General features: G+C 32.9%; 52 protein-coding genes and 2 tRNA genes. 36 read left to right on the plus strand and 18 right to left on the minus strand.

What is annotated here, in order from left to right; translation table 11 throughout:
• The 3 genes from BUA46_RS12415 to BUA46_RS12425 form a co-directional block, all read left to right on the plus strand.
• The coding region (locus tag BUA46_RS12415; protein ID WP_143148135.1) for an HAD-IC family P-type ATPase at positions 1-387 on the plus strand (387 nt) is incomplete at its 5' end.
• Between the two features lie 4 nt (positions 388-391).
• Positions 392-2,164 (plus strand): efflux RND transporter periplasmic adaptor subunit, encoded by a 1,773-nt coding sequence (locus BUA46_RS12420; protein WP_019387952.1) that lies wholly within the window; start codon positions 392-394, stop codon positions 2,162-2,164.
• A 33-nt stretch (positions 2,165-2,197) separates the two neighbouring features.
• Positions 2,198-2,599, plus strand: a complete 402-nt coding sequence (locus BUA46_RS12425) for a heavy-metal-associated domain-containing protein (RefSeq protein ID WP_019387951.1) — start codon at positions 2,198-2,200, stop codon at positions 2,597-2,599.
• An 86-nt stretch (positions 2,600-2,685) separates the two neighbouring features.
• On the opposite strand, the gene BUA46_RS12430 is transcribed toward BUA46_RS12425, so the two are convergent.
• Positions 2,686-2,758 (minus strand) — tRNA-Phe (locus tag BUA46_RS12430).
• A 180-nt stretch (positions 2,759-2,938) separates the two neighbouring features.
• Between BUA46_RS12430 and BUA46_RS12435 the strand changes: the two genes are divergently transcribed.
• The 7 genes from BUA46_RS12435 (at position 2,939) to BUA46_RS12465 (ending at position 10,833) form a co-directional block, all read left to right on the plus strand.
• Entirely contained in the window at positions 2,939-3,667 is a 729-nt protein-coding gene (locus BUA46_RS12435; RefSeq protein ID WP_019387950.1) for a type III pantothenate kinase, read from the plus strand.
• Positions 3,667-4,971, plus strand: coding sequence for a BamG family beta-barrel-assembly machinery protein (bamG, locus tag BUA46_RS12440; protein WP_019387949.1), 1,305 nt, complete (start codon positions 3,667-3,669; stop codon positions 4,969-4,971). The genes BUA46_RS12435 and bamG overlap by 1 nt, the downstream gene beginning before the upstream one ends.
• Positions 4,972-4,990: 19 nt before the next feature.
• A complete protein-coding gene (locus BUA46_RS12445; protein ID WP_026010067.1) occupies positions 4,991-6,373 on the plus strand; it encodes a tetratricopeptide repeat protein in 1,383 nt (460 codons plus the stop codon).
• Positions 6,373-6,927 carry an LPS export ABC transporter periplasmic protein LptC gene (lptC, locus tag BUA46_RS12450; RefSeq protein WP_026010066.1) on the plus strand — a complete coding sequence of 185 codons (555 nt, stop codon included), beginning with the start codon at positions 6,373-6,375 and terminating at the stop codon, positions 6,925-6,927. The genes BUA46_RS12445 and lptC overlap by 1 nt, the downstream gene beginning before the upstream one ends.
• Positions 6,928-6,993: 66 nt before the next feature.
• Positions 6,994-7,188: a hypothetical protein gene (locus BUA46_RS12455; RefSeq protein ID WP_019387946.1), complete on the plus strand. Its 195-nt coding sequence runs from the start codon at positions 6,994-6,996 to the stop codon at positions 7,186-7,188.
• Positions 7,189-8,481, plus strand: a complete 1,293-nt coding sequence (locus tag BUA46_RS12460) for a hemolysin family protein (protein WP_019387945.1) — start codon at positions 7,189-7,191, stop codon at positions 8,479-8,481.
• Positions 8,482-8,703: 222 nt separating this feature from the next.
• Entirely contained in the window at positions 8,704-10,833 is a 2,130-nt protein-coding gene (locus tag BUA46_RS12465; protein WP_019387944.1) for a peptidylprolyl isomerase, read from the plus strand.
• Positions 10,834-10,890: 57 nt separating this feature from the next.
• Here BUA46_RS12465 and BUA46_RS12470 read toward each other — a convergent pair whose 3' ends face one another.
• Together BUA46_RS12470 and BUA46_RS12475 are read right to left on the minus strand one after the other, a co-directional pair.
• On the minus strand, positions 10,891-11,823 hold the full coding sequence (locus BUA46_RS12470; RefSeq protein WP_019387943.1) for a GYDIA family GHMP kinase: 933 nt from the start codon (positions 11,821-11,823) through the stop codon (positions 10,891-10,893).
• Entirely contained in the window at positions 11,813-13,141 is a 1,329-nt protein-coding gene (locus tag BUA46_RS12475; RefSeq protein ID WP_019387942.1) for a hydroxymethylglutaryl-CoA reductase, degradative, read from the minus strand. Before BUA46_RS12475 ends, BUA46_RS12470 begins: the two co-directional genes overlap by 11 nt.
• A 240-nt stretch (positions 13,142-13,381) precedes the next feature.
• Between BUA46_RS12475 and BUA46_RS12480 the strand changes: the two genes are divergently transcribed.
• From BUA46_RS12480 to BUA46_RS12500, 5 genes are all read left to right on the plus strand, one after another.
• Positions 13,382-15,616, plus strand: a complete 2,235-nt coding sequence (locus BUA46_RS12480) for a S9 family peptidase (protein WP_019387941.1) — start codon at positions 13,382-13,384, stop codon at positions 15,614-15,616.
• 21 nt (positions 15,617-15,637) lie between these two features.
• Positions 15,638-17,191, plus strand: coding sequence for a peptide MFS transporter (locus tag BUA46_RS12485; protein WP_019387940.1), 1,554 nt, complete (start codon positions 15,638-15,640; stop codon positions 17,189-17,191).
• Positions 17,192-17,247: 56 nt separating this feature from the next.
• A complete protein-coding gene (locus BUA46_RS12490) occupies positions 17,248-19,032 on the plus strand; it encodes a peptide MFS transporter (RefSeq protein WP_019387939.1) in 1,785 nt (594 codons plus the stop codon).
• 88 nt (positions 19,033-19,120) lie between these two features.
• Positions 19,121-19,669: a thioredoxin family protein gene (locus tag BUA46_RS12495; protein ID WP_019387938.1), complete on the plus strand. Its 549-nt coding sequence runs from the start codon at positions 19,121-19,123 to the stop codon at positions 19,667-19,669.
• 15 nt (positions 19,670-19,684) lie between these two features.
• Positions 19,685-20,155, plus strand: coding sequence for a thioredoxin family protein (locus BUA46_RS12500; protein WP_019387937.1), 471 nt, complete (start codon positions 19,685-19,687; stop codon positions 20,153-20,155).
• 5 nt (positions 20,156-20,160) lie between these two features.
• On the opposite strand, the gene BUA46_RS12505 is transcribed toward BUA46_RS12500, so the two are convergent.
• The 5 genes from BUA46_RS12505 to surE form a co-directional block, all read right to left on the minus strand.
• Positions 20,161-22,200, minus strand: a complete 2,040-nt coding sequence (locus BUA46_RS12505; protein ID WP_019387936.1) for a ComEC/Rec2 family competence protein — start codon at positions 22,198-22,200, stop codon at positions 20,161-20,163.
• 24 nt (positions 22,201-22,224) lie between these two features.
• On the minus strand, positions 22,225-22,773 hold the full coding sequence (locus BUA46_RS12510; protein WP_019387935.1) for a C40 family peptidase: 549 nt from the start codon (positions 22,771-22,773) through the stop codon (positions 22,225-22,227).
• 7 nt (positions 22,774-22,780) lie between these two features.
• On the minus strand, positions 22,781-23,893 hold the full coding sequence (gene lpxB / locus BUA46_RS12515) for a lipid-A-disaccharide synthase (protein WP_019387934.1): 1,113 nt from the start codon (positions 23,891-23,893) through the stop codon (positions 22,781-22,783).
• Positions 23,894-23,979: 86 nt separating this feature from the next.
• Positions 23,980-24,261 carry a hypothetical protein gene (locus tag BUA46_RS12520; RefSeq protein WP_019387933.1) on the minus strand — a complete coding sequence of 94 codons (282 nt, stop codon included), beginning with the start codon at positions 24,259-24,261 and terminating at the stop codon, positions 23,980-23,982.
• A 19-nt stretch (positions 24,262-24,280) separates the two neighbouring features.
• The gene (gene surE, locus BUA46_RS12525) at positions 24,281-25,051 is read right to left on the minus strand and encodes a 5'/3'-nucleotidase SurE (protein ID WP_026010065.1); all 771 of its coding nucleotides are present in this window, start codon (positions 25,049-25,051) and stop codon (positions 24,281-24,283) included.
• A gap of 174 nt (positions 25,052-25,225) precedes the next feature.
• Here surE and BUA46_RS12530 point away from each other — a divergent pair, with 174 nt between their 5' ends.
• Complete coding sequence (locus tag BUA46_RS12530) at positions 25,226-27,364, plus strand: carboxy terminal-processing peptidase (protein ID WP_035106402.1); 2,139 nt, start codon at positions 25,226-25,228, stop codon at positions 27,362-27,364.
• 8 nt (positions 27,365-27,372) lie between these two features.
• Positions 27,373-28,467, plus strand: a complete 1,095-nt coding sequence (locus BUA46_RS12535) for an ABC transporter permease (RefSeq protein ID WP_019387930.1) — start codon at positions 27,373-27,375, stop codon at positions 28,465-28,467.
• A gap of 43 nt (positions 28,468-28,510) precedes the next feature.
• On the opposite strand, the gene yihA is transcribed toward BUA46_RS12535, so the two are convergent.
• Both yihA and BUA46_RS12545 read right to left on the minus strand, forming a co-directional pair.
• On the minus strand, positions 28,511-29,122 hold the full coding sequence (yihA, locus tag BUA46_RS12540; protein ID WP_019387929.1) for a ribosome biogenesis GTP-binding protein YihA/YsxC: 612 nt from the start codon (positions 29,120-29,122) through the stop codon (positions 28,511-28,513).
• Positions 29,123-29,165: 43 nt separating this feature from the next.
• Positions 29,166-29,933, minus strand: a complete 768-nt coding sequence (locus BUA46_RS12545; protein WP_019387928.1) for an alpha/beta fold hydrolase — start codon at positions 29,931-29,933, stop codon at positions 29,166-29,168.
• 311 nt (positions 29,934-30,244) lie between these two features.
• Here BUA46_RS12545 and mraZ point away from each other — a divergent pair, with 311 nt between their 5' ends.
• The 17 genes from mraZ to BUA46_RS12630 all read left to right on the plus strand — a co-directional run bounded on the left by mraZ (position 30,245) and on the right by BUA46_RS12630 (position 47,673).
• Positions 30,245-30,715: a division/cell wall cluster transcriptional repressor MraZ gene (gene mraZ / locus BUA46_RS12550; protein ID WP_019387927.1), complete on the plus strand. Its 471-nt coding sequence runs from the start codon at positions 30,245-30,247 to the stop codon at positions 30,713-30,715.
• Entirely contained in the window at positions 30,690-31,598 is a 909-nt protein-coding gene (gene rsmH, locus BUA46_RS12555) for a 16S rRNA (cytosine(1402)-N(4))-methyltransferase RsmH (protein WP_072794756.1), read from the plus strand. Before mraZ ends, rsmH begins: the two co-directional genes overlap by 26 nt.
• A complete protein-coding gene (locus BUA46_RS12560; protein ID WP_019387925.1) occupies positions 31,599-31,916 on the plus strand; it encodes an FtsL-like putative cell division protein in 318 nt (105 codons plus the stop codon).
• Between the two features lie 64 nt (positions 31,917-31,980).
• Complete coding sequence (locus BUA46_RS12565) at positions 31,981-33,942, plus strand: penicillin-binding protein (RefSeq protein WP_019387924.1); 1,962 nt, start codon at positions 31,981-31,983, stop codon at positions 33,940-33,942.
• Positions 33,939-35,402, plus strand: coding sequence for a UDP-N-acetylmuramoyl-L-alanyl-D-glutamate--2,6-diaminopimelate ligase (locus BUA46_RS12570; protein WP_019387923.1), 1,464 nt, complete (start codon positions 33,939-33,941; stop codon positions 35,400-35,402). Before BUA46_RS12565 ends, BUA46_RS12570 begins: the two co-directional genes overlap by 4 nt.
• Positions 35,403-35,444: 42 nt before the next feature.
• The gene (gene mraY / locus BUA46_RS12575; protein WP_019387922.1) at positions 35,445-36,686 is read left to right on the plus strand and encodes a phospho-N-acetylmuramoyl-pentapeptide-transferase; all 1,242 of its coding nucleotides are present in this window, start codon (positions 35,445-35,447) and stop codon (positions 36,684-36,686) included.
• Positions 36,687-36,728: 42 nt separating this feature from the next.
• On the plus strand, positions 36,729-38,066 hold the full coding sequence (murD, locus tag BUA46_RS12580; RefSeq protein WP_019387921.1) for a UDP-N-acetylmuramoyl-L-alanine--D-glutamate ligase: 1,338 nt from the start codon (positions 36,729-36,731) through the stop codon (positions 38,064-38,066).
• Positions 38,067-38,078: 12 nt separating this feature from the next.
• On the plus strand, positions 38,079-39,272 hold the full coding sequence (locus BUA46_RS12585; protein ID WP_019387920.1) for an FtsW/RodA/SpoVE family cell cycle protein: 1,194 nt from the start codon (positions 38,079-38,081) through the stop codon (positions 39,270-39,272).
• Positions 39,273-40,373, plus strand: a complete 1,101-nt coding sequence (gene murG, locus BUA46_RS12590; protein WP_019387919.1) for an undecaprenyldiphospho-muramoylpentapeptide beta-N-acetylglucosaminyltransferase — start codon at positions 39,273-39,275, stop codon at positions 40,371-40,373.
• Entirely contained in the window at positions 40,370-41,722 is a 1,353-nt protein-coding gene (murC, locus tag BUA46_RS12595) for a UDP-N-acetylmuramate--L-alanine ligase (protein ID WP_019387918.1), read from the plus strand. Before murG ends, murC begins: the two co-directional genes overlap by 4 nt.
• Complete coding sequence (locus BUA46_RS12600; protein WP_019387917.1) at positions 41,712-42,431, plus strand: cell division protein FtsQ/DivIB; 720 nt, start codon at positions 41,712-41,714, stop codon at positions 42,429-42,431. The genes murC and BUA46_RS12600 overlap by 11 nt, the downstream gene beginning before the upstream one ends.
• A 3-nt stretch (positions 42,432-42,434) precedes the next feature.
• Positions 42,435-43,748 carry a cell division protein FtsA gene (gene ftsA, locus BUA46_RS12605; protein WP_019387916.1) on the plus strand — a complete coding sequence of 438 codons (1,314 nt, stop codon included), beginning with the start codon at positions 42,435-42,437 and terminating at the stop codon, positions 43,746-43,748.
• Positions 43,749-43,839: 91 nt separating this feature from the next.
• A complete protein-coding gene (gene ftsZ / locus BUA46_RS12610) occupies positions 43,840-45,828 on the plus strand; it encodes a cell division protein FtsZ (protein ID WP_019387915.1) in 1,989 nt (662 codons plus the stop codon).
• A gap of 134 nt (positions 45,829-45,962) precedes the next feature.
• Complete coding sequence (locus BUA46_RS12615) at positions 45,963-46,412, plus strand: GatB/YqeY domain-containing protein (protein WP_019387914.1); 450 nt, start codon at positions 45,963-45,965, stop codon at positions 46,410-46,412.
• A 22-nt stretch (positions 46,413-46,434) separates the two neighbouring features.
• Positions 46,435-46,508, plus strand: a tRNA-Arg gene (locus tag BUA46_RS12620).
• Between the two features lie 227 nt (positions 46,509-46,735).
• Positions 46,736-47,155, plus strand: coding sequence for a CBS domain-containing protein (locus tag BUA46_RS12625; RefSeq protein WP_019387913.1), 420 nt, complete (start codon positions 46,736-46,738; stop codon positions 47,153-47,155).
• A 101-nt stretch (positions 47,156-47,256) separates the two neighbouring features.
• Positions 47,257-47,673, plus strand: coding sequence for a CBS domain-containing protein (locus BUA46_RS12630; RefSeq protein ID WP_019387912.1), 417 nt, complete (start codon positions 47,257-47,259; stop codon positions 47,671-47,673).
• On the opposite strand, the gene rpe is transcribed toward BUA46_RS12630, so the two are convergent.
• The 5 genes from rpe to BUA46_RS12660 all read right to left on the minus strand — a co-directional run bounded on the left by rpe (position 47,670) and on the right by BUA46_RS12660 (position 51,714).
• Positions 47,670-48,332 (minus strand): ribulose-phosphate 3-epimerase, encoded by a 663-nt coding sequence (rpe, locus tag BUA46_RS12635; protein ID WP_019387911.1) that lies wholly within the window; start codon positions 48,330-48,332, stop codon positions 47,670-47,672. The genes BUA46_RS12630 and rpe overlap by 4 nt on opposite strands.
• A gap of 47 nt (positions 48,333-48,379) precedes the next feature.
• A complete protein-coding gene (locus tag BUA46_RS12640) occupies positions 48,380-48,790 on the minus strand; it encodes a BLUF domain-containing protein (RefSeq protein ID WP_019387910.1) in 411 nt (136 codons plus the stop codon).
• Positions 48,791-48,964: 174 nt separating this feature from the next.
• Positions 48,965-49,828, minus strand: a complete 864-nt coding sequence (locus tag BUA46_RS12645) for a sigma-70 family RNA polymerase sigma factor (protein ID WP_019387909.1) — start codon at positions 49,826-49,828, stop codon at positions 48,965-48,967.
• A 438-nt stretch (positions 49,829-50,266) separates the two neighbouring features.
• Entirely contained in the window at positions 50,267-50,641 is a 375-nt protein-coding gene (locus BUA46_RS12655; RefSeq protein ID WP_019387907.1) for a hypothetical protein, read from the minus strand.
• Between the two features lie 71 nt (positions 50,642-50,712).
• A complete protein-coding gene (locus tag BUA46_RS12660) occupies positions 50,713-51,714 on the minus strand; it encodes a hypothetical protein (RefSeq protein WP_019387906.1) in 1,002 nt (333 codons plus the stop codon).
• A gap of 176 nt (positions 51,715-51,890) precedes the next feature.
• Here BUA46_RS12660 and BUA46_RS12665 point away from each other — a divergent pair, with 176 nt between their 5' ends.
• Entirely contained in the window at positions 51,891-52,385 is a 495-nt protein-coding gene (locus tag BUA46_RS12665) for a hypothetical protein (protein WP_019387905.1), read from the plus strand.
• Positions 52,386-52,454: 69 nt separating this feature from the next.
• Here the strand turns inward: BUA46_RS12665 and BUA46_RS12670 are convergent, their stop codons facing one another.
• A complete protein-coding gene (locus BUA46_RS12670; protein WP_019387904.1) occupies positions 52,455-54,710 on the minus strand; it encodes a polyribonucleotide nucleotidyltransferase in 2,256 nt (751 codons plus the stop codon).
• Positions 54,711-55,028: 318 nt separating this feature from the next.
• Entirely contained in the window at positions 55,029-55,298 is a 270-nt protein-coding gene (gene rpsO, locus BUA46_RS12675) for a 30S ribosomal protein S15 (RefSeq protein ID WP_019387903.1), read from the minus strand.
• A 138-nt stretch (positions 55,299-55,436) separates the two neighbouring features.
• On the opposite strand from rpsO, the gene BUA46_RS12680 reads away from it, so the two are divergent.
• On the plus strand, positions 55,437-56,537 hold the full coding sequence (locus BUA46_RS12680; protein ID WP_019387902.1) for a sensor histidine kinase: 1,101 nt from the start codon (positions 55,437-55,439) through the stop codon (positions 56,535-56,537).
• A 73-nt stretch (positions 56,538-56,610) separates the two neighbouring features.
• Here the strand turns inward: BUA46_RS12680 and accD are convergent, their stop codons facing one another.
• The gene (gene accD / locus BUA46_RS12685; RefSeq protein ID WP_019387901.1) at positions 56,611-57,468 is read right to left on the minus strand and encodes an acetyl-CoA carboxylase, carboxyltransferase subunit beta; all 858 of its coding nucleotides are present in this window, start codon (positions 57,466-57,468) and stop codon (positions 56,611-56,613) included.
• Positions 57,469-57,671 lie beyond the last annotated feature (203 nt).

Below are 57,671 nucleotides of genomic sequence, written 5' to 3' on the forward strand. Positions count from 1 at the left end.
GTAGAGAAACTGCAAGAAAAAGGAAAAGTGGTTGCAATGGCAGGTGATGGTATTAATGATGCACCAGCATTGGCAAAAAGTGATGTAGGTATTGCGATGGGTACAGGAACAGATGTAGCGATAGAAAGTGCAATGATTACCTTGGTAAAAGGTGATTTACACGGAATAGTAAAGGCTAAAAATTTAAGTCATTCCGTAATGAAGAATATAAAGCAGAATCTATTTTTCGCACTTATTTACAACACATTAGGAGTACCTATTGCAGCAGGTGTTTTATTTCCTTTTTTAGGAATATTACTCTCACCAATGATAGCAGCGTTAGCAATGAGTTTTAGCTCTGTTTCAGTAATAGTAAACGCATTACGATTAAGAAATATTAAAATATAACACTATGAAAAAATATATAATTTACTTCGGAATATTGTTAGTTGGGTTGTTGTTAGGATGGTTGATTTTTGGTGATTCATCAAAAAAAGAAGCAGAACATAATCACAATGAAGTTTCAGAAACCAATCAAATGTGGACGTGTTCAATGCATCCACAAATTATGCAACCAGAACCAGGCGATTGTCCTATTTGTGGTATGGATTTAATTCCTGCCGAAAGTGGAAGTGATGGCCTATTAGCAGACCAATTCAAATTAACCAAAAATGCTATGGCTTTAGCCAATATCCAAACAACCATAATCGGTAATGGAAATGTTGATGGCAACACAATTAAATTATCTGGTAAAATTGCTGAAAATGAAGAAGCTAATGCAGTACAAGTAAGCTATTTTTCGGGTAGAATAGAACGTTTGAATGTCAGTTTTACAGGAGAAGATGTCCGTAAAGGTCAATTATTAGCAACCATTTATTCGCCAGAATTGTATGCAGCACAACAAGAGTTAATTACAGCATCATCTTTAAAGGAATCGCAACCTACATTGTACAAGGCGGTTCGCAATAAATTGAAGTTGTGGAAGCTATCTGAAAATCAAATCAATCAAATAGAAGAAACTGGAAAAGTAAAAGAAAACTTTCCAGTTTATGCAACCGTTTCAGGAACAGTTACCGAAAAATTAGTAGAACAAGGCGATTACATTAAACAAGGTCAACAATTACTTAAAATTGCAAATCTCAATACGGTTTGGGCAAACTTTGATGTCTATGAAAATCAAATCGATTTTTTTAAAAAGGGACAAGAAGTTTTAGTGACTACAAACGCTTATGCTAATAAGGAATTTAAAGGGAAAGTAGATTTCATTGAACCAATATTAAATACCAAAACAAGAACGGTAACCTTACGTGTGGTGCTTAATAATAAAAACGATGTATTTAAACCAGGAATGTTTGTAACCGCCAATATTGAACGAGTTTCAAGAAGTAATGATGAGGTATTAACAATCCCAGCATCTGCTGTACTTTGGACAGGTGAACGTTCTGTTGTCTATTTAAAAACCAATCCAGACCAAACCGTTTTTGAAATGCGTGAAGTTGTTTTAGGTAATCAAATTGGTAATGAATATGAAGTTTTAGAAGGATTATTTGTTGGAAATGAAATCGTAACTAACGGAACTTTTACGGTTGATGCAGCAGCTCAATTAAAAGGTAAAAAATCAATGATGAATAAAGATGGTGGCAAAGTAATGACTGGTCACGAAGGACATTTAGGAATGGATAATAATGCATCAAAAAAAGAAAGTGACCATGCTAATATGAACGAAAGATTGACAGGATCAGAGAAATTTCAAGAACAATTAAAAGTTGTTTACAATGACTATATCAAATTAAAAGATGCTTTAGTTAAAGAAGATTCAAAAAATACTTCAGATAATGCAACAAGTTTATTAAACAATTTAAGTAAAGTGGATATGAAATTATTAACAGACAATAATGCTCATACACATTGGATGTCATTAGTCAAAGAAATACAATCTTCTGCAACATTTATTTCTAAAACGTCAGATATAAAAGAACAAAGAGACCATTTCAAGCATCTATCATCACACTTAATAAATGCTGTTCAACTGTTTGGAGTTAAGGAAAAAGTGTATGTAGAGTTTTGTCCAATGGCAGATAATAACAATGGTGCTTATTGGTTGAGCAAAGTAGAAAAAGTAATCAATCCATATTTTGGTGAAGCAATGCTAACCTGTGGAGAAGTAAAACAAGTAATAGAATAATAAATCAAGTAATAACAATTAAATTTTAAAACAATGAAGAAAGTAATTTTAAGTTTAGCTGTAATAGCAGCATTAGGTTTAACAAGTTGTAAAAACGAAACTAAAAAAGTTGAAGAAACTACAACAACAGAAGTATCAAAAGAAATCGGAATGACAGATTTATCTTTTGGAGTAAGAGGAAATTGTGGTATGTGTAAAAGTACCATTGAAAAAGCGGCAAATGGTGTAGATGGTGTTGCAAGTGCTAATTGGGATGTCGATAAAAAGAAAATTGATGTCTCATTTGATGATGCCAAAACAGATGCAATGTCAATTCATAAGGCAATAGCAGCTTCAGGTTACGATACCGAAAAAGTGGCAGGAAGTGAAGGAGCCTATAAAGATTTACCAAGTTGTTGTCAATACGATCACGAAATGACGATGAATCAAAAATAAAGAAGTAAAATTGTGTATACTGTCCCTTATGTTGTCCCTGTAAAAACAAAAAACCCCGTAAACATTGAAGTTTCGGGATTTTTTCGTGGTACCTCCAGGAATCGAACCAGGGACACAAGGATTTTCAGTCCTTTGCTCTACCAACTGAGCTAAGGTACCTCGCCAAAGCGGTTGCAAATATATATTCAATTTTGTTATTCGCCAAGAGAAAATTGTAAAAAATTGAATATTTTGCTTGAAAATTTTAATATGAACAGATAACTTATTTCTAATTAATAATATAGATAAACTTGGACTGGTTATTGTGTGTCATTTTGTAAATTTAAGTTTTTTAGAGATATGAATTTAATAATTGATGTTGGAAATTCTTATGTAAAACTTGCTGTTTTTAAAGGCATAGATATAGAATATAAGACAACCGTAGAACTGAATAGGATTTTAAAAGAACTTCAGGCTATTAAAAAGGAGTTTAAGCTAATTGAGCACGCGATAATTTCATCGGTAGGAAAACTTAAAAAAAGCGATTTAAGTGCTATTTCAAAATATTTTGATATAATTATTTTAGATGCTAATATAAAGGTTCCATTTAAAAACTTATATAAAACGCCAAAAACGCTAGGTGTTGATAGAATTGCATTGGTTTGCGCTTCAAGGATAAACTACTCAAATAATAATGTTTTAATTATTGATGCTGGCACCTGTATTACATACGATTTTATAAATAATAAGAATGAATATTTGGGTGGAGCTATTTCTCCTGGAATACGAGTACGCTATAAATCGTTAAATAATTTAACTGCGAATTTACCGTTATTAGAAACGGAAATGCCTAAAAATATTGTTGGAGAGTCTACAGAGGAGTCTATACATTCTGGCGTTATTCATGGCGTTTTGAATGAAATTGATGGGGTTATTGAATCTTATAAAATGAATTATTTAGATTTAACAGTAATTTTAACAGGTGGCGATGGTAAATTCTTGTCTAAACAATTAAAAAGTAGCATATTTGCCAATCCTAATTTTCTTTTAGAGGGATTGAACTTTATTTTACAATATAACTCAAACTAATGATTAAAAAACTTGTACTAGTTTTTATTGCAGTAACCGCTATTAATAGTTACGCACAACAAGGAACAACATCACCTTATTCTTTTTATGGTATTGGAAGTTTAAAATTTAAAGGGACTGTTGAAAATAGAAGTATGGGAGGTTTGAGTATATATACCGATAGTATTCATGTGAATTTGAGAAATCCAGCATCTTACGCAGGTGAAAACTTAGAAATGTGGGGAGGCGAAAGCAGGCCCGTAAAGTTTGCTGTTGGAGGGAGTTATTCTAGTACGAATTTAGAAAGCGATAAAGGCAGTGATAAGGCCTCTTCTTCAACCTTTGACTATTTAGCACTAAATATTCCAGTTGGAAAGTTTGGTTTTGGCTTTGGTTTATTGCCATATACAGCTGTTGGTTATAAACTAGAATCGTTAAATGCTAGTGAAGATCCTGCATATAAATTTGAAGGAGAAGGGGGTTTAAATAAAGCTTTTTTAGGTTTTGGCTATCTTTTGGCTAAAGGATTATCAGTTGGAGTAGATATACAATATAATTTTGGAAATGTTCAAAATAGTATCATTGCTTACCAATATTCTGATGGCTTACCTACACAATATCAGTCTCTTGAAAAAAATAGATCGGATTTAAGTGGGTTAAATTTAAATTTTGGAGTATCTTATAAAACCATGTTAAACCAGAAATTAGAATTAGTTTCTAGTTTGGCTTATAGGCCTGAAAGTAATTTAACATCGAAGAACGAAAGATCGTTATCTACGGTAACAATAAATAGTTCAGGTCAAGTGTTTGAAAGAAATACTATAGAAGCAGATTTGGCTGCTTCGAATTTAGATGAGACAGATTTAATCTTACCTTCGAGGCTGTCATTTGGTGCAGGTATAGGTGAACCTAGAAAGTGGTTCGTTGGAGCAGAAACCACCTTTTTAAAGTCTGGTGATTTTTCGTCTGAATTATCGAGCAACAACACAGCCTATGAGGATGCCTACTCGTTGTCTATTGGAGGATTTTATATCCCGCAGTATAGTTCTTTTTCAAGTTATTGGAAACGGGTTGTATATCGTGCAGGATTTAGAACTGAAGAAACTGGGTTAAACATTAATAACGAATCAATTAAAGAGTTTGGCATATCTTTTGGTATAGGTATACCAGTTGGAGATGCAAGATTACTGTCAAACGCAAATTTAGGCTTCGAAATTGGACAACGAGGTACAAAAAACAGTAATTTAATACAAGAGAATTTTATTAATTTCCAATTAAGTTTATCTTTGAACGATAGATGGTTTAATAAAAGGAAGTATGACTAAACAGGACAAAATTAAAATCATGAAAACAAAAATTACATTATTACTAGCTTTTTTATTTTTTGGGTTGAACTTAGGTTTTGCGCAACAAGATGAAGAATGTATGACGAAGCTTTCGATATTCCATGAATATACTAAAGCGAAAAACTTCGATGCTGCTTATGAGCCTTGGATGGCGGTAAGAAATAAGTGTCCTAAGTTTAATAACGCAATATATGTTGATGGTGAAAAAATTCTAGAACATAAGATTGATAATGCAACTGGTGCGGAAAAGGTGGCTTTTATTAATGACCTTATTAAATTATGGGAACAAAGAGCAGAACATTTTGCAAACAAAACACCAAAAGGTGAATACGCTGCACAATCTTGTCAATTAATGTATGACAATAGAAAAGAGTTAGGGAAATCAGATCAAGAATTATACGATTGTTTTGATGCTGCTTATAAGTTAGATAAAGAAACATTTTCAAATCCTAAAAGCTTATATACCTATTTTTCTTTAATGGTTGATTTGTATGATGCCGGTAAAAAACCTGCTGCAGATTTATTTAATAAATATGATGATGTCGTTGAAAAGGTTGAAGATGAAGTAAAGAGTTTTTCTGGAAAGTTAAATAAGCTTATTGAAAAAGAAGAAGCTGGTACAGCTTTAACTAGTAAGGAAGGTAAATACAAAAAGTATTATGAAAGCTATTTAAAGGCTTACGATCAAATTTCTGGAAGTATAGATGGAAAGCTAGGTGATAGAGCAAATTGCCAAAACCTAATTCCATTATATAAGAAAGATTTTGAGGCAAATAAAGGCAATGCAGTTTGGTTACAAAGAGCAGCTGGAAAAATGTCTGAAAAAGAATGTACAGATGATCCATTATTCTTTGAATTAGTAAACGCTTATCATAATTTAAGTCCTTCGGCTAATTCAGCTTATTACTTAGGTCTTTTAAAAGATAAAGATGGAGATACAAATGGTGCCATATCATTTTTTGAGCAAGCCATTGGTTTAGAAACAGATGATTTCAAGAAATCTAAACTATATTATAAAATTGCTACGAAACTTAAAGCTAGAGGAAGCTTTGGAAAGGCAAGAAACTATTACAGACAAGCTTTAAAGTTAAATCCATCAAATGGAAGACCTTATATAGCTATAGCATCTATGTACGCTTCAAGTGCTAATAACTGTGGCGATACTAATTTTGATAAAAGAGCAGTGTATTGGTTAGCGGCAGACGAGGCTAGAAAAGCGGCTCGTGTTGACCCAACATTAAGTAAAGCAGCTGGACAATCAATTGCTAACTATATGGCTAAAGCACCTCAAAAAGCTGAAATCTTTAGTTCGGGAAGAGCTGGACAAACTATTAAAATTAATTGTTGGATTGGAGCTTCTGTTACAGTGCCAAATATTTAATGAAAAAAAGAGTAACATATTATATATTAAACATAGTCACAATATTTATTGTGACTATGTTTTTTTCATGTAATGATAGTTTTAAACAAGTACAAAAAATAGGTATTTCTGAAAACGAACCAATAGGTGTAGATTATAATATTAATGTGAAGTATACGGATTCTGGTAGGGTTTCTGCAAACCTTATTAGTTCAAAAATGTTAGACTATTCCAACAGAGATTTTCCATTTCATCAGTTTACAGATGGTGTAACGCTTTATGTATATGATAAGCAAAATAAAAAAAGTACCGTAGTGGCAGAAAATGCCTTTGTATACGCGAATACAGATTTAATTGATATGCAGGATAATGTGGTGATTACTACGCATGATAATAGAGTACTAAAAACGGATCAATTGTTTTATGATCAAAAAAAAGAATGGTTGTACACGAATAAACCCGTAAGTTTCAAAACCGATCAAGATCTCATAAATGGCAATGGTTTTGATTCCAATGCCGATTTTTCAAATGCCGAAGTATTAGAAGTAACTGGAATTATTACTTTGGAAGATTAGTTTTATCAAATTAATCGAATTTACCTTTCTCAATTTTAAGTATCTTTACGCTTTAAATTTTAAATGATGAAATATTCTAAGATTTTTCAGTACGCTTACCTGGTTTTTGCGGTATTATTTATTTATGATGGCATAACTAAATGGGGTAACGGTACTAATGGTGCTTACATTTCTTTAGGATTAGCTGCATTGGCTATTTTTATGTACTTTTTTAGAAGACGCTTTAGTGATAAATTTGAGAAAAGAGACAATTCTAAATAAATGAGCATTTATGTTATCATTATAATTGTATCACTAATCCTTTCTGCGTTTTTTTCAGGGATGGAGATCGCTTACGTGTCTTCAAATAAAATTCATATTGAAATTGAGAAAAAACAGGATGGTATTCTTGCTAAAGCTCTAACAAAACTAACTGCGAAACCCTCTAAATTTATAACTACCATGCTTATTGGAAACAATATTGCACTAGTTATTTATGGGTTTTTTATGGGCGATTTGTTAGTGGGTTGGTTTCAGTCTTTACTGCCAACAAGTTATGGCTTACTAGATTATATGTTAACCGATTTGAGTTTGTTAACACAAACTATCATTTCAACATTTATTATTTTAATTACCGCCGAGTTTTTGCCGAAAGTTTTTTTTCAGATTTATGCAAATACTTTAATTAAAGCATTGGCAATACCTGCCTATATTTTTTATATCGGATTTTCATTGGTATCAGAATTTGTGATTTGGATTTCAGATTTTGTGTTGAAAGTGCTTTTTAAAACGGATGGAGATCAGATTCAATTAGCTTTTACAAAAGTGGAGTTAGGTAATTACATAAGCGAACAAATGGAGTCGGTTGAAGAAAAAGATGATGTAGATAGCGAAATTCAAATTTTTCAAAATGCACTTGAATTTTCAGAAGTAAAAGCTCGAGAAGTAATGATTCCAAGAACTGAAATTATTGCTGTAGAAATTTCAGACTCTGTAAAATCGCTAAATACCTTATTTACAGAAACAGGAAGAACTAAAATATTGGTTTATAAAGATACTGTTGATGATATTGTAGGATACGTTCACTCTTTTGAGTTGTTTAAAAAACGTAAAACCATAAAGTCTATGTTAACACCAGTAGAGTTTGTGCCAGAAACTGTGTTAATTAAGGATGTGTTGAGTGTACTCACTAAAAAGCGCAGAAGTATTGCAGTAGTTCTAGATGAATACGGTGGTACTTCTGGGATAATGACCGTTGAAGATATTGTTGAGGAGTTATTTGGAGAAATTGAAGATGAACACGATTCGGTTGATTTGATAGAAGAAACATTAGAAGCTAATAATTATAAATTTTCGGCGCGTTTAGAAGTGGATTACATAAATGAAACTTATAAGATAAATTTGCCTGAAAGTGAAAATTATGAGACACTTGGGGGGCTTGTAGTGAATCATACTGAAGAAATTCCTGCACAGAATGATGTTGTAATTATAGATAACTTTCAATTTACAATTTTAGAAGTGTCAAATACAAAAATTGATTTGGTTGAAATTAAACTACTCATAGAAGATAAATAAGTGGTTTTAATATCCGAAACATTAAATAAATTTCAGAGTTGAACTTCCAAACTATCATTAACAACTTTTTGGTTTTTTACAATTACAATAAAACAAATATCCCTTTTATTATTGAATAGAAAATGGTATTTTCGCGCACGATATTTTTTTCAGTTAGAAATTAATTGATACCAACTTAACAAGCAAATCCCTACTATCGGGCATTAAAAATTTAATTTACAAATGGCAGTTTTAAATAAAATAAGACAACGTTCACTTTTTTTGATATTAATTATCGCTTTAGCGTTATTCTCTTTCGTATTAGCAGATTTATTCAAAAACAGTGATGCGCTAACATCGAAGTCTCAAAATATTGTTGCAACCATAAACGGAAAAGAAATTTCTCGTGAAGACTTTATGTTTAAAGTAGAACAGTTACAACGTCAAATGGGACCGAATGCAACAACTACCCAAGTGATGAATAGAGTATGGGAACAGGAAGTGAGACAAGCCGTTATGGAAACTCAATTCGAAGAGTTGGAAATTTCTGTTGAAAAGGACCAAATGAGAGATTTACTTAAAACGTCTTTAGCAACAAACCCTAATTTTTTAAATGAAGCAGGTGTATTCGATGAAAATAAAATGAATGAATACATCGCTAATTTAAAAGAAACATCACCTGCAGGATTTGAGAGTTGGATTAATTATGAAAATCAATTAGCATCAAATGCCTTAAATCAAAACTATTTCAATATGGTTAAGGCAGGATTAACAGGAACATTAGCAGAAGGAAAATTAGAGCATGAACTTGAAGGAAATAAAGTAGATATAAAATATGTTCAAATTCCTTTTTCTTCGATTCCAGATAGTATTGTTGAAGTGTCAAAATCGGAGATTGCCACATACATCAAAAAGAATAAAAAACAATTTGAAGTTGAGGCATCAAGAGATATTCGATTTGTAGAATTTAAAGAGGTAGCTTCAGTTGAAGATGAAAATGTTATAAAATCAGAATTAGAAACATATATCAACGGAAGATTGGTTGACGAAAGAGGTAGAAAAGATACTATAGTTGCTTTTTCAAAGGTAAAAGATAATGAAGCTTATATTAATTCAATTGCCGCTTCAGATATTAAGTTTGATGAGCGTTTTGTATTTAAATCGAGTTTACCGACAGAATTTGCGGATGCTATTTATAATTTAAATGAAGGTGAAGTTTATGGACCTTATAAGCACGACGGAAGTTTTAAAGTAACAAAAGTTATTGCCGTAAAACAAATTCCAGATTCAGCTAAAGTAAGACACATTTTAATTCCTTATAAAGGCGCGCAAAGTGCTGATCCTGAGGAAACAAAAACTGAAGCGCAAGCAAAAGCAACTGCTGATAGCTTGTTAACAATTCTAAAAAGAAATCGCTCAAAATTCCCAGAGTTCGTTACGGCGTTTTCTTCTGATAAGGGAAGTGTTGAAAAGGGAGGTCGTTACGATTGGCACCCATATAACACGATGGTACCTGAATTCAATGATTTTGAATTTGAAGGTAAAACAGGTGATTTAGGAGTTGTAAAAACTGTGTTTGGTTTCCATATTATTGAAATAGAAGGTCAAAAAAATAAAACCAAAGCTATTCAGGTAGGTACTATTGCTAGAAAAATTGAACCTTCAGAAGCAACTACAGATAAAGTATTTAGAGATGCTTCTAATTTTGAAATTAAAGCAGGTGAGGGCGATTTTGAAGCACTTGCCATTGAGAAAAAATATACAGTAAGACCAGTAAATGGCATCAAAGTTTTAGATGAAAATATACCAGGAGTTGGAAATCAAAGACCAATTGTACGTTGGGCTTTTGAAGATGGCGTTGATGTAGGAGAGATTAAACGATTTAATATTCCTAATGGTTATGTAATTGCACAATTAGTTGCAAAGCACGAAAAAGGTTTAATGTCTGTTGAAGATGCAACGGCAAGAGTATTGCCAATTGTTAGAAAAGAAAAGAAGGCAAAACTTATTAAAGATAGAGTGTCTGCTACAACTTTGAATGAATTAGCAACAGCTGAAAAAACAAGTGTAAGAACTGCAAGTGGTATCAATATGAAAAACCCAACCATATCTGGGGCTGGTAGAGAACCATTAGTAGTAGGTGCCGCATTCGGTTTAAAGGAAGGTGAAACTTCTGGACTAATTGAAGGTGCAAATGGTGTATATATGGTGCAAGTTACTAAAGTTACTCCAGCAGTAGAATTAGATAATTATCAAGCTTCTGCTAATAGAGTTGAACAACAAAAGGCTAGTGCTGTAAATACAAAACTTTATAATGCATTAAAAGAAGCTGCTGAAATTGAAGACAATAGAGCAGCAAGTCAAATACAATAGTTATATTATTATAGATAAATAAAAAAAGCCTCGATTATCGAGGCTTTTTTTATACGTCTAAAATACCATATTCTTATATGGTAATATGGTAGTAAAACCTTTTTCTTTAAAATATTGTTGAGGATTGATTTTTGATGCAACCATTATAAAATCTCCACCCCAAGCTCCTAGGCTTTTTATAGCGCCATCAAAATCATGAAACATAGCTTCTTTTAAAGGTATTTGGTTAGTTAATTTTGAAATGATGGTTTCATGTTCATACATTAAGTTTTGAAAATGTTCTAACGATTTAGAATTTATCATTTCTAAAGTCATTTTGTTAATTATTTCAATGGCTTCTCTGGTATTGACTTTATTTTTATGATAGTGTTGTATCCCATCGCGACTGTTTTGTTTTTTATTTAAATGCACGAAATAAATTTGTTCCTTAAAGATTGGATTAAAGTCAATCTCAGTAATTACCCTTTTATCTATTTGAACTTGATTAGTGCTTTTATTAAGATGAAGTTGATAAGTTATAGTATTATTGTTTTGCGCACAAGCAATGTCGTATCCACTCCCGCCAAATGTTTTATCTAAAAGCTTGAATGGGTCAATATTTCCCCACTGTGCTATATTATTTATAAGCGTAGATGATGTCCCTAAGCCCCAGTTTTTTGGAAATTCTAAGTTCGTTTTAATATTAAAACCTTGTTGAGTGTTTAAAAATTCGGGATTTAAATTTTTGGTAGCGTTTAAAATTTGAGACAATCGTTTTGAAAGCGCATCTTCATTTTTTGGTTTGAATTGATTTAATTCAAATTCATTTTCAAACCAGACCTCATTATTTTCATCAAAACTTTGCCATACTAATTTAGTTTCTTCAATGGGTTTGATACTTAATGATTGTCCAAATTTTGTTGGAATAGCCAAAGCTAATGCACCATCAAGAACGACATATTCTCCAGAGAGTAGGAGCTTGCCATGACTGTAAAAGGTTTTACTTTTCACTATTCGATCTTAATTTTGTTAAAGCTTCAGTTACCGCACTATGCGTAACAGGATTGGTTTTAAAATGTTCAGTCAAAGCCAGCTTTTCGTCGTCATTGGCTTCAAACTGATTTAGAATATTCATTAAGTGCATTTTCATATGTCCCTGTTGAATGCCAGTTGTTGTTAATGAACGTAATGCCGCAAAATTTTGAGCTAAACCCGCTACGGCAACAATTTGCATCAATTCCTTAGCAGATGGTTTGTGTAATAATTCTAAAGCTAGTTTCACCAAAGGGTGAAGCCCTGTAAGTCCACCAACGGTTCCTAAAGCTAAAGGCAATTCGGTCCAAAAAGTAAAAATGCCGTTTTCTATTTTAGCATGAGTCAAGCTACTGTAACTTCCGTTTCTCGCAGCGTAAGCATGTACACCTGCTTCAACTGCCCTGAAATCGTTTCCTGTAGCCAGTACAACCGCGTCAATACCGTTCATAACTCCTTTGTTATGGGTTACCGCTCTGTATGGCTCTATTTCAGCAATATTTACAGCTTGTATAAATTTGTTAGCAAAGTCTTCACCTGAAATGGTGTCATTTTCACTTAAGTCTTCAATAGGGCAACTCACTTCTGCACGTACTAAGCAATCAGGCACGTAATTAGAAAGTATACTCATTACAATGTCTATCTGTTTTTCTTCTTTAGAAAATAAGGCAAACTGCAAAGCTTCCTGTTTAAAGGTTTTTGCAAACTGTTCTAAGCAAGAATTTATGAAATTAGCGCCCATAGCATCTAAAGTTTCGAATGATGCATGCAGCTGGTAATAGTTGTTTATGCTTGATGATTTATCCCGCAGTTCAATATCAATAATGCCGCCACCACGCTTTTTCATATTTCTTGTGATGGCTTCAGTATCATCAATTAATTTTGATTTTACTTGTGTGAAAAACTGTTTTAATTTTTCAAAATTACCTTGATAAATAAAGTGTACTTGACCAATTTTAGTGGTTGCTATGACTTTTGTCTTAAATCCACCTCTTTCTAACCAAAATTTAGCTGCTTTACTTGCAGCAGCAACAACTGAACTTTCTTCTATAGCCATTGGAATAGTATAAAGTTTGTTGTTGATTAGAAAATTAGGAGCAACACCAAGTGGTAAATAATAGTTTGTAATCGTATTTTCTATAAACTCATCGTGTAATTGTTGTAGCTTAATATTAGAATTCCAATATTGTTTTAAAATCTCTTTAGCGTCTTCAGCATCTGAAAAATAAGTATCAACTATCCAATCAATCTTTTTTGATTTTGATAATTTAGAAAAACCAGCAATCGTTTTACTCATAGTCTTACAAATTTGCAGTGCAAAGATACTACTCTTGGTATGAATATTGAATACCTAGTTAAAAACCGTATTATTAAGTGTTAATAATTAGGGTTTTTTGCATAATTTTTAGTAAACTTGACATCAATTTATGAAATAAATAGTTTTTTTGATGATACACTTCTAATTGATTAATTTTTTCAAGTTAAAAGTCAGTTTATTAGTGCAACTTAAGATTAAAAAAATAATTATTATAACTACATGAAACATATTAAATTCTCCTATTTCGTTTGCATTTTCATTACAACATTTTTATCGGCACAAACAAAAGAAATTACTTTAGAAGACATTTGGAAAGATGGCACTTTTAGAACTGAACGTATGGATGTATTGCATTCGATGCAAAACGGTCAGCAATATTCAGTTTTAAATTTTGATAGAGATAGTAGAAGTACCTCGATAGATATTTATGATTACAAAACTTTGAAAAAGGTAAAGACCTTGGTAAGTTCTGAAAATCTTGAAGACATTCCATATTTTACAGATTATACGTTTAGTAATAATGAACAAAAAGTAATTTTAGCTACGAATGAAAAAGCTATTTACCGACGATCAGCACTTGGAAATTACTATGTTTATAATGTAAAGGATGCATCTTTAGATTTAATATCAGAAGATAAAATTCAAGAACCTACATTTTCGCCCGATGGTAATAAAGTGGCCTTTGCTAAAGACAATAATCTTTATGTCAAAAATCTAGAAAGTGGAGCAATTACTCAAATAACTACTGACGGTGAAAAAAATAAAGTTATAAACGGTATCACAGACTGGGTTTATGAGGAAGAATTTAGTTTTGTACGCGCTTTCGATTGGAATGCCGATAGTAACAAGATTGCATTTATTCGTTTTGATGAAACTCAGGTTCCTGAGTTTTCTATGGATGTTTATGGTACTGAACTTTATCAAACGCAACACGTTTTTAAATACCCAAAGGCGGGTGAAGCTAACGCTTTAGTTTCATTACATATTTTCGATTTAACCTCTAAAAATACCGAAGAAGTTAAGTTGGATAAAGCTTATGAGGATTTCTATATTCCTAGAATAAAATGGACAAATAGCCCCGATGTTTTAAGTGCACAATACATGAATAGGCACCAAAATGAATTGGACTTATGGATGATTAATGCAAAAACTAACAATTCAAAATTAGTGTTAGCGGAAACAGATAAAGCTTATGTTGACGTTACAGATAACTTAACTTTTTTAAAGGACAATAGTTTTATTTGGACGAGTGAAAAAGACGGTTTCAATCACATTTATCATTATGATAAAAATGGAAACTTAATCAATCAGTTAACAAAAGGAAATTGGGAAGTAACCAATTACTATGGTTATGATGAAAAGAATAATACAATCTTTTATCAATCTGTTGAAAATGGCTCGATAAATAGAGATGTTTATTCAATAAGCCTTAACGGAAGAAATAAGAAGCGCCTAACTAAAAGTGATGGTACAAATAGCGCATCCTTTAGTGCCGATTTTTCATTTTTTATTAATACTTTCTCTAGTGCTACAACACCACCTGAGTATACTCTGAACAGTTCGGTATCGGGTAATTTAATCAAAAGCATTAAGGATAACGATAAATTAGCTCAAACACTTTCTGAATATAAAACATCTAAAAAAGAATTCAGTACCATTCAAATTAATGGGAACGATTTAAATATGTGGATGATAAAACCTGCAGATTTTGATGCTTCTAAAACATATCCTTTATTAATGTATCAATACTCAGGTCCTGGTTCTCAGCAAGTGGCTAATAGATGGAACGGTGCTAACGATTATTGGTATCAGCATTTAGCACAACAAGGCTATATTATTGCTTGTATTGATGGTAGAGGCACTGGTTTTAAAGGAGCCGATTTTAAAAAGGTTACACAGAATGAATTAGGTAAGTATGAGATTGAAGATCAAATTGCGGCTGCAAAGCAATTAGGCGAATTAGAATATATTGACGCTGACAGAATTGGTATTTGGGGTTGGAGTTATGGTGGTTTTATGAGTAGTAACTGTTTATTTAAAGGTAACGATGTTTTTAATATGGCAATTGCAGTCGCACCAGTTAGTAGCTGGAGATTTTACGATACGATCTATACAGAGCGTTACATGACCACTCCTCAAGAAAATGCCAGTGGTTATGATGAAAATTCACCAATAAACCACGTTGATAAATTAAAAGGCGAATTTCTTTTAGTGCATGGTTCTAGTGATGATAATGTGCATTTACAAAATACCATGCGCTTAGCAGAGGCTTTAATTCAAGCCGATAAGCAATTTGACTGGGCTATTTACCCAGATAAAAACCATGGTATTTATGGTGGAAACACAAGACTACACTTGTATAAAAAAATGACAAACTTTATACACGAAACGCTTGGTGATAAAATACAGAAAGAAGAAGAAACTAAAGTAAATCAAGTTAAAATTAAAGGATAAAAACTAACCAAAAATAAACATATGTCTGCGTCAGCTTTAAAACCACATCAAAAGGAATTATTTGGACAACCAATAGGATTATACATACTATTCTTAACAGAAATGTGGGAACGTTTCTCATATTATGGAATGCGAGCACTTTTGGTGCTTTACATGACCACTCAAACTATGGGCGATGATAGAGGACCTGGTTTAGGTTGGAGCAATCAAGAAGCATTAGCGCTTTATGGTTGGTATACCATGTTGGTTTATGTAATGTCTATTCCTGGAGGGATGATAGCTGATAAAATCATAGGGCAAAAACGAGCAGTGCTTTACGGTGCTATAATATTATGTTTAGGACATGGTGTTTTAGTGCTTACCGATATTTGGGCGTTTTACACGGGATTAGGACTTGTTATACTTGGTGTTGGATTGTTAAAACCTAACATTTCTACTATGGTAGGCGGGTTATATAAGCAAGGAGATATTAGGCGAGATAAAGGGTTTAGTATTTTTTACATCGGAATTAATTTAGGCTCGTTATTAGCTACTCTTACAGTAGGATTGGTAGTTGCAGAATGGGGATGGCACGCAGGATTTGGACTTGCAGGAGTTGTAATGGTTATTGGATTGCTAAACTATATTGCAGGTCAAAAATATTTAACTGAGGTCGGGAATTTCATTCCAAGTACAAATGATGAAAATGAAGTGTCTTATGGTGATTTATACTCTAAATTATTTAGTTCACCAAAACAGTTAATGTTTGCTGGAATATTATTAGTTGCATCATTAATTGGTTGGTACACCATGGGTTGGAGCTACGGATTATTATTTTTGTTTTTAACCGCAATTGCATCATTACTTATGATGATTTATAAAGAATTAGATACACAAATATTTAAAGATCGATTCTTAGTACTTCTTTTGTCATTTATTATGGTAATTATATTTTGGGGTGCTTTTGAACAAGCAGGAGGTTTAATGAATCTTTACACAGAAACCAATACGAATAGAATGTTGTTTGGATGGGAAATTCCAACGGTAATGTTTCAAAGTTTAAATGCAGGGTTTATCATTATTTTTGCCACGGGTGTTGCAAGCGTTTGGGCTAAGCGAAAGTTAAAAGGTAAAGAAGCTTCGTCATTATTTAAAATGGCATTAGGTATTATCATTATGGGATTCGGATTTCTATTTATGGTTTTCGCTGCAATGGAGTTTGATAAATCTGGAACGTCAAGTATGATTTGGTTAGTGTTAGCTTATTTATTTCATACCATTGGTGAGTTATGTATATCTCCAGTTGCATTATCATTTATTACAAAATTGGCGCCAGTTAAATATGCGTCGTTAATGATGGGGGTGTATTTTGCTGCAACAGGTTTAGGTAATAAAGTAGCAGGAATTGTAGGAGAATCGGCCTCAGAGTTTGGCGAGTTAACTATTTTCTCAGGCATTGTAATCTTCACCGTTATTATAGGTTTATTGTTTATTTTGATTTTAAAACCTTTAAAACGATTAACACATGGTGCTGAAGAAAGCGAAAGGATATTAAAAAATGAAGAAGCCGAAGGTTTCGAATTAGCTGATAATTAAAATTTAAAACCCTATTTTAGTAGGGTTTTATTCATTATAAATTTAACTAATCTTTTATGAATACGGATATTGAAAATCTTTTTAAAGACAAGGTCATTGGTCATCCTGCGGGTCTTTTTGTAATATTTTTTACTGAAATGTGGGAGCGTTTTTCATTTTACGGAATGAAAATTCTGCTAGTTCTATTTTTAACGGCTCCGTATTTAAGCGATAATCCGGGGTGGGAATGGTCAAGAGAAAATGCTTTAGCTTTAATTGGCACCTATTCTTCGTTATTATACTTAACACCAATTGTAGGAGGTTGGTTAGCGGATAAAATTACGGGTTATAAGTGGGCTGTAATTATAGGGTGTTTCATCATGATGTTAGGTCACGCGGCGATGGTTTTCGAAACCACGTGGTCCTTATATCTAGGTTTGGCGTTGTTAGTTATTGGTACTGGATTTTTTAAACCAAACATGACGTCAATGATTTCTGAAATGTACAAAGGCAAAGAATCAAAAAAGGATGGCGCTTATACCATTTATTATATGGGTGTTAACGCAGGTGCGTTTTTTGGCATGATGCTTTGCGGTTATTTGGCTGAAAATATTGGTTGGAGTTATGGATTTGGGTTAGCAGGGATATTCATGCTTGGTGGATTAGTACAATTTTGGTTAGCTAAAGATTTGTTTGGACAAATTGGTGAAAGACCTTCAAAAGTTTATGAAGTTGAATTACCACAAAATATAAATGAAGAATCACCTTCTGTGAGCATAGAGAAGCAAGAAGATGAAAAACTAAATCCGTTTACATCTATTGATAAATTATTAATTGTTTTATCTGCAATTGGAGGACTCTTGTATCTGTTTAATGATCCTATATCAAAAATAGGAAACATCAATTTATTGCCTTTTAGCTTAGGTAATTTAGATGGTTCAAGTGCCACAATTTTAATAGCTTTGGTCTTGTTCTTGTATCTAATTATTTCAAGAATGTCTAGGTATAATGCTGTAATAAGAGACAAGATTATCGCAGTTTCAATTTTTGGGATTTTCACAGTATTCTTTTTTGGAGCTTTTGAGCAGTCATTAGGTTCTATGACGCTTTTTGCTAGAGATTATACGGCCAGAGCATTAACAGGAAATTCGGCTTTAATATTTAAAATTATTGATACTGTATTAACTATAGTACCGTTGGCAATAATAACTTGGGTATTGTATTTATTATTTAAAAAAACATACTCAAAAATACCATATTCAAATATCGTGCTTGGAGCAACATTTGTTTTTTTATGGTATGTTGTTTATTATAAAATTAATAATGAGTTTAGTAAAGAAACTACAGAGGTTGGTGCTTCTTGGTTCGGTATCTTAAATTCATTCTTCATTATTACATTAGCGCCTCTATTTTCAAAATGGTGGGAAAGTAAATATAACCCCAGTGTAGCAATGAAATATGGTATTGGATTAATTCTATTAGGTTTAGGATTCGGGATATTAGTTTTTGGAACGCTAGGAATACCACAAGGAGCAAAAACTGCTTCAGTAAGTATGATTTTCTTAATATTGGCCTATTTATTCCATACCATGGGTGAATTGTGTATTTCTCCAGTAGGATTATCTTATCTCAGTAAATTGGTTCCAGGTAGAATGATTGGATTTATGTTTGGTATTTGGTATTTAGCCATTGCCATTGGTCAAAAGGCGGCAGGTACCATGGGCGGAATGATTGACAAAATAACTGAACAATACTCATTAAGTACATTTTTCTTAATATTTACGTTGGTTCCCGCTGGTGTAGGCGTGATTTCCATGTTATTAAATCCGATATTAAAAAAATTAATGCATGGTGTTCGTTAATCGAATAAATAGTTAAAAAACTATCAAAATGCTCCTAATTAGGAGCATTTTTTGTAAGTTCGGAACAACTTTTGCAACAGAGTTAGTCATGAAGAAGATTATATTATTACTACTAGCTACGGCCTTCGTAAGTTTCAATGCCATAGCTCAAAAGATAAATTGGGTATCTTTAGAAGAAGCTGTTATACGTCAGAAAAAGAATCCTAAAAAAATTATGATTGATGCTTACACCAATTGGTGCGGCCCTTGTAAAATGCTTGATAGAAACACGTTTCAAAATCAAGATGTTGCCGATTATGTGAATAAACATTATTACGCTGTAAAGTTTAATGCAGAAGGTAACGAGGTTGTGAATTTTAATGGACAAGAATTCTCAAATCCTAATTACAATCCAGATTTAGCAAACAGAAGAAATTCGCCTCACGAATTATCGCGTTATTTTCAAATTCAAGTATTCCCTACCATTGTTTTTTTAGACGAAAATTCAAATTTAATTTTCCCTTTAAAAGGTTATAAAACGCCGCAGCAAATAGAGCTTTATTTGAAAATGTTTAAACGAGATGATCATAAAACTCTAGATACCCAAGAAAAATTTAATGCTTATTATAAGGCATTTCAAAACGAATTTAAAGGGTAACCTAAAACAATAAAAATGAAAAAAATTATATTTATTTTGATTTTAATTGGATTCATGTCTGTTCAAACTTTCGCTCAGAAAAGGATAACATGGCATACCGATTTTAATGAAGCATTAGAATTAGCTTTGAATGAAGATAAAAAAGTAATGCTGTTTTTTACAGGCTCAGATTGGTGTGGTTGGTGTATTAAATTACAAAATGAAGTGTTTAAAACTCCTGACTTTGAAAAATGGTCTGACGATTTGGTGTTAGTAGAATTAGATTTTCCAAGACGTACACCTCAAGATCCTAAATTGAAAGGGCAAAATCGTCAATTACAAGCAATGTTTAAAGTAAGAGGGTATCCTTCAGTCTATTTCGTGCAACCAGAAAAAATGCCTGATGGTAAAATGAATTTGAATAATCTTGGTAAAACAGGTTATGTAAGAGGAGGAGCCGGTAAATGGCTCGAGGTTGCAGATAACATCGTCAATAAAACAATATAGAGGTTTTAATAATTTATAATAAAGGCTCCTTTTTTACTTGTTTGGTGAAAAGGGAGCTTTCTTTTTTCACATATATTTTCCCAATGGTCTATATAAGTTTTATAGTTACTTCCATCGGCAATAATTTGTTTTGGCTTTAACGAATCAATCAATCTATTTAAGTTAATTTTTGGCGATTGCCTAAGTAATATATATTCTGGATTTATAGACTTTATATTGTAAACTCCTAAACTATCAATAATTAAAAGATGCTTCTTATTAAGCTGGTAAATTGGTTTGATGCTATCTTCTAAAACTGTTTTTATATGATTGCCAACAGTGTAATCTTTTATAATTTTATTATGAGCACGAGTTATGCTATCAAAATCGTTTGCAATAACTATTTTGTTATTTGAGAGGTTCCCTAATAAACTATTTCTGCTTTTGTGAAATACAATAAATTCATTTGAAGGCTTATTGAAAGTATTAAAGAATAATGCCCCTTGAGCAATAAGTATTGCGCTTAAAAACAGCTTTAAGTTTAAATAATTTTTTTTGAAAAGTAGTCGAACAAAAGTGATAATGACTAGATAAGAAACAAGCACGTAAAGCAAGCTAAACGAAATGTCTTTAAATAAGAATGCTTCTTGTTTAGATACCCAACCAACAAAACTATTCATTAAATAAATAACATGTCCGAACACATCTGCTAAAAATTGTGGAAGCATGTTTAAAACAGCTAATAAAATGACTAGTATGCCAAAACCTAGAATAATTCCTAAACCTGGAATGATTACTAAATTCGAAATAAAAAATAAACTTGGAAACTGATGAAAGTAATATAAACTAACAGGAATAATACCAAATTGAGCTGAAATGGTTATGGTGAATGTATGCCAGAATACATTTGTGAGCCAGTATTTGGGTTTCCATATACAATAAAGCAATGGGTCAATGGTTACTATTGCAAATACGGCGAGATAACTTAATTGAAATCCAACATCAAAAATAAATAGTGGTTTAAAAAGCAAGATCACAAATATGCTTATGGCAAGCGTGTTAAATATGTTAGTTGGTCGTTTCAAGTTAATTGCGATGGCAACAATACTAAACATAGTTACGGCTCGAGTAACCGAAGCAGAAAGACCTGCAAGCAAGGCAAAACTCCATAAAATACTTAACAGTAAAATAGTTTTTATAAGTTTTCCATGTTTAAGTCGTTCTATTGGTTTTAAAATGAACCCAAGAATGATTAGTATAATACCCACATGCAATCCTGAAACAGCTAATATATGTATGGCTCCAGCATTGGTGTAGCTGGTGTAAACTTCGTCGCTAATATCTTGGCGTTGCCCCATTAAAAGTGCATTAATAATGGCAAGTTCGTCTGGATTAAAATGATAGAGTTTTAGCTTATCGTTTACATGCTGCCGAATATCATCTGCTATTCCTAAGAGTGTTTTGGTATTAGATTCAACTGGGAATAAGACATCTTCATTAATAAAGAGTTGATGATAGATGTATTTTTTCTTTAAATAATTTTTATAATCAAATTGGTGTGGATTTAAAGGATGAATTAAATTTTTGAATTCAGCTTTACTAATAAAAACATTATCAACTTTTAAAGGATTTTGCAAGCTGTCTTTCTGTATGTTTAGAAGCGTTTTGCCCGTTGTTTGTTTACCTTCTATTTCTAATATGTCAATAACATATTTATCATAAAAATTACCTGGTTTTAAAACCTCACGAACTCTAAAAGTAATGGTTTTTAAATGGTTGTTTTCGGCAGAAATTACATGAGTGTAATGATTCGAAAAGTTTTTCTGGTTATGGAAATTAGTAGTTAATACACCGATTGATATGGTTACAAAAAAAGTAATTAATCCAAACCAGATAGATTGTGTAAATTGTTTGTGAGTTATAATATAAATAACAGCTAGAAGTATCAATAAAATAGCTGTTAGTGCAATTGAAAGTTGCAGCGAAATATCAATTAAATAGCCAATAATGATGCCTATAATGAGGCAAAAAGTTAGTTTAATTATGGCGAAATTGAGTAACCTCATACCCTTGAAAGATATAAAATAATCTTATAAGATACGTCTAGCTTCATGAAAAGCGTTAAGCCAATAATTTTCATTGAGTCTAGATATGGTTACACCTTGGCTTGTAGTAGCATGAATAAATTCGATATCGTTGTTTTTTATGGCAATTATAAGACCGACATGATTGATTGAATTTCTTCGATTCTTACCTGTTTTAAAAAATAATAAATCACCAGCAGAAACATCTTTTAAAGAAATTTTCCCTCCTCTTTTTGCCATGTCTCGAGACATCCTTGGTAGGATAATATTATTAGATTTGAATGATTCATATATCAAACCAGAGCAATCCATTCCAGATTTAGTTGTGCCTCCCCATTTATAACGTGTGCCTTCAAACTGTTTTGCATATTTAATAATATCGTCCGCTTTAGTCCTATTTTCAACTGAACTAGTAACAACAGGTTGGTTACGTTCTGTTTTGCTCTTTTTCGTGATTATTTTTGTGCTTGAAGTTTTTCTGTCTTTAGCACGTTTAGAAGATTTACAACTGCCAAAACTTAAAATTAGAAGAAGACAAATTACGACTATTCTCATCTCATTATTAAGTTTTTATAGCTTCGTATATTAAACGAGCTGTTTTTTCGCTGGCGCCTTTTCCGCCCAAAGTCTTTTCTAATTCGTAATAGGCTAAAAATAGTTGTTTACGATATTCAGAATCCAATATATGGTCTAGTTCTTCCTTCAATCGTTTTTTATTGAATTCATTTTGTATCAGTTCTGTAACTACTTCTTTGTCCATTATTAAATTTACTAACGAAATAAACTTAAGGGTTATTATCCGTTTAGCAATTTGGTACGAGATTGTACTTCCTTTATAACAGACTACTTGAGGCACTTTAAAGAGAGCAGTTTCAAGGGTTGCAGTTCCCGATGTAACTAGAGCTGCATAAGAGATACTCAATAAATCATAAGTTTTATTTTCGATGAATTTTACATTGGTCGATTTTATAAATTGTTGGTAAAAACTGAAATCTTGACTCGGTGCGCCTGCAATAACAAATTGATAGTCTGGATAATCATCTATTAAGCTCAGCATAACTGAGAGCATTTTTGTTATTTCTTGCTTTCTACTACCAGGTAGTAAGGCAATAATTGGTTTGTCTCCAAGATTATTGTCTTTTCTAAAATTAAGTTCATTTACCTGATTTCTATTTGCGATAGCATCAATTAAAGGATGCCCCACAAAGGTAACTTCATACCCATGTTTTTTATAGAAAGGTTTAACAAAAGGAAGTATAACAAACATGGCATCAATATCTCGCTTTATGGCTTTTACTCTGCTCGCTCTTGAAGCCCAAACTTGAGGTGAAATGTAATAATTGGTTCTAAAGCCTTTTTGTTTTGCCCATTTCGCTATACGTAAATTAAAACCTGAATTGTCAATAAAAACGATACCATCAGGATTAAAATTTTCAATATCAGATTTACAAAATGAAATATCTTTAAAAATCTTGTTGAGGTTCATTAAAACTTCAGCAAAACCCATAAATGCTCGTTCTTTATAGTGTTTTACTAAGGTTCCGCCAGCTTGCTCCATAAGGTCGCCACCCCAAAATCGAATATCTGCATTAGTATCTAGTTTTTTTAATGCGGATATAAGATTGGATCCATGTAAATCACCTGATGCTTCTCCAGCAATAATGTAATATTTCATTTTTCAGTGAACAGGTTATGCGCAGTCCAAACCTTTCTAATCAATTTTTAGTAATATCCTCTCGTCTGCGCTCGAGGGAAAAGAAATTAAAAGAGTTTAAAAACAAAGGTAAAAACAGCAATAAATACAGTTATTAACAGCACACCTCTTGCTCTATAATCTTGCTTTTTTTTAATAAAAATAAAGAACGCGATTAAGTTTAAGATAGCTCCAAGACTAATGAGTTTCCCTAAAAATCCTTCTTGAGCGGCGGCTTTAATTACGTCCGTAAAATCATCGCCCTTTCCCAATAAATTAGATGCAATAAATAAACCTATAGCATTTGCAATAAGTCCTACTAACATACCAATAAAAATATCTTTCTTCATTAATTATATATTTCTGTTTTTATAAATTCCAGTTATTTAAATCCTTTAAAAAGTAATGTGCGGTTAAATCAAATTGTGCAGGAACTAACGAGATATAACCGTTTTCAAGTGCCCATTCATCAGTATCTTCACCACCATCTAAATTTACAAACTTTCCAGTAAGCCAGTAGTAATCTTTTCCTTGAGGGGTTTTGCGTTTATCAAATTCTTCAACCCAATTTGCTCTGGCTTGTCTACATACTTTAATTCCTTTAATTTCCTTTTCTTCGATGTTTGGAATATTAACATTTAAAACAACACCGTTAGGTAATCCATGCTCCAAAACTTGTTCTGTTATTTTTTTTACAAAAGACTTAGAGGCTTCAAAGTTAGCATCCCAACTGTAATCTAATAACGAAAAACCTATGGCAGGTATGCCTTCAATTCCAGCTTCAATAGCAGCACTCATAGTGCCCGAATATATCACATTTATCGATGCATTCGAACCGTGATTTATTCCAGAAACACAAAGATCTGGTGTTCTGCCTAGAATTTCTCGAATTGCCAATTTAACACAATCGGCAGGAGTTCCTGAACAACTAAATTCTTTTTGAGGTCCGTTGTCAATATTTACTTCTGTGGCATACAATGTGGCATTTAAAGTAATGGCATGCCCCATACCACTTTGAGGGGAATCTGGAGCAACAACTACAACATCACCAATAGTCTTCATTACAGTAATTAACGTCCTGATTCCTGGGGCATTAATACCGTCATCATTCGTTACAAGTATAAGTGGCTTTTTGCTCATATTTTTGTTAAAAATCATCGCTAAAATACGTAATTTCGTTAGTAAATGGTTAAATTCTTTGGTTTAACAAAAAATTAATAACGATTCCCATAATTGGCATGGTTTTTTCTTTATTTTAGTGAAAATTATGCTGTGCTTACTAGAAGCAAAAAAGATTTAAACATGAAAAATATTATGAAAAGGAATTATAAAGTGCTATCGCTGTTGCTTTTGCTAGCTTTTGCGTCGTGTAGCTTCACATCAAAAAAATTCAGTAATCCAGATAAAGATAAATTGTTAATTCAAATAATTACGTTTGTAATTGAACAAGGTCATTTTGATCCTATCGCTATAGATGACGCTTTTTCAGAGGAATTATTTGAGGATTTCGTTGAGGTGATGGACCCAGTAAAACGATATTTTTATAAGTCTGATTACGAAGATTTTGCAAAATTTAAGCACATTATTGATGATCAATTAAAAGTTACAGACATTACGTTTTTTAATGTCGTTCATGATCGTTTCCTAAAACGAATTGAAGAATCAAAAGAGATATATAAGGAGATTTTGTCTCAACCCTTTGATTACGCTCTCGATGAGAGTTTTGATACTAATTACGAAAACACTGATTTTGTAAAAAATAAAAAAGAGATGAAGGATCGATGGAGAAAACAATTAAAGTTTTCTACACTTTCTAATTATGATGATATTTTAGACGAAGAAAAAAGGCTTAAAGAAAAGGACCCTTCTTACATTATGAAATCAATCGAGCAAATCGAGAAAGAGGCAAGAGAGGCTACATTAAGATCTATAAATATTTATTTTGAAGATTATATTGACGATCAAAAACGTGAAGATTGGTTCGCTTTATATGTAAATACAATTGTTGAAGAGTTTGATCCTCATACTTACTATCTAGCCCCAAAAGGTAAAGAAGATTTTGATCAGCGTATGTCTGGTAAATTAGAAGGCATTGGTGCAAGACTTCAGAAGCGAATGGATTATATAAAAATTGTAGAATTAATATCAGGTGGTCCAGCGTGGAGAAATAAAGAGCTTGAAGTTGAAGATGTGATTTTAAAAGTAAAACAAGAAGATGAACAGTTTCCAGTAGACATTGTTGGAATGCGAATAAATGATGCTATTAAATATATAAAAGGCCCTAAAGGGACAAAAGTAACACTAACCGTAAAGAAAGTTGATGGCACTATTAAAGATGTAACCATAACCAGAGATGTTGTGGAGGTATTTGATACTTATGCGAAATCATCAATAGTTGAAAAGGATGGTAAAAAGTTTGGAATTATAGATTTGCCAGCTTTTTATGTTGATTTTGAAGACTACAAAAATATTAATGCCGCTAAAGATGTAAAGCATGAAATTGAGCGATTAAAAGAAGAAGGCATGGAAGGATTGGTGCTCGATTTACGCAATAATGGTGGAGGTTCTTTGCCAACAGTTGTAGATATGGCTGGTTTATTTATTAAAGATGGCCCTATCGTACAGGTGCGTTCTACAAACGAGCCAAAAGAAGTTTTAAAGGACAGAGATAAATCTATTGTTTGGGATGGTCCGTTAGTAATTTTAGTTAACGAAATTTCAGCTTCGGCATCCGAGATTTTGGCTGCTGCAATGCAAGATTATAAGCGTGCAATCATTATAGGAAGTAAGCAAACATATGGAAAAGGTACAGTGCAAAATGTTATTAATTTAAATAACATGATTAGAACAAATACTAGCGGCGATTTAGGAGCTTTAGCCCTTACAAGACAGAAGTATTACAGAATTAATGGAGGATCGGTTCAATTGGAGGGCGTTAAAAGCGATATTACAGTTCCAGGTAGATTTAGTTTTATTGATGTAGGTGAAAAAGACAAAGAAAATCCATTGCCTTATGATGAAATAGATGCTGCGGATTACACACCATGGGAATACTACTTTGATTATGATGCTACAATTACTAAAAGTAAGCAACGTATGAGTAATAATGAACAATTAAAGCTTATTGAAGAAAACGCCAAATGGGTAAAAAGTAAAATTGATGAGACGGTTTTCTCATTAAATTATCAAACATATAAAGCGCAAGTTGAAGCAAATGAACTTGAATCTAAAAAGTACGATGCTATTACAAATTATAATTCTGATTTAACTTTTGATTCTACTAGATTTGAAAAGCAACTCATTGCTCAGGATACTACAGATTTAAAAGAAAAACGCAAGCGCTGGCATGAAAGTTTAAGTAAAGATGTTTATGTAGAAGAAGCTTTAAACGTTTTAGAAGATTTAAAAACCGCTTATCCAATTAAAAAAGTAGCATCCACGGTACAGAAATAATTTAGTTTATGAGTCAAAAAACAAACTCACTAAAACAATTAGCGCTCCAAAAGTTTAAAAAGAACTTTTGGGGCGTTTTAAGTTTTTACTTCATTGCGTTGGTGGGGTTGATTTCAATTTTTGCATATGTGTTCGCTCCAGACAATTCGCAATATGCCAACCAAATGCATTTAGCAATTCATTCAAAACAGCCTGGTTTTAAGGTTCAAATGCTAACCATTCCATCAAAAATCACAATGAACCAAAGCCTAATTGATAGGGTTTTTTTTGGAAGGAAAAATACAAATACGGAAGTTCCTATTTCAGAATATACTATCACAGAAGATGAATTAGTTTATAAAGAATTTGCCTCTGATGGATTGCAAGGTGCTGAAAAAGAGCTTAAACTAAATATTTTTCCCAATAACTCCCCTAAAGAATATATAGAGCATAAGACTTTTCTTTTCGGAACAGATAAATATGGTAGAGATTTATTAAGCCGTGTATTAGTAGGCGCAAGAATTTCTTTTTTTATAGGATTTGTCGCGGTTCTCATTTCCCTAATTATTGGTGTAACCTTGGGAAGTATTGCGGGTTACTTTGGAGGAAAAATTGATGCCCTAATCATGTGGATTATCAATGTTACATGGTCTATACCTACGCTTTTATTGGTAATTGCTATAACGCTAGCTTTAGGTAAAGGCTTTTGGCAAGTTTTTATTGCTGTTGGTTTAACAATGTGGGTGGAGGTCGCAAGAGTGGTTCGTGGGCAAATTATAAGCACCAAAGAAATGCAATATGTAACGGCCGCAAGAGCGTTGGGATATAATGATTTTAGAATTATAACGAAGCATATTTTACCTAATATAATGGCGCCAGTAATTGTTATTTCAGCGGCTAATTTTGCCGCTGCTATTTTAATAGAAAGCGGACTCAGTTTTTTAGGTATTGGTGCCCAACCACCAATGGCTAGTTGGGGTGCTATGATAAAAGATCATTATAATTATATTATACTTGGAAAACCTTATTTAGCCGTTATACCAGGACTTTGTATAATGAGTTTGGTTATGGCATTTATGCTCATTGGAAATGCGTTAAGAGATGCTTTTGATGTGAAAAGCTAAGGTAGAAGAGAAGCTCAATTTAATTTGAGTTTAGATCATAAAATTAATTAGAATCTATTTGCATGTTTTCATTCAACGAATCAATATAATTTAAAACATCATCTTTCCCAATATCTTTAGAAGAGGAGGTGATAAAGTAATTTGGCATGTCTTCCCAAGTTTCTAAAAGTACAGATTTGTAATCTTCAACATGTCTTATAATAGCATTAGGTTTCAATTTGTCAGCTTTTGTAAAAATGATAGAAAAAGGAATGCCATTTTCCCCGAGCCACTGCATAAATTCTAAATCTATGGGTTGAGGTGTGTGTCTTATATCCACTAGAACAAATGCCGTTACAAGCTGTTCGCGGAGAGAAAAATACTCGGTAATAAATTTTTGAAATACTTTTTTAGAACTTTTAGATACACGTGCATAACCATACCCAGGTAAATCTACCAAGTGCCAATTTTTATTAATTAAAAAATGATTGATAAGCTGAGTTTTACCAGGTCTGCCAGATGTTTTAGCTAAACTTTTTCGGCTGGTAAGCATGTTAATCAAAGAAGATTTTCCAACATTGCTTCGTCCTATAAAAGCGTATTCGGGTAGTCTGCTTTTAGGGCATTTTGCAACATCAGAGTTGCTCATAACAAATTCGGCAGATTTAATGTGCATATACGTTTTGAGTTTCGGATTTGGAATATCTTAATTTGTAAATCTAATGAATTGCTCTTTTTTGCAACCAAGAGTCGAGAATTTCATTAAATTCCTTTGGGTGTTCCATCATAGCGGCGTGTCCACATTTATCAATCCAAAACAATTCCGAATCCGGTAAAAGTTCATTAAATTCTACCGCAACTTCAGGTGGTGTTACTGTATCATTTTTACCCCAGATAATGCATGTTGGTGTTTTGATTGTTGGTAAGTCTTTAGACATATTATGCCTAATGGCACTTTTTGCAATGGCTAATGTTTTTATAAGCTTATTTCGGTCGTTTACAGTTTCATAAACTTCATCAACTATTTCTTTTGTGGCTATAGCAGGATCGTAAAAAACATCTTGCGCCTTCTTCTTAATGACTTCATAATCGCTTCGTTTGGTGTAACCTCCACCCATAGCGTTTTCATACAATCCAGAACTGCCAGTAATGATAAGTGCTTTAACGCTTTCTGGAAATAGTTTGGTGTGGTACAAACCAATGTGCCCTCCTAAAGAATTCCCTAATAGAATCACTTCTTTATAGCCTTTAAACTCAATAAAGTCGTGCAAATATTTTGCAAAATGCTTCACGTTTGTTTTTAATAAAGACAGTGTGTAAAGTGGTAGTTCGGGTATAATTACTTTATAACCCTTATTACTAAAATATTGAGTAACTGCATCAAAATTACTTAAACCTCCCATAAGGCCATGTAATACAATGATTGTTGTCCCTTCACCTGCTTCTATATAGCTATAGTTTTGTTCTTTTTTTAAACGATGCGTCATTAATCGGTTAGTCATTCATTCGTTAAAAACAAATATAGGTATTTCATTCATAATTCCACCATAATAATTGTTTTCGAGAAAAAAAGTGAATGATGATCATTTCAAAATTAAAATATCAACTATGTTAAGACGGAAAAGTAGTAATACATATAAAATATTCAAGTAGTCTCAACATGTGGTTTTTGATTTATAAATCGGATAAAAAACAACTTTCATCAAAAATTTATTAACAAAGTGGTATTAAGTGGTATAATGTGGGATATTTTTCAATATATTTGACACTTAATCGTTTAAAAGTCAACAAACCTTCTTTGGATTTAATTACAGGAACATACGATTGTAAAGTGGATGCTAAAGGCAGATTAATGATGCCTGCGTCTATCAAAAAGCAACTTTCTGCTGTTTTGCAGGATGGTTTTGTGCTGCGTCGTTCGGTGTTTCAAAAATGTTTAGAGCTATACCCGATGGGTGAATGGCAGGTGTTGATGCAGAAGATGAATAAGCTTAATAAGTTTAAAAAGAAGAATAACGATTTCATAAGAAGGTTTACTGCCGGTGCAAAAATGGTTGAAGTTGATGTGAATGGCAGGTTATTGATTCCAAAAGATTTAACAGTGTTTGCTAATATTTCAAAAAATATTGTAGTGGCTTCGGCTATTAACATTATTGAAATTTGGGATAAAGATTTATACGAACAAGCTATTGATGATGCAGCATTAGATTTTGCTGATTTGGCTGAAGAGGTAATGGGACAAGATGATGACGACCATGGAATATCATAATCCTGTGCTCTTAAAAGAAACTGTTGATGGGCTGAATATAAGTCCAGATGGTATTTATGTAGATGTCACTTTCGGTGGTGGTGGACATAGTAAAGAAATATTAAAACGACTTGGTGATAAAGGAAAGCTATATGCTTTTGATCAAGATTCGGACGCTCTTAAAAATACAATTGATGATGATAGGTTTACGCTAATTCATGAAAATTTTAGATTTCTAAAACGGTTTTTAAGGTTTCATGGTGTGAGGCAAGTTGATGGAATTTTGGCGGATTTTGGAGTGTCATCTCATCAATTTGATGTGGCAGAACGAGGTTTTTCAACACGTTTTGAAGCAGATTTGGATATGCGAATGAATCAGGCTAGCGAACTTTCTGCATTTCATGTGGTTAATGAATATGATGAAGAACAAATAAAGCAAGTGTTATTGCAGTACGGTGAGTTGCGTGCAGCTCCTGCCATGGCAAAATTAATTGTTGAGAGCAGAGCAAAACAGCCGATTGTAACAAGCGAACAATTAAAAGCAGTGCTTAAAAAGTTTTTGCCACCGCGTTTTGAAAATAAAGTGTTGGCCCAGATTTATCAAGCTATTAGAATAGAGGTCAATCAAGAAATTGAGGTTTTAAAGGAGTTTTTGATGCAAACTCCAGAAGTGTTGAAACCAGGAGGTCGTTTAAGTTTGATATCCTATCATTCTCTTGAAGATCGATTGGTGAAACGATTTATAAGAAACGGTATGTTTAGTGGTGAGCCAGAGCGCGATATGTATGGCAATTTTGAAGTGCCACTTAAAAAAGTAAATGGGTTAATTGTACCAACGGCAGAAGAAATAAAAATTAATAACAGGGCAAGAAGTGCGAAACTGAGAATTGCTGAGAAATTATAAATGAAGAAGAATATCTATAACATATTAAAAGGGACTTTTTTAGTTAGTGATGATTCATTTAGAAACTGGCGTTTCATAATATTTATTTCAGGTCTTGCAATAATCATGATTGCTAGCTCGCATAGTGCAGATAAGAAAGTTTACGAAATAGCCAGGTTAAAAAATGAAGTTAAAGAAATGCGATCGGCTTTTGTTGATGGGCGTTCAAAACTTATGAGACTTAAAATGGAGTCGCATGTTATAGCTGTAATGAAAGAAAAAGGGTTGGCGCCCTCCGTAATTCCGCCAAAAAAAATAAAAGTTAAAAAGCAAAATTGATAACGCACCCTTGGCAGTAAACGAGAGAAACATATTAAACCGTTTGTATTTTATAGCTGGATGTATGTTCATCTTCGGTCTTGCTGTGGTGTTTAAATTATTAAGTATCCAGTTTCTTCAAGGAGATGTTTATAGAGCTAAAGCCACAGAGCGTGTTGTAAAAAATGTTATTATTCCTGCCAACAGAGGAAATGTGTATTCGGTTAACGGCAATTTATTAGCCACGTCAATCCCTAAATACGATATTCGTTTAGATGCACTTACCCCTTCATCAAAAACTTTCGAAAAACACATCAAGACGCTTTGCGATTCTCTTTCAAAATTTACAGGTAAATCCTCTAATCAAATAGAAAAGGATGTGAGACGGGCACGTGCAAATAAAAACAGATATTTTTTATTGGCTAGAAATATTGGGTATTCAGATTATATCCGATTAAGAAATTTTCCATTATTAAACCTCGGTGCTTTTAAGGGTGGTTTAATAGTAGAGCAAACTACAAAGCGTGAACATCCTATGGGTGGTATCGCTCAAAGAACAATTGGTTACGAGCGAATTGATGATAATGGAAATGTGACTAGACCTGGAATTGACGGTGCTTTTGGAGTGAAATATTTACGAGGTGTCGACGGGCAACGTAAAAAACAACAAATAGGGAAAGGGCAGTGGAAACCTTTAAGTGATGCCAATGAAATTGAGCCAAAAGATGGGTATGATGTTTATACAACCATTGATGTTAACATTCAAGATATAGCGCATCACTCATTGCTGGAACAATTAGAAAAATACAAAGCAGACCATGGCTGTGTTGTAGTAATGGAAACTAAAACGGGCGAAATTCGTGCCATTTCAAACCTTGGAAGAAATAAAAACGGACATTATTATGAGCGTTTAAATTACGCTGTAGGTGAAAGTCATGAGTCAGGTTCTACATTTAAACTTATGGCGCTTGCCGCAGTTTTTGAAGACAAACTTGCTGATACCAGTGATGTAGTGGATACAGAGAAAGGCATTGTAAAATATTATGGAAAATCAGTTCGAGATTCTAAACATGGTGGCTACGGAAAAATTAGTGTTGCCAAAGCTTTTGAGGTGTCATCAAACACTGGTATTGTTAAAGTAATAGATAAAGCCTACAGAAAACAGCCAGAAAAGTTTGTTGATAGATTGTATGAAATGAATCTTCAAGACAACTTAAATCTCCCTTTAATTGGTGAGCCAGAACCTATAATTCCAGATCCTAGGGTAAAAAATGGGCGTTGGAGCGGTATTGCTTTGCAGTGGATGGCTTATGGTTATGGCGTTCAGTTTACCCCATTACAAACCCTTACGTTTTATAATGCCATTGCGAATGATGGAGTTATGGTTAAACCTAGGTTTTTAAAAGAGGTTAAAGAGTTTGATAAAGTTATTGAGCCTTTTAATAAAGAGGTAATCAACAAACAAATATGCTCTAAAGAAACCATCGCTAAATTGCAAACATTGCTCAAAAATGTTGTTGAAAAGAAACATGGAACAGGCCACAGGTTGTATTCTGAAAACTTTTCGATGGCAGGAAAAACAGGTACTTGTCAAAAAAATTATAGAGATAAGGAAAAGCTTAACTACATCTCGTCTTTTGCTGGATATTTCCCTGCTGAAAACCCAAAATATTCTTGCATTGTAGTTATTCATGAGCCTGATAAGAGCGTTGGGTATTATGGTGCCGATGTTTCTGGTCCTGTGTTTAAAAGAGTCGCGCAAAAAATCTACACAGATACACCATTAATTGATGAGATAGAATCTTTAGAAGTTCAAATTGGTTCAGTTGAAGAAGATTATGAAAGCTATTATAAAACAGCGCAAACTTATAAAACAATTATGCCAAATGTTGTTGGTATGCCAGCAATGGATGCCTTAGCATTGTTAGAAAATATGCAAGTAAATGTTGCTGTAAAATTAGAAGGTAGCGGTGTTGTTAAGGCGCAATCAATCAATAAGAACACAAAATTAAAAAACAATCAAACTATAGTCTTAAGAGCCTCATGAAAGTTTTAAAAGACATATTATATAAGGTTACTTTAAACGCTGTCGTTGGTTCGACTAGTGTCGAGTTGTCTACTATAGAATTCGACTCTAGAAAAATAATAAAGGGCAGTTTGTTTGTGGCAATTCGAGGTTCAATCACAGATGGTCATGAGTATATTGATAAAGCAATAAAAAATGGTGCCACTAGTGTAGTTTGTGAAGCGATTCCAGAAAAATTGGTAGATAGTATTACCTATATAGAAGTTGATAATACCAGTAAAGCATTAGCGGTAATGGCATCAAATTACTATGAAAACCCTTCAGAGAATTTAAGGCTAGTTGGTGTTACAGGTACAAATGGAAAAACTACAGTAACAAGCTTGCTGTATCAATTATTTAAAAAAGCAGGATATAAAGTTGGGTTGCTCTCAACTGTGAAAATTATGGTAGATGAAACTGAGTATAAGGCAACTCATACTACTCCAGATTCTTTAACCATAAATAAGTATTTAAGAGAAATGAATGATGAAGGTGTAGAATTTTGCTTTATGGAAGTGAGTTCTCATGGCATTCATCAATATAGAACCGAAGGTTTGCATTTTGAAGGTGGAATCTTCACAAATCTTACCCATGATCATTTGGATTATCACAGCACATTTGCTGAATATCGCGATGTTAAAAAGAAGTTTTTTGATGAGCTTCCTAGTAATGCATTTGCGTTATCTAATGTCGATGATAAGAACGGTTTAGTGATGTTGCAGAATACAAGAGCTAAAAAATATACCTATGCTTTAAAGCAATACGCAGACTACAAAACTCAAATTTTAGAAAATCAATTTGGAGGCTTATTACTCAAAGTTAATGATAGTGAAGTTTGGACAAGACTTATTGGAAATTTTAATGCCTACAATGTTTTGGCTATTTACGCTACTGCTGAATTGTTGGGGTTAGAACGAGTTGAAATATTGCGCTTAATAAGTGATTTAGAAAGTGTGAGTGGAAGATTTCAGTACGTGGTATCAAGTGATAAAATTACCGCCATTGTTGATTATGCTCATACTCCTGATGCTTTAAAAAATGTATTAGAAACTATTAATAGCATTCGAACTAAAAACGAAGAGTTAATAACAGTTGTGGGTTGCGGTGGAGACAGAGATAAAACCAAACGACCAAAAATGGGACATATCGCCACGGCCTTAAGTACCAAAGTCATTTTTACAAATGATAATCCCAGAACTGAAAACCCTGATCAGATTTTAAAAGAAATTGAATCTGGAGTAGAGCCCCAAAATTTCAAGAAGGCATTAACCATTGCGGACAGAAAGCAAGCCATAAAAGCAGCATGCCAAATGGCGCAACCCAACGATATCATATTAATTGCTGGAAAAGGTCATGAAGCCTATCAAGAAATTAATGGTGAGCGATTTGATTTTGATGACCTTAAAATAGTAAAAGAACTTTTAAAACAATTACAGAAGTAAATGTCATTCTAAGCTTAAGCAAAGAATCTCAAAAATAATAAGATGTTATACTACCTATTTGAATATTTAGAACAGCAGTTTCAACTTCCAGGGGCTACTCTTTTTGGGTTTTTAACCTTTAGAGCTGCAATGGCAATGATTTTGTCGCTGTTAATTTCTACAATTTATGGTAAAAGAATTATCCGTTTTTTACAAAGACAACAAGTAGGTGAAACGATTAGAGATTTAGGGCTTGAAGGGCAGAAAGAAAAAGCAGGAACACCTACTATGGGTGGTGTAATTATCATTTTGGCTACGCTTATTCCTGTACTGTTATTGGCAAAATTAGAGAACATTTATATCATTCTTCTCATAGTAACCACATTATGGATGGGAACTATAGGGTTTATAGATGATTACATTAAGAAGTTTAAAAAAAATAAAGAAGGACTTAAAGGGCGCTTTAAAGTTTTAGGGCAAGTAGGATTAGGAATTATTGTTGGAGCAACTTTGTTTTTCCATCCTGAAGTAACGATGAAAGAAAAACTGCCCATTGCAGAACAGCGAGCGTTGTTGGCTGAAAATCCAGATATCGAGCCTTTTAAATTGTTTAAAGATGAAGTTAAATCCACCAAAACTACCATTCCTTTTGTTAAAGGAAACGAGTTTGATTATTCAATGGTCATTACTTGGATAAGCCCAAATCTTGAAAAATACGCGTGGATAGTATTTATTTTGGTTGCCATTTTTATAATTACAGCAGTTTCTAACGGCGCAAATCTTACCGATGGAATAGATGGGTTGGCAGCTGGAACTTCTGCAATAATTGTGCTCACTTTAGGGATTTTTGCCTGGGTATCGGGTAACATAATTTTCTCAGAGTATTTGAATATTATGTATATACCAAGAGTTGAAGAAATTACAATTTATATCACGGCATTTGTAGGTGCATTAATTGGTTTTTTATGGTATAACACATTTCCTGCTCAGGTCTTTATGGGTGATACGGGAAGTTTAACCATTGGTGGAATTATAGCAGTAATTGCTATTGCAGTTAGAAAAGAATGGTTAATTCCAGTATTATGCGGCATCTTTTTAGCCGAAAACCTTTCTGTAGTAATGCAGGTAAGTTGGTTTAAATACACCAAAAAGAAGTATGGTGAAGGACGACGAATTTTTAAAATGTCACCATTGCATCACCATTATCAAAAATCTGGATATCACGAAAGTAAAATAGTTACACGTTTTTGGATTGTAGGCATATTGCTCGCAATCCTTTCAATTGTAACATTGAAAATTAGATAATACTTGTTATGCTGAGTGTAACCAAAGCATTTCATAAAAAGAATGAAAAAACAACGATTAGTCATATTAGGAGGGGGAGAAAGTGGTGTTGGAACAGCACTTTTAGGAAAAGCGAATGGATATGATGTTTTTGTTTCAGATAAAGGAAAAATAAAAGAGAATTACAAACAAGTTCTTTTACATAATGAGATTGAATGGGAAGATGAAACGCATACAGAATCAAAAATTCTAAATGCTGATATCGTCATGAAAAGCCCTGGCATTCCCGATAAAGTTGCATTGGTTAAAGCTATTCGTGATAAAGGAATTCAAGTCGTTTCAGAAATTGAATTTGCGTCTAAATTCACAAATGCTACAGTTGTTGGGATAACAGGAAGTAATGGTAAAACTACCACGGCAACGTTAACGCATCATATTTTAAAACAAGAATTAAATGTAGGGTTAGCAGGAAATATTGGAGATAGTTTTGCAAAACAGGTTTTAGAAAATGATTATGAAAATTACGTGCTAGAAATAAGCAGTTTTCAGTTAGATGATATCATTGGTTTCAAGCCTAAAATTGCCGTATTACTCAATATTACACCCGATCATTTAGATAGATATAATTATGAATTTGAAAATTATATCCAATCAAAATTTAGAATTGCCTTGAATCAAACAAAAGAAGATTATTTGATTTATGACGCCGATGATGAAGTGATAACAAATCATCTAAAAAACAACCCAGTTCAATCCCAATTATTGCCATTTTCATTAACAAAAACTATTGAAAATGGCGCGTATTTAGATAAAGAAAACATAAAACTAACAATAAATAACAATCAAATAATTATGCCAACAGGAAACATAACTTTAGAAGGAAAGCACAATATTAAAAATGCCATGGCAGCTTCCACTGTGGCACATTTACTAAAAATTAGAAAACAAACTATTCGTGAAAGTTTAGAGAATTTTCAAGGTGTCGAACATCGTTTAGAGCAGGTGCTTAAAATCAACAAAGTGCAGTACATAAACGACTCAAAAGCCACTAATGTAAATGCAACGTATTATGCGCTTGAAAGTATGGATGCTCCAACGGTTTGGATTGTAGGGGGTGTCGATAAAGGAAATAATTATGAAGAGTTATTTCCGTTTATAAATGAAAAAGTGAAAGCCATTATATGTCTAGGTGTTGATAATGAGAAGCTAATGAACACTTTTGGTAATATGGTTGATGTGATTATTGAAACGCAATTTATGAGTGAAGCTGTGAAAATAGCTTATAAAATTGCAGAAGCTGGCGATAACGTTTTGCTATCTCCTGCTTGTGCAAGTTTTGATTTATTTGAAAACTATGAGGACCGCGGTCGCCAATTTAAAAATGCAGTAAGAAACTTATAATTATAGTTAAAAGTGCAAACCCTATTTAAAAACATAAAAGGCGATAGATTAATTTGGGCAATAGTAGCGTTATTGGCTATTCTTTCGTTTTTACCTGTATACAGTGCCGCTAGCAACTTAGCTTACAAAGGTGCAGGCAGTAGTACTTTTACTTTTTTTATTAAGCACTTTGTGCATTTGGTTTTAGGATTTGCAATTATTTATGGTGTGCATAAAATTCCATACAGGTATTTTAAAGGCTTGTCATTAATAATGATACCAGTGGTTTTAGTTTTGTTAGGATTAACCATTCTTCAAGGAAAAACTATTGATGGTGCGAATGCTAGCAGATGGATTCAAATTCCCTTTGTCGGTATGTCTTTTCAAACATCTACCCTAGCTGCTGTTGTGCTTATGGTGTATGTGGCAAGATATATGTCTAAAATTAAAGACGAAATTATCACCTTTAAAGCATCTATATTACCGCTATGGCTGCCTGTTTTTCTCATCTTAATCTTGATTTTGCCTGCAAATTTCTCAACGGCAGCAATTATGTTTTTAATGGTGTTAATGTTGGTATTTTTAGGTGGATATCCACTGAGGTATTTAGCCGTAATTGTTGGTTCGGGTATTTTGGTTTTAACTCTTTTTATTTTAATAGCTAAAGCGTTTCCAGATGCTATGCCTAATAGAGTTGATACGTGGATGGGACGAATTGAAAGTTTCTCTAACCCTGAAGATACGGAAGCTGATTATCAAATAGAAAAGGCAAAAATTGCCATTGCTACCGGAGGAATTAAAGGTGTAGGCCCAGGAAAGAGTATGCAAAAGAACTTTTTACCACAGTCGTCTTCAGATTTTATTTTCGCCATTATTATTGAAGAATATGGATTAATTGGCGGGTTTGTAATCATGACATTATACTTGTGGTTATTATTTAGAATTGTAATTGTTTCGCAAAAAGCAGATACTATTTTTGGTAAACTTTTGGTATTAGGTGTTGGGTTGCCAATTGTATTTCAAGCCTTAATTAATATGGCTGTTGCAGTAGAATTGTTTCCGGTTACAGGTCAAACCTTACCATTAATAAGTAGTGGAGGTACATCAATTTGGATGACATGTTTAGCCATAGGAATAATTTTAAGTGTTAGTGCAAAACGAGAAGAAATAAAAGAACAAGAGATAAACGAAGACAATCCATTAGAAATACTTTCGGAAACTATATAAATGAGCAACTATAAAATCATATTATCTGGTGGAGGTACAGGAGGACATATTTATCCTGCCATTGCCATTGCAAACGAGTTAAAATCGCGTTTTCCTGATGCTGAATTTTTGTTTGTGGGTGCTAAAGATAGGATGGAAATGGAAAAAGTTCCTCAAGCCGGATATCGTATTGAAGGATTATGGATTTCTGGTGTTCAGCGTAAGCTTACCATGAAGAATTTAAGTTTTCCTTTTAAAGTGATGAGTAGTCTTTTAAAAGCTCGAAAAATCATCAAAACATTTAAGCCAGATGTTGCCATTGGTACAGGTGGATTTGCAAGTGGGCCATTGTTGCAAGCAGCGGTTTCTAATAAGATTCCTTCGTTAATACAAGAGCAAAATTCATATCCTGGAATAACCAACAAGATTTTAGCAAAAAAAGCTAAAAAAATATGTGTCGCTTATGATGGGTTGGAACGATTTTTTCCAAAAGATAAAATTATAAAAACAGGAAATCCTGTACGTCAAAGTTTATTAGATATTGAAACCAAAACCGTTGAAGCAAAAAAATTTTTCGATTTAGATGCTAATAAGCTCACGTTATTGATAATTGGCGGGAGTTTAGGTTCTAGAAGAATAAACCAACTCATAGAAAAGGAGCTCGACTTCTTCGATACTCAAAACATCCAAATTATATGGCAGTGCGGTAAGTTGTATTATCAGCAATATAAACTTCACGGTAACACGAAAAGTATTCAGGTTTATGAATTTTTAAATAATATGGATTTTGCTTATGCCGCGGCAGATATAGTGATTTCAAGAGCAGGGGCGGGGTCGGTTTCAGAGCTATGTATTGTTGGGAAGCCTGTGATTTTTATTCCATCGCCAAATGTGGCAGAAGACCATCAAACCAAAAACGCCATGTCTATTGTGAAAGAAGATGCAGCTTTAATGATTAAGGAAGAAGATTTAGATGCAAATTTTGAAAACACGTTATCACAGCTTATCCATTCAACTGAAAAGCAAAAAACATTAGGCAAAAACATAAAAGCACTGGCATTGGTAAATGCTACAAAAGATATAGCAGACGAAGTCGAAAAACTTCTCAAGGAAAGTAAATGAATTTAAAAGATATCCATAACATCTATTTTATTGGCATTGGCGGTATAGGCATGAGTGCTTTGGCTCGCTATTTTAATGCCAATAATAAGCTTGTTTCTGGTTACGATAAAACACCAACAGATATCACTAATGGATTAAGAGAATTGGGTATTGAGGTTAATTTTACAGATTCAGTCGAAAATATTAAATCTGTGTTACAAAATAAGGAAACAACATTGATTGTCTATACGCCTGCAATACCTAAAAACCATGAACAATTAAATTATTTTAAAAACAACGGATTTAAGGTATTTAAACGTTCTCAAATCTTAGGATTAATTACAGAAAATACATTTTGTTTAGCAGTTGCGGGTACACACGGAAAAACAACTACAACAAGTATTTTAGGACATCTAATGCATGAATGCCAAGTGCCTTTAACTGCTTTTTTAGGTGGAATTAGTGAGAATTATAATTCAAATTTAATTTTGGGTGGTAATGAAGTTTCTGTTGTTGAAGCCGATGAGTTCGATCGTTCGTTTTTAACCCTCTCACCGAATTTAGCTTGCATTACCTCTATGGATGCAGATCATTTGGATATTTATGGTGATGCTTCAGAATTAAAAAAATCCTTTGAAGATTTCACGAAAAGGATAAAACCTAGCGGGAAATTGTTTATTAAAAATGGCTTGCCTCTAAGCGGTATAACTTATGGGATAGAAGACGATTCAGATTATACAATTCAAAATATAAAAATAGATAATGGTACTTATGTTTTTGATGTAAAAACTCCAAAAACAGTACTAGAAAATTTAAAATTTAACCTACCTGGTAGACACAATTTGTCGAATGCATTAGTAGCCTTGGCGATGGCTGTAGAATATGGTTGCCCAAACCAACAGCTCGCCAAAGCTTTAGCATCTTATAAAGGTGTAAAACGCAGATTTACGTATCACATTAAAACTGATGATTTTGTGTTTATTGATGATTATGCCCATCATCCAGAAGAAATAAATGCAGTGTATCAAGCAGTTAGAGAAATGTATCCTATCAAGAAAGTATTAGCCATTTTTCAGCCTCATTTATATAGTAGAACGAATGATTTTGCAGATGAATTTGCAAAAAGCTTATCTCAGTTTGATGAGCTGATATTATTAGATATTTATCCAGCTAGAGAATTGCCGATTCCTGGTGTTACCTCCGCTTGGTTATTAGAAAAGGTAAGTCATAAAAACAAGCAACTCATTGGTAAAAATGAATTGCTCACTAAAATACACGAATCTCAAGCTCAAGTTATTTTAACAATGGGCGCTGGAGATATTGGAGAAGAAGTAAGACATATTAAAAAGGAATTTAGTTATGCGAATTAATTGGGGCTACATAAAATTAGTGGTTTTGTTTGCTGTGGTGGTCTTTTTGTTTGCCTTTGCTACGACAAGAAATGGTGAACGACAAATTACAGAACCAAGCATAAAATTTGTTGGCGAAAACAATTTGTTCTTAACAAACGAAACTGTTAGTAAATTGTTAATACAAAATTATGGCGCTCTTAAAAACGTGCCTAAAGAAACTTTAGTTTTGGATGAATTAGAAAAAGCCCTCAAATCTAATCCTATGGTTAAAAATGCTGAAGTGTATGTGTCTGTAAATGCTACACTTAACGCGGAAATAGAACAAAAAACACCTATTGCAAGAGTAAGTACAAATGCGTCTTATTATATTGATGATGAAGGTTCATTCATGCCATTGTCAAAAAATTATTCTGCACGAGTGCCATTAGTTACTGGTTATGTGGAAAAAAATAATTTAAAAAACGTCTATAAAATAGCTCGAAAAATTAAAGAAGATGAGTTTCTAAAAAAACATGTTTTTGAGATTCATCAAGATAGAGATAAGAAGCTTTATTTAAGACTAAGGAAGTGTGATTTTTTGGTGCAAATAGGTGATGAAAAATTTTTGGATAAAAAAATAAATAACCTCAAAGCATTTTATAAAAAAAATCAAAAGGATAATACACTAAACAGTTATAGTAAAGTGAATTTACAGTTTGAAAATCAAGTAATATGTACCAAAATTTAAACTATGGAGCATAATTTAGCAGTAGGATTAGACATAGGAACCACGAAAATTGTGGCAATGATTGGGCGTAAAAATGAATACGGCAAAGTTGAAATTTTAGGTATAGGTAAATCTAAAAGTTTGGGAGTGCATCGTGGTGTTGTAAACAACATAACCCAAACTATTCAGTCTATTCAACAAGCTGTTCAAGAAGCAGAAGTTGCAGCAGATTTAAAAATAGAAGATGTAACTGTTGGGATAGCAGGACAACATATAAGAAGTTTACAACATAGTGATTATATCACCAGAGCGAATTCTGAAACGGTGATTGACGAAGATGATATTGATAGACTTATCAATCAAGTTCATAAACTTGTAATGCTTCCGGGTGAAGAAATTATTCATGTACTGCCTCAAGAATATAAAGTTGATGGTCAAGCCGAAATAAAAGAGCCCATTGGCATGTATGGTGGTAGATTAGAAGCTAATTTTCATGTTGTTGTTGGTCAAGTATCATCCATTAGAAATATAGGGCGTTGTGTACAAAGTTCTGGATTGAACCTTGAAGGAATTACCCTCGAGCCTTTAGCATCTGCTAATGCCGTTTTAAGTCAAGAAGAAAAAGAGGCAGGTGTTGCTTTAATTGACATAGGTGGCGGAACAACAGATTTGGCCATTTTTAGAGATGGAATCATTCGTCATACGGCAGTAATTCCATTTGGAGGTAATGTGATTACTGAAGATATTAAAGAAGGTTGTTCTATAATTGAAAAGCAAGCCGAATTATTAAAAATAAAATTTGGTTCTGCGTGGCCAGGGGAAAATAAGGATAATGAAATTGTTTCTATTCCTGGGTTAAGAGGAAGAGAGCCTAAAGAAATAACCTTAAAAAACTTATCTAAAATTATTCACGCCCGTGTTGTTGAAATAATCGAGCAAGTGTATGTCGAGATAAAGAATTACGGACACGAAGAACAAAAGAAAAAATTAATAGCCGGAATAGTTTTAACAGGAGGAGGAAGTCAACTTAAACATTTAAAGCAATTAGTTGAATATATCACAGGCATGGATACTAGAATTGGGTACCCTAATGAGCATTTAGCAGGCGATAGTGATGACGATGTTACGAGCCCGCTTTTCGCAACTGCGGTTGGTTTAGTGTTAGATGGTTTAAAACGTCAAGAAAGAAAAAAAGTTGAACTGCAAGAGGAGATAATAAGTCATGAAGAAGAATCGGAAGATGAAGACGAAGTAAAAGAAAAACCATTAAAAGAACGACGCTCTTTTCTTGATAAGTTAACCGAACGTGTTAAAGACTTTTTAGATAATGCAGAGTAGAACTATAAAATAAAAAGTCTTTAAGACTTAGTGAGAAAAAAATCCATTTGAATTAAAATATTAAGTACAAAACCCCAAAAAACAGAATTTTATGAGCAGCAAAAAAGAATTCGAAACAAACATTTCATTTGATTTGCCTAAAAACCAATCAAATGTCATTAAAGTCATAGGTGTTGGTGGCGGTGGTAGCAATGCCATAAATCATATGTTCCAGCAAGGTATAAAAGGTGTAGATTTTTACATCTGTAATACCGATGCACAGGCATTACAAAATAGTGGTGTGCCTAATAAAATTCAGCTAGGTCTTAATTTAACTGAAGGATTAGGTGCTGGTGCAAATCCAGATATAGGCGAGCAATCTGCTGTTGAGAGTTTTGATGACATTTCTCAAATGCTAGACTCAAACACAAAAATGGTTTTTATTACTGCAGGAATGGGCGGTGGAACCGGTACTGGGGCAGCTCCAATTATTGCTAAAATGGCTAAAGATTTAGACATTTTAACTGTTGGAATTGTAACAATGCCATTTCAGTTTGAAGGGAGAATGCGTATTGAGCAATCTCAAAAAGGAATTGAAAAATTAAGAAAAGTAGTCGATTCGTTAATTGTAATCAATAATAATAAACTTCGTGAAGTATACGGAAACCTAGGTTTTAAAGCAGGTTTCTCGAAAGCCGATGAGGTGCTATCTACCGCTGCTCGTGGTATAGCAGAAGTTATTACGCATCACTACACACAAAACATCGATTTACGCGACGCTAAAACTGTTTTAAGTAATAGCGGAACGGCCATAATGGGTTCTGCCTTAGCTTCAGGTCAAGATCGTGCACAAGATGCCATTCGTAAAGCACTCGATTCTCCATTATTAAACGATAATAAAATAACAGGAGCTAAGAATGTATTATTATTAATCGTTTCTGGCACCCAAGAAATAACAATTGACGAGATTGGAGAAATAAATGATCACATTCAAAATGAAGCTGGTCATGGTGCTAACATTATTATGGGTGTTGGCGAAGATGAATCATTAGAAGAGTCAATTGCTGTAACCATTATAGCTACAGGATTTAATATAGAACAACAAGATGAAATTTCCAATACAGAAACTAAGAAGGTTGTTCATTCATTAAGTGAAGATTTAGAATTAGATGCAAAAGAAAAAGAACCTGTTGTTATCGAACCAACAATTGTTCTTGAAGAAAAGAAGGAGCCGCCAGTAGTTCGTCACACTTTAGAGATTGAAGAAGAGGAAGTTACTTTTGTTAAAAAGGAAGAGATTGAAGAAAAACATAGGGATATTGAACTCATTCCAACTTCAGAAATTATAAAAAACATGAATGTGGTTTATGATGAAGTAAAAGCTGATTATGGCACATTTGAAGAAGATGAAGATTTCATTATCAAACCAGTTACTAGAATGGTTGCAGACGTTGAAAATGTCCAGGATATTGAAGTTATTTCAGATAGTATTGAAGAAGAGCAACAAATCACATTAACCTTCGATTTGCCATTGTCAAATTCAAGCGAATCCAAAGAAGAAGAAATAGAAAATGAAGATTTAGTAACTTATGATTTAACCGATGATGTAAAAGATATATCTGTTAATGATTATGTGGAGTTAATCACTGTAAACGAGACAAACGAAGAAGGCGATATTCGTTATGCATTGGATGATTATGTTGAGGTAGAATCTTCAATGAATAATACTCAGAAAGCAACTAAAGTTGTTGAAGAAGAAGTAGATGAGGAAGTTGTCTTTGAAAAGAAAGTTGTTAAAGAACCTGAATTAGGAGAAGACACAGCAGAAGAAATAGACCCAATGAATAGTCCAATTTCTGAGTTGTTAAAAGAGCGTGCGGAAGAGCGCAGACGTAAAATGAAGGACTTTAACTATAAATTTAATAATGCCAAAATTGATGATATTGAAAAAGTGCCTGCTTACAAGCGTCAAGGTGTCGATTTAAAAGAAAATAAGCATTCATCAGAAACAGATTTATCTAGAACAAGTATTGGTTTAGATGATAATGATGATCTTCAATTAAGAAATAATAATTCATTTTTACATGATAATGTAGATTGATTTATTCGAATTTAACCTAGTGTGTTATTTAATGACCCGAAAAGTTCCCTCGACTTTTCGGGTTTTTTTTCTGGTCTTTAATGCAAAGGCAGAAATCTATTTTTTATCTTCGCAAACAGCAAATATTAAAAACTATGAGTTTACAACAAGAAGTAATGACAGCATTAAAAGCAGCTATGAAATCTAAAGATCAAACAGCGTTAACAGCATTACGAGCTGTAAAATCGGCTATTCTTTTAGCTCAGACAGAATCAGGTGCAAAAGAAGAATTAACGCAAGAGCAGGAGCTTAAAATACTCCAGAAGCTAGTTAAACAACGTAAAGATAGTGCTGCAATTTATTTAGAACAAGGTAGAAAGGATTTGGCATTACCTGAAATTGATGAAGCTGAAGTTATAAGTCAGTTTTTACCTGAAGCACTAACTGATGACGAAATTGAGAAGGTTGTTGTGGCTATAATTGACCAAATAGGAGCTAACGGCATGAAGGATATGGGGAAAGTTATGGGAATGGTTAGTAAAGAATTAGCTGGACAAGCAGATGGTAAAACCATTTCTAATATTGTAAAGGCTAAGTTATCTTAAGTTATTAAACATAAAATATAATGGCTGCGTAGTTCAACTGGATAGAATATCAGATTTCGGCTCTGAGGGTTGGGGGTTCGAATCCCTTCGCGGTCACAAATAAAAAGCAACTAAAAAATAATCTCAATATTTTTGGATTAGTTTTTAGTTGCTTTTTGCATATAGTAAAAACTTAGAATGTTTTATTAAGGCATTTTAAAATCCCAATTATTTTAATTCAAGAATATAACCATAAAAGGATCTAAATCACCATGACTTTTATCATGCTTTATTTAGAATTAGTTTAATAATTTTAGTGAACTAAACATTTAAAACTTAATGTCATGATACGAAAAGCACCAGTTTCTATGATAATGACAGAGCATGTCATCACATTAAAAAAAACAGATAGCCTAGAAAAAGCCGAAAAGTTATTTAAGCGACATAAAATACGACATATTCCTGTTGTCGATGACGATGCCATAATTGGAATGCTTAGTTATTCTGACTTATTACGATTGAGTTTTGCCGATGTTACCAATGAAGACGAAAACATTGTAGATGTAATGGTATATAATATGTTTAAAATAGACCAAGTTATGAAACGAAACTTAGTTACAGTATCGTCATCAAAATCTATAAAAGAGGTTGCTGAAATATTAGCTACAAACGAATTTCATGCGCTACCGGTAGTGGATAATAATAAGTTAAGTGGCATTGTAACTACTACAGATTTAATTAAGTATTTACTTAAACAGTTTTAAATCATCTTAGTATGTCATCAAATAAGGTTTTATTATTTCAAATGATTTATTGATAAAGCCTCCTTATGAGTTAGTATTTTTTTTAATCTAAATGAAATCTCATGAAACATATTCCAGTATCTTCAATTATGACTAAAAAAATTGTAGCAATTACCCTTACGGAAGATTTAGAAAGGGCTGAATTGTTATTTAAGCGTCATAAAATAAGACATATTCCAGTCGTTTCCAATGAGGTTATAGTTGGAATGTTAAGTTATACAGATTTGATGCGAATAAGTATTGCAGAAACTGATGATGAAGCCGGAAATACAATTGATTCGATAGTCTTTAATACTTTTAAAATAGAACAAGTCATGGCAAAAAGTGTCGTGACTGTAAGTAGTGAAACGTCAATTAAAGAAGCTGCTAAAATTCTGGCTAAAAATGAATTTCATGCTTTACCAGTAGTTGATAATGGCGAATTAGTTGGTATTATAACAACTACAGATTTACTCAACTATCTCGTTAACGAGATTTAAGAATTAGCAAGAGCTTTTAATTCTTTGATAGTTTCAGGTTGGTTCTTACTTTTAAAAACATAGCTTCCTGCTACTAATACATCGGCTCCGGCATCAACCAGTTGTTTAGCATTTTTATTGGTTACTCCGCCATCAATTTCTATTTTGGTTGCAGCACCTTTTCTTGTAATTAATTCTTTTAGCTGCTTAACTTTATTATAAGTGTTTTCAATAAAACTTTGTCCGCCAAACCCCGGGTTAACACTCATTAAGCATACTAAATCAATATCATTTATCGTATCTTCCAAAAGACTAACATTGGTGTGCGGGTTTAGCGCGACACCAGCTTTCATGCCTTCTGCTTTTATGGCTTGTAAGGTTCTATGTAAATGTGTGCAGGCTTCGACGTGTACAGTTAAAACATGACTACCTAAATCGGCAAACGTTTTAATGTATCTATCAGGGTCTACAATCATTAAGTGTACATCAATGGTTTTATTGGCGTGTTTGTTAATAGCTTGTAGTACCGGCATCCCAAATGAAATATTTGGTACAAAAACACCATCCATAATATCAATATGAAACCAATCTGCATCACTCTTGTTCACCATTTCTATATCTCGTTGAAGGTTAGCAAAATCTGCTGCTAATATGGAAGGTGCAATTAATTTAGAACTCATTTTAAAATATTAAATATTGTGTAAAAATAAATGTTTTAGAATCTTTTTTAACCAATGACACTAATAAAATTTTCAACCATTGAAATAACCTTGTTTGCAATTTTGTTATCGGCTTGTTTTAACCATTTAAGGTATTCGTTTAACTGATTAAATTCGGAGCTACTTTTTACTATCGAAAACCCGAAATTATAGTCTTCAAATATGCGTTGTTCAATTTTATTGTTTATTACTTTAATTATGTTTTTGTGTCTAGAATCAAATTTAATTTTTTCATAGGTAGTATCTACATGCTCTTCATCGCCTTCAAGAACTTGTAAAAAGTTGCCATTTTGGTATATTAAAATACCCGTAATATTTCGTTTTAAATTATTTTGTTTCGCCTTGGCGTATATTCTTTTTATATTTTCTAACGACTCAGATTCATTTGAATCACTAATGTAACAAATCGTTTTTAACATATAAGGTTTATATTGGTTGGTGTCGCTAATGTAAAAAGATGTTTTGGTTATTTCGAATTTTTTTAAAAAATAAACCCGCGGTAATCAGCCGCGGGTTCTTTCATCAATCAAAAAACGAACAGTTATGTTTTGTAACTGTTGTTACTGTAATTTAGTCGTAATTATTGTTAATTACTATCCTAAATAAGTCTTTAATATTTTACTTCTAGACGTATGTTTTAATCTACGAATAGCTTTTTCTTTAATTTGTCTTACACGCTCACGAGTTAAATCGAAAGTCTCACCAATTTCTTCAAGAGTCATTGGGTGTTGATTACCTAACCCAAAGTATAAACGAATAACGTCGGCTTCACGAGGCGTTAATGTCTCTAGGGCACGTTCAATTTCTGTACGTAAAGATTCGTGCAATAATTCCTTATCAGGATTTGGTGATTCTCCAGAATTCAATACATCATACAAGTTAGAATCTTCACCTTCTACTAAGGGAGCATCCATACTTACGTGACGTCCTGAGTTTTTCATGGACTCTTTTACATCATTAATTGTCATATCCAATTCCTTTGCAATTTCTTCAGCCGAAGGTGGACGTTCATGACTTTGCTCTAAAAATGCAAAAGTTTTATTTATTTTATTGATGGAACCAATTTTATTTAATGGTAATCGCACAATACGAGATTGTTCAGCTAATGCTTGAAGAATCGATTGGCGAATCCACCAAACCGCATACGATATAAATTTAAATCCACGAGTTTCATCAAAACGTTGTGCTGCTTTAATTAAACCTAAGTTACCCTCATTAATTAAATCAGGTAATGTAAGTCCTTGGTTTTGGTACTGTTTAGCCACAGATACAACGAAACGTAAATTAGCTTTTGTTAACTTTTCTAAAGCGATTTGATCACCAGCTTTAATGCGTTGAGCTAATTCTACTTCTTCGTCGGCTGTAATTAAATCAACCTTACCAATTTCCTGTAGGTATTTATCTAACGAAGCGGTTTCTCTATTAGTAACCTGCTTCGTAATTTTAAGTTGTCTCATCTAAAGTTCTCCTGTATTAAATTGTGAATAAAATAGGTCGTTCAATAGTTATACGTAAGAATAACAGTTTTTGTTACAAAAAAATTCAAAATAATTGCTATTTCTTATATTTATGACTCGAAATTGATTAAAAAGTCACTTATATGTGTTAATCATTTAAATTAAAAGCTTACTACTTTTATCAATACGGACCAATAAAAGGCAAAGTAAGTTTTATTCCAGACAGAAAAGAAAAGGATAATAATTTTTATGTGCATGTAGATTTACCTAAGAATCATAGATTTAATTTACGGTCAGGGTATTCTGTACAAGGCGATATCATTTTAAATAAAATGATATTAGGTAGATATATTATTAAAAAATTATTCGAAAAGTACGACAATCAATTCACCACACAAAAACCGCCACCTGTAAAACAAGAGTTTAATTAGTTCAGTTTTAAATTTTAATTAAATAATTAGGCGTTAGGTTTATGCTTTCCAGCATCTCTTCAGTATATTTATAATGACCGCGTACAGTAATGATTCTAAAACGAGACGATTTTAAATTACTAATAGTGTTCAAAAACAACCACTTCGATTTTAATAGTCTTGGTTTTTCGGATTTTAAGCTAATATCAAAATAATGCTTTCGACCCTCTTTGGTTGCAACAATATCTGGAGTTATACTAATATCGCTACCCGCTTTTATAAATGATTTCGGAGTTTCATAACCTTCAATATCGGCTTTAATATTTTCAAACCCTCTATTTTCTAGATAGGTAATTGAACTTTCTACTACGTCGGTGTTATTTATTTTATCTTCTTGTATCATAATTCATAAGATAATGAAAATCAACACATAAGCAAATAATTAACAAGGTTTAACTTTTGGAAGTACCTGAGTTACTCAAAATCAAATGCGTCATTATCAATAATAATGCGATCTCGTAATCTATTAATTTTTTGGTGCATTCTATTGAAAAATAGAGAACGGTCCTTCTCTCCTGCATTAACCAATAATTTGGAAATGCTCATTTGTTTCTCAAAGAACTCATGCATGAGTTCGCAAGTTGGCTGGTGTTCAATTTTAAAATAACTTATTACTGTAAAAGGAGTAAAAAATACCTTTTGATGTGGAGTTTTCACCATAACGGTGTTACTCATTGTATGTATATCATTTATATAAAGATTGTAGATTGATTTATTTTTTGAACCAACTAAACATTGCTGGATAGCTTGTTTTTCAATAAGGTGTACAACATCTTCAATATCTTTACAAATTAGTAAAGCGAGTTCTTTTGAGAGCGCGCCAGATTCAAAATAATAGAGTACTTGCTGCAAAGAACCATTAATAGTTGTGTTATTCCATATTTCAGTAATATTTATGTCTTTATATACTTGTCCTAATTTAAAAGCATTTTCTAGCAGAGAGTCTGGAATGTTTTTTATGAAATGATCAAACGAAATTTTATTTCGAGTCATTTCTGGATCTACATCTTTTAACCAAACATACATTTTGTAGCGCGACAAGTACGAATCTTTTAAAGTGTGAAAAAGTGGAATGTCTTTAGCTGAATAAATTATGGTCGCACTTTTTAGTTTTGTTAATGGGTATACGTTGTTATAAGATTGTTTTAGCCACATTTCTAAACCCACAATGTTATGGATTGGTGGCGATAAGTCTGCAAGAATGGTTGTACTACTTCCAACCTCAAATAACTTATTTAATGAAATTTTATAATGTTTTGCGAGTTTAACTCCTTCTTCTAATGAAATACTTGTTTTTTGGTTGATTCTTCTATAAGCAGCATCGTAGCCAATATCTAGTACCGAAGCAATTTCGTCAACAAATGAAGTGTTATTATTGGATTTAGACTTTAAATATTTAATAAATAATTCTTGCATTTTTTCAAAAATTGCAAGTAGGAAGTAGAATGGTTTTGTGAAAATTAAGAAAAATAAATGAGTTTTTCAGACTATTTACGATATGCCTATGTGATTTTTACAACTAATTTTAAGTTATTAATCAATTGCATATCAGTTGCTAAGCAGTTTTTGTGTGATATTTAAATCAATTTATTATGAAAACAATTAAATATATTATTATCACCGCTCTTTTGATGCAAGGTGTTTGTGTTTATACCCAAACAGAAACAAATAGTTTATTCATTCGTGTATTTTCAGAATCAAGAAAAAAAATAGCTAAAGGTAAAATTGTGTTTATGAACGATAGTATTTTGTGTTTGAAAAGAGGTCAAAAAAAGCAGAATATTCAAGTGAAGGATATCTGGCGAATTAAAACGAAACGATCTGAAGGGAATAGTGTTTTAGCATCTACAGCAACAGGCGCAACTATTGGAATAGTATTGGGAGTTGCAACCGCAGATCCATCTGATTGGTGGGGTTACACAGCAGGCGAAGGCGCAATAGCTTTTGGGAGCTTAGGAGCTATTGGAGGAGCTGCAATAGGAGGAATCTCCAGTGCGTTTAAAAACTCTGAAACTTATGTTATAAATGGAGATATTGATAAATGGAGGCTTTTTAAAGAAATGATTGAGAAGGTAAAGTATAAATAAATATACCTAAACAAATAAAAGCCCGTTTCAAATTGAAACGGGCTTGTTATTAAGATTTGAAAAAAGAAACTAATCCTCTTTTTTGTTGTCTCTTGGCCTTCTATCGTCACGACGGTTGTCGCGTCCACGATTATCTCTACCTCGGTTATCACGACCTCGATTATCTCTATTGTTATCTCTTGGTGGTCTTGCTACATAACCTTCTGGTTTTTCTAATAAAGCTTTACGAGATACTTTTTCTTTACGTGTTTTTGGATCAACTCCAAAATACTTCACGTTAAATACGTCTCCCATATTTACTACATCAGAAACATTTTCAGTACGTTCCCAAGCTAATTCACTTACGTGCAACAAAACCTCATTTCCTGGAGCCTGAATATATTCAACAACAGCTCCAAAATCTAACATTTTAATTACTTTAACTTCGTAAGTACCTCCAACTTCAGGCTTGAACAATAAAGAATCTATTTTTGCCATTACAGCATCAATACCTTTACTTCCAACACCTAAAACTTCTACAACACCTTCTTCTGTAACTGGGTCTTCATTAATTACAATAGTCGTATCGGTTTCTTTTTGTAATTCTTGAATTACTTTTCCACCAGGACCAATTAATGCGCCAATAAATTCATTAGGAATACGTCTAGTTACCATTGTAGGTGCGTGTTCTTTAACTTCAGCATTAGGTGTAGCAATGGTCTCAGTAATTTTATCTAAGATATGTAAACGACCATCACGAGCTTGTTTTAAGGCATTTACTAAAATCTCGTAACTTAATCCTTTTACTTTTATATCCATTTGGCAAGCCGTTATACCATCAGCTGTACCTGTTACTTTAAAGTCCATATCACCTAAATGATCTTCATCACCTAAAATATCAGATAAAACAGCATATTTTCCAGAATCGGCATCAGAAATTAATCCCATGGCAATACCAGAAACAGGCTTTTTTAATTGAACACCAGCATCCATCATCGCCATAGTTCCAGCACAAACCGTTGCCATTGAAGAAGAACCATTAGATTCTAAAATCTCTGAAACGATACGTACAGTGTACGGGCAATCTTCAGGAACCATACCTTTTAATGCACGCTGTGCTAAATTTCCATGTCCTACTTCACGGCGCGAAGTCCCACGAATTGGTCTTGCTTCACCGGTTGAAAAAGGAGGGAAGTTGTAATGTAAATAAAAACGCTCTTCACCTTCAAAAGATGGCATATCAATTTGGTTTGCTTCTCTACTTGTACCTAAAGTAACCGTAGCTAAAGCTTGAGTTTCTCCTCGTGTAAAAATTGAAGAACCATGGGTTGATGGTAAATAATCTACCTCACACCAAATTGGTCTAATTTCGTCAGTTTTTCTACCATCTAAACGTAAACCTTCATTTAATGTTAAATCTCTAACTGCTGCTTTTTCAGCTTTACTGTAGTATTTAGAAACTAAATCACCAATATCTTCTAACTCTTCTTCAGAGAATGAAGCTTTTATTTCTTCTTTTATTTCTGCAAATGCAGCACTACGTTCATGTTTTGCAGAACCTGCTTTAGCAACAGCATATACTTTGTCATATGCCATATCATGAATTTTCTTAGCCAAATCTTCATCTTCGCGTTCTGGATCGTACTCACGTACTTCTTTTTTACCGAAAGCTTCAGCTAATTTTACTTGAGCAGCACATTGTACTTTAATTGCTTCATGTGCAAACTTTATAGCTTCAGTCATTTCTTCTTCAGAAATCTCATTCATTTCACCTTCAACCATCATTACAGAATCAGCCGAAGCTCCAATCATCATATCGATGTCAGATTCTTCTAATTGTGATCTTGTTGGATTGATAATAAATTCGCCATTTACACGACCAACTCTGGCTTCAGAAATTGGGCATTCAAAAGGGAAATCAGATAATTGAATTGCTGCAGATGCGGCTAAACCTGCCATAGCATCTGGCATAACATCATCATCATGAGACATTAATTGAATCATCACCTGAGTTTCAGAATGATAATCTTTTGGGAATAACGGACGTAAAACACGGTCTACCAAACGCATAGTTAAAACTTCACCATCACTTGGTCTAGCTTCTCTTTTAAAGAAACCGCCAGGGTATCTACCAGCAGCTGCAAATTTTTCACGATAATCTACTGTTAAAGGTAAAAAGTCCACATCGGCTTGTTTGTAATTGGAAACAACTGTACACAAAAGCATACATTTTCCAGATTGCACAACAACACTACCATGAGCTTGTTTTGCTAATTTTCCGGTTTCAATAGAAATTTCTCTACCGTCACCAAGGTCTATAACCTCTTTAAAAACTTTTGGAATCATAAATTTTTTCTTGTAATTCAAGTATAATCATACTCAAATCATGTTAAACAATGGTCGTTGTGTTGTGTGTAGTTGTTGTGTGTGCGACTTTAAAGTCTTGACCAATGAAAAACTGTTTGTTCCGATTTCGCCTCGGAATCTAGCTTCTTCTAAAACGTTCTTTAAACTCTTACGCTGGAGTTGTTTTATTGGGCGTTACCCACAAGGGGTCGGGCTTTTCGCTATATCTTTTTTGCAGAAAAAGCAAAAAAGGATGCCACTACAATCCCTAACGCAAAAACAAAAAAGAGGCTAGAAATAGCCTCTTTTTTATAAATATTATTTTCTTAAATTTAATTCTTTTACTATGGCACGATATCTTAAGATATCTTTCTTAGTTAAGTAATCTAGTAAAGCACGACGCTTTCCTACTAATTTCACTAAAGAACGCTCAGTATTATAATCTTTACGATTATTTTTTAAATGCTCAGTTAAGTGATTAATTCTATGCGTAAATAACGCAATTTGTCCTTCTGCACTTCCAGTATCGTTCTTTCCTTTACCGTGTTTTGCGAAAAGTTTTTCTTTTGCTTCTTTTGCTAAATACATGCTAATATTATTGTAAATGATTGTTATGTACACGAAAGCCTTTCTTTCGAGCGGCAAAGATAGGTATTTTTTATAATTAAACAAGACTTCTTTTTCTGTAAAATTTTTATTAAATTAACATGAAAATACTTAATATCCATGGATAAAATATTTACCAATGCCATAGATACCAATTTATTACCCGAAATTTTTAACAATGCCTATCATGGTATTGCAATTGTGGGTTTAGATGGAAAGTGGTTATTAGTAAGTAAAAGTTTGTGCGATATATTGGGTTATACAGAAAATGAGCTGTTAAGTCTTACTTTCCAAGATATCACGCATAAAGAAGATATACCTTTAGATTTACGTCAATTAAATCAACTTCTAAAAGGTGAAATAGAAAACTACAAAATGCAGAAGCGCTATTTTACCAAAAATGGGGACCTCATTTGGGCGCAATTATCGGTTTCTCTAGTTCGAGATGAAGAAAATAAACCAAAATATTTTATTTCACAAGTACAAGATATTACCAAGCGTAAGCGTAAAGACAATAATAGAGCTATAATTGCAAAAGTTATAAAAGAGCAAAATCAGCGCCTATTAAATTTCTCAAGAATAATTACTCACAATTTAAAAACTCATGCAGGGAATTTAGATAATTTAACAAAATTTGTTGAAGAAGAAATCCCTGAAACTTCAACCAATGAGAGTTTTAAAGTATTAAAACAAGCGGTTCAAAATTTACAAGATACCGTCGCGCACCTTACAGAAATAGCTAAATTTTCCAAATACGATAAATCTCAACTTAGACCATTAAATTTATATGATTATGCTGTAAATGCCATTTACAACATAGCATCTTTGGCAAAAAATAATAATTGTGAGATTGAGAATTTAATCGAAAAAGATGTAAAAGTTATTGGTATTGAGGCTTATCTAGACAGCATATTATTAAATCTGCTAACAAATGCTATTAAATACCGAGAAGAATCTAGAACAGGGCATATTATTTTAAAAACCAAATTAAAAAATAATCGAATTGTTTTGACCGTACAAGATAACGGCATGGGCATTGACTTAAAAAAACATGGAAAAAAAATGTTTTCGCTTTATCAAACCTTCCATAATCATAGCGATTCCACAGGTGTCGGTTTATTTATCACAAAAAATCAAGTTGAGACTATTGGAGGTCGAATCAAGGTGAAAAGTAAAGTAGGTAAAGGTTCTAAGTTTATGGTTTATTTCAGACCAGGTTAGTTTAATTGCTCAATTTCAAAAAAAAAGAGTCGGTAATTTTACCGACTCTTTTTTTTTATATTTATACTACATTTTATTTTCTTAGAGGTTGATTCAATATCAAATCTAAATATTTATTTACCTTGTCTTTAAGCTCTTTACGCAGCGTTATAAAGTCAAGAAACCCGTGTTCTAGTAAAAATTCTGAAGTTTGGAATCCTTCTGGTAACTCCTTTCCAGTTGTATCTCTTACAATACGTGGTCCAGCGAATCCTATTAAAGCTCCAGGCTCTGCAATATTAATATCGCCTAACATAGCAAAAGAAGCCGTAGTTCCTCCTGTTGTTGGGTCGGTACATAATGAAATGTAAGGCAATTGAGCATCGGCTAATTGCGCTAATTTTACAGATGTTTTGGCTAATTGCATCAATGAAAATGCAGCTTCCATCATTCTAGCTCCTCCAGATTTTGATATAACCATTAAAGGCAATTTGTTTTTAAGCGCATAATCTGCCGCTCGAGCAATTTTTTCACCTACAACACTTCCCATAGATCCGCCAATAAAAGCAAAATCCATACAAGCTACCACCAATTCTTTACCTTTAGATTTTCCAACAGCACATCTAACCGCATCTTTTAGTTTGGTTTTCTTCTGTGCAGCTTTTAAACGATCTGGATATTTTTTGGTGTCTTCAAATTTAAGAGGGTCTTTAGATTCTAGATTTGCATCTAACTCCTTAAATTTATTATCGTCAAAAAGAATTTCAAAATATTCTCTACTACCAATTCTTACATGGTACCCGTCTTCTGGACTAACGTAATAGTTTTTTTCTAACTCTTCAGTATCAACAATTTTACCCGTTGGAGATTTATACCACAGTCCTTTTGGGGTGTCTTTTTTCTCTTCGGTAGTTGTTGTAATTCCTTTTGTTTTTCTTTTAAACCAAGACATATATTGATTTATTTTTTAAGTTTTTACGATTTTTTGATTTATAATAAATCTAAAAATCATGGATTTTGGTTAGTTGATTTTTGCGTTTGCAAAGTGTACAAAATTACTATTTTTATTAATCAAACTCAAAATTTGTGACTCCAATCTCGAATCATTAAATATAGTAAAAATTAAAATCCTGCTCTAAACTAACTTAGTTAGTT

The organism is Algibacter luteus (genome assembly GCF_900141715.1).
GTDB classification, from domain to species: domain Bacteria; phylum Bacteroidota; class Bacteroidia; order Flavobacteriales; family Flavobacteriaceae; genus Arenitalea; species Arenitalea lutea.

Excerpts from the sequence above, each read along its gene's own strand:
- murC (WP_019387918.1), top strand. The coding sequence starts at position 40,370 with ATGAATTTAAAAGATATCCATAACATCTATTTTATTGGCATTGGCGGT.
- BUA46_RS12640 (WP_019387910.1), bottom strand. The coding sequence starts at position 48,790 with ATGTTAAAAACGATTTGTTACATTAGTGATTCAAATGAATCTGAGTCG.
- BUA46_RS12480 (WP_019387941.1), top strand. The coding sequence starts at position 13,382 with ATGAAACATATTAAATTCTCCTATTTCGTTTGCATTTTCATTACAACA.
- BUA46_RS12560 (WP_019387925.1), top strand. The coding sequence starts at position 31,599 with ATGAAGAAGAATATCTATAACATATTAAAAGGGACTTTTTTAGTTAGT.
- rpsO (WP_019387903.1), bottom strand. The coding sequence starts at position 55,298 with ATGTATTTAGCAAAAGAAGCAAAAGAAAAACTTTTCGCAAAACACGGT.
- BUA46_RS12445 (WP_026010067.1), top strand. The coding sequence starts at position 4,991 with ATGAAAACAAAAATTACATTATTACTAGCTTTTTTATTTTTTGGGTTG.
- BUA46_RS12505 (WP_019387936.1), bottom strand. The coding sequence starts at position 22,200 with ATGAGGTTACTCAATTTCGCCATAATTAAACTAACTTTTTGCCTCATT.
- BUA46_RS12490 (WP_019387939.1), top strand. The coding sequence starts at position 17,248 with ATGAATACGGATATTGAAAATCTTTTTAAAGACAAGGTCATTGGTCAT.
- murG (WP_019387919.1), top strand. The coding sequence starts at position 39,273 with ATGAGCAACTATAAAATCATATTATCTGGTGGAGGTACAGGAGGACAT.
- accD (WP_019387901.1), bottom strand. The coding sequence starts at position 57,468 with ATGTCTTGGTTTAAAAGAAAAACAAAAGGAATTACAACAACTACCGAA.
- lpxB (WP_019387934.1), bottom strand. The coding sequence starts at position 23,893 with ATGAAATATTACATTATTGCTGGAGAAGCATCAGGTGATTTACATGGA.
- BUA46_RS12425 (WP_019387951.1), top strand. The coding sequence starts at position 2,198 with ATGAAGAAAGTAATTTTAAGTTTAGCTGTAATAGCAGCATTAGGTTTA.
- BUA46_RS12485 (WP_019387940.1), top strand. The coding sequence starts at position 15,638 with ATGTCTGCGTCAGCTTTAAAACCACATCAAAAGGAATTATTTGGACAA.
- BUA46_RS12545 (WP_019387928.1), bottom strand. The coding sequence starts at position 29,933 with ATGACGCATCGTTTAAAAAAAGAACAAAACTATAGCTATATAGAAGCA.
- yihA (WP_019387929.1), bottom strand. The coding sequence starts at position 29,122 with ATGCACATTAAATCTGCCGAATTTGTTATGAGCAACTCTGATGTTGCA.
- BUA46_RS12660 (WP_019387906.1), bottom strand. The coding sequence starts at position 51,714 with ATGCAAGAATTATTTATTAAATATTTAAAGTCTAAATCCAATAATAAC.
- BUA46_RS12600 (WP_019387917.1), top strand. The coding sequence starts at position 41,712 with ATGCGAATTAATTGGGGCTACATAAAATTAGTGGTTTTGTTTGCTGTG.
- rsmH (WP_072794756.1), top strand. The coding sequence starts at position 30,690 with ATGATGACGACCATGGAATATCATAATCCTGTGCTCTTAAAAGAAACT.
- BUA46_RS12645 (WP_019387909.1), bottom strand. The coding sequence starts at position 49,828 with ATGAGACAACTTAAAATTACGAAGCAGGTTACTAATAGAGAAACCGCT.
- BUA46_RS12670 (WP_019387904.1), bottom strand. The coding sequence starts at position 54,710 with ATGATTCCAAAAGTTTTTAAAGAGGTTATAGACCTTGGTGACGGTAGA.
- BUA46_RS12630 (WP_019387912.1), top strand. The coding sequence starts at position 47,257 with ATGAAACATATTCCAGTATCTTCAATTATGACTAAAAAAATTGTAGCA.
- ftsA (WP_019387916.1), top strand. The coding sequence starts at position 42,435 with ATGGAGCATAATTTAGCAGTAGGATTAGACATAGGAACCACGAAAATT.
- ftsZ (WP_019387915.1), top strand. The coding sequence starts at position 43,840 with ATGAGCAGCAAAAAAGAATTCGAAACAAACATTTCATTTGATTTGCCT.
- BUA46_RS12570 (WP_019387923.1), top strand. The coding sequence starts at position 33,939 with ATGAAAGTTTTAAAAGACATATTATATAAGGTTACTTTAAACGCTGTC.
- BUA46_RS12615 (WP_019387914.1), top strand. The coding sequence starts at position 45,963 with ATGAGTTTACAACAAGAAGTAATGACAGCATTAAAAGCAGCTATGAAA.
- BUA46_RS12460 (WP_019387945.1), top strand. The coding sequence starts at position 7,189 with ATGAGCATTTATGTTATCATTATAATTGTATCACTAATCCTTTCTGCG.
- BUA46_RS12565 (WP_019387924.1), top strand. The coding sequence starts at position 31,981 with ATGTTCATCTTCGGTCTTGCTGTGGTGTTTAAATTATTAAGTATCCAG.
- BUA46_RS12500 (WP_019387937.1), top strand. The coding sequence starts at position 19,685 with ATGAAAAAAATTATATTTATTTTGATTTTAATTGGATTCATGTCTGTT.
- BUA46_RS12420 (WP_019387952.1), top strand. The coding sequence starts at position 392 with ATGAAAAAATATATAATTTACTTCGGAATATTGTTAGTTGGGTTGTTG.
- BUA46_RS12535 (WP_019387930.1), top strand. The coding sequence starts at position 27,373 with ATGAGTCAAAAAACAAACTCACTAAAACAATTAGCGCTCCAAAAGTTT.
- BUA46_RS12475 (WP_019387942.1), bottom strand. The coding sequence starts at position 13,141 with ATGAGTAAAACGATTGCTGGTTTTTCTAAATTATCAAAATCAAAAAAG.
- lptC (WP_026010066.1), top strand. The coding sequence starts at position 6,373 with ATGAAAAAAAGAGTAACATATTATATATTAAACATAGTCACAATATTT.
- surE (WP_026010065.1), bottom strand. The coding sequence starts at position 25,051 with ATGAGCAAAAAGCCACTTATACTTGTAACGAATGATGACGGTATTAAT.
- BUA46_RS12455 (WP_019387946.1), top strand. The coding sequence starts at position 6,994 with ATGAAATATTCTAAGATTTTTCAGTACGCTTACCTGGTTTTTGCGGTA.
- BUA46_RS12665 (WP_019387905.1), top strand. The coding sequence starts at position 51,891 with ATGAAAACAATTAAATATATTATTATCACCGCTCTTTTGATGCAAGGT.
- BUA46_RS12530 (WP_035106402.1), top strand. The coding sequence starts at position 25,226 with ATGAAAAGGAATTATAAAGTGCTATCGCTGTTGCTTTTGCTAGCTTTT.
- BUA46_RS12510 (WP_019387935.1), bottom strand. The coding sequence starts at position 22,773 with ATGAGAATAGTCGTAATTTGTCTTCTTCTAATTTTAAGTTTTGGCAGT.
- BUA46_RS12495 (WP_019387938.1), top strand. The coding sequence starts at position 19,121 with ATGAAGAAGATTATATTATTACTACTAGCTACGGCCTTCGTAAGTTTC.
- rpe (WP_019387911.1), bottom strand. The coding sequence starts at position 48,332 with ATGAGTTCTAAATTAATTGCACCTTCCATATTAGCAGCAGATTTTGCT.
- BUA46_RS12625 (WP_019387913.1), top strand. The coding sequence starts at position 46,736 with ATGATACGAAAAGCACCAGTTTCTATGATAATGACAGAGCATGTCATC.
- bamG (WP_019387949.1), top strand. The coding sequence starts at position 3,667 with ATGATTAAAAAACTTGTACTAGTTTTTATTGCAGTAACCGCTATTAAT.
- BUA46_RS12680 (WP_019387902.1), top strand. The coding sequence starts at position 55,437 with ATGGATAAAATATTTACCAATGCCATAGATACCAATTTATTACCCGAA.
- BUA46_RS12520 (WP_019387933.1), bottom strand. The coding sequence starts at position 24,261 with ATGAAGAAAGATATTTTTATTGGTATGTTAGTAGGACTTATTGCAAAT.
- BUA46_RS12465 (WP_019387944.1), top strand. The coding sequence starts at position 8,704 with ATGGCAGTTTTAAATAAAATAAGACAACGTTCACTTTTTTTGATATTA.
- BUA46_RS12655 (WP_019387907.1), bottom strand. The coding sequence starts at position 50,641 with ATGATACAAGAAGATAAAATAAATAACACCGACGTAGTAGAAAGTTCA.
- BUA46_RS12435 (WP_019387950.1), top strand. The coding sequence starts at position 2,939 with ATGAATTTAATAATTGATGTTGGAAATTCTTATGTAAAACTTGCTGTT.
- mraY (WP_019387922.1), top strand. The coding sequence starts at position 35,445 with ATGTTATACTACCTATTTGAATATTTAGAACAGCAGTTTCAACTTCCA.
- murD (WP_019387921.1), top strand. The coding sequence starts at position 36,729 with ATGAAAAAACAACGATTAGTCATATTAGGAGGGGGAGAAAGTGGTGTT.